Raw genomic sequence first — 53,272 nt, forward strand, 5'->3', positions numbered from 1 at the left:
ATTCAGCTATCAGTAATCAGCTATCAGCTTTTGTTTTTATTGAGATTGAATTAGTAATAAGATGCAGATTTTTATTAATTTACACAATTTTTAATTTAATAAGAGCAAATTACAGCCTAAAATTGATATTCTTCAGCTACTTGCTGACTGCTGAATGCTTATTGACAATTTAGTGTTTTCTTTTCAACTTTCTTTATCCCCTATAGCCTTAATATACAGTCCTTATTGCTCCTAACATGATAGTAAGGTGTTTATGGCTGCTTCTTGTATCCTGCTTTGTAGTGCTAACTATTTAGCGTTAATAATTTCCTGCTATACTAATAATATCAATTAATTCATGCAAAAAATTTACATCTCAAAAGTCGCCCAACTGCGAAAACAAAAAAATCTAACTCAGCGCCAACTAGCTGATTTAGTTGGAGTAGATCCTTCTACTGTGCGTAACTGGGAGCGAGAGCGAGGAGGGATAGAAACCTTCGTGAAACTGGCCAAACTTTGCAAAACATTAGATTGCACTATTGAGGATTTGTTTGATGAAGTGCAGAAAGTTAAGGAGGATGACTAGCTTTTTACCTGTTAATTTTATCACCTGTGTCATTGCTGATCAACTAGAGCGATTCTCCTGTTTACGGTTTTGGAGGCTATCGCTGTTCACCAATGTAATCACCTTTGAAAGAGTGCCAGGGGGAATCGCCAAACCCCTGAATATGCAAGGTTTATGGCATTTTACTAGAGTATATGGACAATACCCCTAGTAAAAATAGGGAACAGTCACAGATATCCCCTAGTAACAGCCCTAGTAATTTACTAGGGGATATCCCGTTAAACCCTAGTAATTCCGATTTCTCCCCTAGTAATCAAAGCCCTAGTAATTTACTAGGGGATATCCCATCAAACCCTAGTAATTCCGACTTCTCCCCTAGTAATGACAGCCCTAGTAAAATGCGCCGGCATAAAGGAGAAGGTAGCGGAAACATCCACTGGCGCACGATCAGCAAAAAAGGCAAAGATTACCCACAGGCTTATTATCATTTTGAGTTTTGGACTCAGGGCAATCGCCTGATCAAATCTTCTAAGTACATCCCTAAGCGGTTAATACATCGAGTTGAGCAGTTAGAAAAACAGAAAGCACCCGTTAAAGACATTTTGCAAGTCTTAGGTGTAGAATTGTAAGCATTCAGATGTTAGCATTAACCATATAGAGTTTTAAGTAAAATAGACTGATTTATCCAACTGTTTTCAGCCAAATTTACTGATACCAGAAATCACACCTGTTCTCTATCAAATTTAGTTCTGTCTAGCCCTATATGCGATTTATTTGCTGATATCTAGGAGGATGTTTTAAGTTTTTCAAACCACATTTTTAATTTCTCAAAAATTCTGGTAAAATTATTTGATGTTTGACAATCTGTGTAAATTTCTTGTAGAAAACTTTTCTAGCGACTTTGCTACTTGGTTATTAGGTGAATCCATAGTCCTAACTGAGTTAAGTCCGAAAGAACTATCTTTAGAACCAATTCGCGCTGATGCTCTTATTCTTCGACAATCAGCAGAAATAGTCTTGCATATTGAGTTTCAGACTCAACCAGACAAGAACATTCCTTTTCGCATGACAGATTACCGTTTGCGGGGGTATCGCCGCTTTCCTAACAAGCAAATGCGTCAAGTAGTAGTTTACTTGCAAAAGACTGATTCAGAACTGGTTCAGCAAACCACATTTACTTTAGAAGAAACATTTCATCGTTTCCAGGTAATCCGCTTATGGGAACAACCGACAGAAACATTTTTGCAAACCCCCGGTTTATTGCCTTTTGCTGTTTTAAGCAACACTGATAATAAAGTCAACACTTTGCAGGAAGTGGCAACTGTCATTGATAACATCACCGACAAACAGATGCAAAGTAACCTAGCGGCATCTGCATTTATCTTAGCTGGGTTAGTATTAGAAAAAGAAGTGATTCAGCGTTTGCTGCGGAGAGATATTATGCGTGAGTCAGTCACTTATCAATTATTGGTAGAAGAAGGACGGGAAGAAGGACGGGAAGAAGGACGAGAAGAAGGACGCTCAGAAACTGTTCGACTTGTTGCTGTCAATATGCTCAAGGAGGGTATGTCTATTGAAGTAGTTGCCAAAGTAACTGGTTTAACAGTTGAACAGGTAGAACAATTACAAACTACAGAAGCAGAAAACTCAGGTAATTGAGTACAAATCGTATCTAATGCCAACTACCTACACTGTACCTTTATTCAGGTCAGTGTAGGCTTGCAAGCTGATTTTTGTCAGTATGTGACAGTTAATAGTTATTAAGCTTTTGGAATATAAAGTGGTAGCAAGAAATGACGCATAGACATTTCCACATCTGGATTTGGTCTGTCTCCATAAGGAACTAACATAGCCGGATGATCGGATTGCTGTAAGTGCATTTTGATACTCGTACTAGGAATAGCTTTAGCAGCTTCTATCAGATACTTGAGATTAAACTGAATATTCAACATCATTTCTGATGGTAAATTAGCAACAATCACCAAATCCCCTTTACCAAATTCCCGTTCAATAGATAACCGTAATTGCTGTAAACTGCCATCAAACTGCAAATAAATTCCTAGTGCTTTCTTATCCGTTAATACAGCTAACCGTTCCAGTGCTTTAACCAACGGTGCTTTTTCTAAAATCACCTCTTTTTCAAAACTAAATTGAGCTAATAATTGTTCACAATCAGGATAAATTCCTTCCAGAACTGGACAGCTAAGAATGACATCTTGCCAAGCCAAACCCAAACGATTACTTTGGGCATCATACAGCATATTTATTGATTCTACATCATCACCTAAATTTCGTGCTATTTCTCTTACCACACGACCAGGCAGAGTAAATTTAATCATCTCGTCAGATGTAACTTGTTGACGTGGTTTTCTACCAATTCCTTGAGTTGAAAGTTCAGTAATAGCAACTCGATGTCCATCAGTACCTATCAACTTTAATTTCTCCTGTGTAAGTTGAACATGAACTCCAGTCACAATATATTTATTTTCATCAGTGCTAACTGCATAAAGCACACTTTTCAAACCATCTTTGAAAACGATTGTTGGCAAAGAAACAGGAGTAGTATCAATGATATTAGTAGGTGGAAACTCCTCAGCACCGATACCTTTAATTTCATATTTACCATCGGTATCAGATATACTAAGAGAATATATCCTTGTTGACTGCTCCTCTTCTGTCAGATGTATTATTTGAGTTTGACTATTCAGAGAAATATTACCATGAGGACAATGCTTGACTATCTCAAATAACATTTGCACTGGTACAGTAATTTCACCCTTTAATAACACCTGCGCTGCAAAACTCGCTTGAATTGTTAATGCTAAATCTGTGACAGTTAGATGTATTTGTTGTGTTTCAACATCTGCAATAATTAGGACATTGGCAAGAATAGGATGACTCGGTTTAGCTGGTGTAGCACAATGGACTAAAAACAGCGCATTGTAAAATTTAGTTTGTTCACAAATCACGTCCATTCCTAATTCTATAATTGGTTGAGGAGTTGATTCTTTTTTTGGTGATTTTTTCTTAGTTCGCTGTTTTTGAATTGTTCCATCTGAAGTGTCAGAATTAATAGAGGTAGATTTTTTCTTTTTACGTACAGGGATTTCTGTGCTATTTGTTGATACTCCATCTTCTATTTCAGTAGTAGCAGCATTTTTAGTTTTTGTCTTTTCTATTTGAGTACCAACAGTATTTGTTTGTTTTGCCTTTTCTGTTTCAGTAGTAGCAGCACTTGTTTGTTTTGTCTGCTTTGCAGTTTTTACCTTTTGTTTTTGCGCTGTTTGAGTCATGATCCTTTATCTCTGATTGCATCATGACTATAAGACTGCGATAGCAGAAACAAATTTTATGAATCTATAAATCAATTTTTCAAGCGATCATTTAATCTATAACCATAACTAATAATTTACAGCATATCCGAGGTTGATGAGGTACAGTAAAAGATTGAATTTAGGTGTTATAATTACCTTTTGAAATTGGTGTAACTCACTGAATTTTAAAATGCTGTAACTCTAGTAATACTAAATGCCAAGTAAAAGTTTAACCAACTTAAAATAGTTATAAAATCAGGATTTTTATCTCAGGCTTTTCTCACGGTTGGGATAGGATTGCTATAGTAGACTAGGATAAACTCCTAAATATAACTAAATCCGAAAAAGTATAAAATTAAATGAAGTTGTGCCTTGGGGTAGAACACTGCAAGAGTATAAGCTAATGTTTAATCTATCTGAAACAGACCTGAACAAGAAAATTCTGGGCTGTGGTGATGGTCCAGCCAGCTTCAACGCTGAAATGACAGAACTGGGATATTCAGTTATTTCTATTGACCCCATTTATGATTTTTCTGAAGACCAAATTAGACAACGAGTTCAAGAAACTTATGAACCAATTATATCCCAGGTAAGACAAAATGCAGACCGCTATGTTTGGAATAATTTTCATGATGCACAACAACTTGGTGACGCTCGTTTGGCAGCAATGGAGAAATTTTTACTGGACTATGAAACTGGGAGAAAAGCAGGACGTTATTTATCACAATCTTTACCCAAATTAGAATTTGGTGATAATCAATTTGAACTATGCGTTTGTTCTCATTTACTCTTTCTTTATTCTGACCAACTATCTCTCGATTTTCACATTGCATCTATTTATGAACTCTTGAGAATCGCAAAAGAAGTGAGGATTTTTCCCTTAGTTAAACTTGATTGTGAACCATCACCTTATCTTGAACCAGTATTTAATCTCTTTTCTATTCAACAGTTTAATATCGAAATACAACCCGTTGGTTATGAATTTCAAAAAGGTGGAAATCAAATGTTGAAAATAAAGAGATAATCAGGACTTACGCTAACAAAATTTATCATTGCATCTGTAACTTAATGGAGGGAAGCAATAGCAAATTTTTATGATATTATGTTTTCATAATACCCTGCGGGTAAGGTCAACGCAATGATGTAATTACAGCAAAATATGGCTTACGCCACGCTACGCTATCAGGAGTCAGTTTAGCAGTGCTTTACTCGTACAGGAGTAAAAGTGGCTTTGTGTATAGGTTTCAATTTAGATTTTGTACCTCATTGATCTGCAATCTGCTGTATGTACATTATACTTGTGTAAGTCCTAATAATTCCTAACTATTCCAACAATTCTCTACCTTGTAAATTACAGAGATACAGCACTTTTGGAGTAAAGGAGGTACACCAATTTTAGAAGGTTGTTTTAAAACTTCAACTTCAATCGGTTACTGTACCTCATAAACCTCGAATCTGCTGTAAGTAATGGGAACGCGGTATGGAAAATGTGTAATTTATCTCAACTAAATTATTAGTGATTCCTACCTAAACAATACGAAAATGTGAAAGCAAAAACCTATGTATCGAAACGTGCTAATTGAAAATTAAACCACGCAACCACAAAGAAACTTGCGCTACTCTCAAATTTCAAAATATGGTTATTTTAGTTGAGGATTCTTAGCCGTTTATAGATTACCGGATTACCAAAATACGCTGTCTAGCTCGTGAACTAGCAACATAATACAAACGATTAAACTCCTTAATTTTAGCTAGAATTGATTTGTTATCCTCTCCCCGTTCTGGATTCAATCGCTTACTCAAATCTTGTCCATCAATACCTGCTTCTAAGAAAGTGCTACCTTGACTATTATGCACAGTTAATGCAAAGCAATTTCTGATATTAGCAAACTGCTCTAAATGTTTATAGTATTGCTTCCACAGGAAAGGATTACGTTTGGCACTTCTGAGCAACCGTTGAGTTTCTTGTTTAAATCGTTTCTCTTCATCTTCATGTAAAACGTAAATTTGACGCACAATTGCTTCATCTGTTTCTACTTTCAATCTCCAAGCATCATAGTTGTTATAACGTTCTGCCAACACATCTACAACATTAAATTCTGTAGATGTAGAAAGAATGGCAGTTTTTCCATCAGGTGCTATCACCGGATCTCTAGTAATTAATCTTTCCCCAGGAATAAATCTGTTAGCATTCTTCCCATACAAATATGTCCGAATTTGTTGATTATAAAAGTCAACTTGGGCATTAGTCCATGATAAAATACGGAAACAATCTGGATTATGCACAAATTCTTTAGACATCTTTTTGCACGCATACCGCAGTAAAGTTTGACGTTTTACCATGAGCGAACCGTTGCTTTTATCAGGTAAATATTTAGCAAAGGGATTAAATGGTTGTTTACTTTGAGTAACTGCATAGCGAGCAGCAGTAACAAACTCTAATAAAGGACTATCAATTCCTTGACGGACAACTTGAGTTAATACTGCTTTATTTGCTACTTGAAAGCTGAGAGATTTTCTTTCATTGACTGGATTTAATTGTGCAGGGTCGCCCATGAGAATAATTTTGATTTGTGTCCAGGGTGATGATTGATTAGCAACATTTTCAATCCAATGCCACAGTTGTTTGCCAATCATGGAACATTCATCAATAAAGACAACATCAAATAAATTGATGTAGGATGGTCCTATCTGCTCCAGTATTTTCTCTTTACCTCTAGTCACCATTCCTAATCCTAGTAATTGGTGAATTGTAAAGAATTCTACGTTAGTTACTCCATTTTCTGCTGCCATCCTTCGCAGTACACCTACTGCTTTATTTGTGGGTGCAGTTAATACAACTTTTTTACCTGTAGCTACCAGCACTTTTACAAGTTGGAATACTATGGTTGATTTCCCAGTTCCGGCAAATCCTACTAACAGAAATAAAGCAGCAGTGACGGTTGGTTGGACAAATGTCCACATTTTATCTAAGGCTTTTTGCTGCTGTTGAGTAAATTGAAATGGAAAAGAATTTGTGGTCAGGAAATTAGGAAGTGTTTCTAGCATAGTTGCTTCGTTAATTCCATTCATTGATCCACTCAATGCAGCGTTAGCTGTTTGGTTAATTCAAAACTACACTCCTTTTAGTATCAAATATTTAACAGGGGTGTAAGAGCAGTCATAGCAAGGTTATTTAATTCTAGATTTAAGCAACGAACGAATTTAGGTATTTTCAGCCGCCGTGAGATAGAATCCCTGAAGGTTAAAATAAAGCATTATCGTAAATACATAAAATGTCAAATTTTAGAATGAAACAGCCGAGGCAGTCAGAGGTAAGTCTCTGAAGCAATTAATTTGGGGAGTGATATCATGTCTCCCCTTCAGCACTTGCGATATACAGCAGATTCGAGGTTTATGAGGTACAGTAACCGATTGAATTTCAAGTTTTAAAACTACCTTCTAAAATTGGTGTACCTCATTTACTCCAAAAGTGCTGTAAATTGTTTGTGCAGAAATCCAAAAATTCTTTTTCCCCCTGCATCTTGCCCCCATGCGGTTTCTTAATGATAATAAGTATTTAACCGGTGATGATATGATACCTGGGAAATAGAGATGAAGTGGCATCAGAGATTAAAATAAAAGACGTAAGCATTTTCCAGAAATATGACATATCCAAATGCTCCTTGGAAACTTGAAGGCTATGCCATTCAAACCTTGCACTTAGTTGATATCAAGCAAGCTGTTTCTTTTGTTCCCTCCGAATTAGAGATTGTTTCCCTTTTACCCGCTAAAACTTTGGCGGGAACTTATGTATCTTCCTATGAAGCTGGTTCTTTATTGGAATACAATGAATTAATTGTAGTTCCAGCTTTTGTACGCTATCAAGGATATATTGGTGCTTGGATTTCCCATATTTATGTAGATAATGAAGATTCCGTAGCTGGAGGTAGGGAAATTTGGGGATTACCCAAAGAAATGGCTGAATTTAGCTGGGATAATCATGGTAAGGTTAGTGTTAAACAAAACCAAAGGGAGTTATACCAACTGTCTTATAAAAAAGACTGGTTGAGCTTATCTACATGGTGGAAACAAGAATTGAGAGGTAATGCTTTCGGCGGTTTAGGTTCTGAGTTACTATATTTTCAAAATAGTTTTCAGTCTCAAATAAGCTTATTAAAATCTAATTTAGAAATTCCCCAACACAGCCCTTTTGCTTCTTTAGGTTTAGGTCAGCCTTGGTTAACTGTAAAATTGCAAAAGTTAGAATTATTGGCTGGTGTACCCAAATTACTTGGTAATGAAGTCATTAATTTGAGTTATAATTGATTGTTAATACGGAAATTGAAACCTCTATCTTATTTGAATAAAAATTTTAGAAATACCAACAGGATGTAATTATGGCAATGAAGTCCAGGGATTTATGGCTAACGCCACGCTACGCGAACAGGATTTGATGAAACAAGGGCAAAGTTCCCAAGATAAGCGGAAAAATCTGGAAGCACAGAGAAAAAAAATGTCAGAGGTTCTGGAACAGTTCGTTGAACCTTATGTTGAATCTTTGGAACTTTATTCATTTCGTTCCGATACACTTCCCAATTTCGATGTGACCCATTATGAGAGTTTATTGAATATAGCTGCGATGGCCTGGAATATGGCATTTCTAGAAGATATAGAAGATACAGAAGCTCAGGATAAGGCCAGACAAATGATAGATGAATTCTTAGAAAGATTTGTTCTTCCAGCAGGTGTCAATATTCAGGATCAAGCTAGAAAAATGATTGAGAAACTAATTGCCAGGGAAATAGTGAGAATCAAACCAAAAGATGTACAATCAAATTACTTATATTATCAAAAAAAACAAGGTCAATATTTTATATAATCTGTTTCACCGAAATAGATCATACTGCTGCAATTAACAGATGACCTGATGGATTTTTTGAACAATGATAAAATGATTTATCATCTTTGATATAATCTATCAATAATTATCGAACATCAGTAAAATCTTCACAATAAAACCCACAAAATGTTATATTGAGATGATAATAGTAAAACATTGAAATCCAGTTTAAACAGTTGTCATGCGATATCCAAAACACTGGAAAGAATTAGCTAGAGATATCAAAGAAAAAGCTGATTGGCGTTGTCAAAAATGTGGTCGTGTCTGTTTACGTCCTGGTGAAAAACCACCTGACAATATTAAACCCCGTGCCTATAACCTCCAAGTTCATCACCACAATATGATACCAGCCGATAACAGAGTTGAGAACCTAATTTGTCTCTGTAGTGGATGTCATCTAGGATACCATAGAGGAGGTAAGGGTAACGTTTCTCCTGGTCAGTTGTCATTATTTGATATGTCGGGGTTTTCTTAGAGGAAAGTTTTGATAGCTGTTCTTGGGCGATCGCTTCGCTCTCCAATACTGTTCGGTTTCGTAAGGGATACGCCGTAGGCATTGCCTTTAGGGTGTAGCCCATCGCCTATTTTTAGAGAGAACCCCAAGACTGCGGAAACAAATAAGCAGCTAATCGCCACACCCATTGTCAATATTATTTTTATATAGTACAATTGAACTATGTTTGCGAAAAAATTGGTAATCACAGTCCCCTGGTGTAGAAGGGGATTTTTTGTATCAAAGCAGTAAATTTAGGTGCTTAACAGCTTAGAAATAAATTCCAATTAAATTGATAACAGTCATTTAACTTTAGATTGAGACATTAAGCTAAACAATAACCACGGAAATTTAATCTTCCAAACAATTGGACTGCCTTGGTTATCCTAGAATCATTATCTACAGAACCTATCACTTTTTGTCTCATTTTTAATCATTTTTAAGTTAAACAACTATATTTACTATTGCCTCACCGGATAAAACAACCCATCACTAACCTGAAATTTCCATCCTAAACTACTGGGGTCACGATTCCTAGACCAGCTAATAAATTCCTTTTCGCTTTTGGTTTCCCATTCATTCATTAAACTCTGTTGTGTCACCCCTAACCGCATGGCTAAGTTCTCCGGTGCAAAAGAATTGATTTCTACTGGTTGCTGATATTGGTATGGATACGCTGAACGCCGGGTAAGAGAGTTACCACCACTGTATCTGCCAGAAGCAAGCGATCGCTCAATCTTTTCTAAATGTTTACCAATGATTTCTAATTTACTGGCCAGCAGTTCATCTTGTTGAGAAAGGTGAGTAGAGAGTGATTCTAGCTTCTCCTCCACCTGCTGTAACTCGGTAACTGGTAATTCCACGCTGCTATCAAACTGTGCTATCACTTCCTGTAACGCTTCCAGTAACGCCGTTGTGTGTCCTTCGCGGTGGATTTTTGATAGTTGCCGTACTACAGAAATTAGTACAGTTGGCACGCGGATCATCTCGCTGGGCGGGGTTTTATTGATAGTCATGATATCTGTGCTTGATATCGAATATTGTAACGGAAATGGTATGTGGGTTCGCACATAAGATGAAATTTGAACAACGAAGTTATAAGGGTTTGAGGCAACAAAATTCGCGCATAAAATGAAATCGGTTGTGAGGCAGGGGTTTGAGCCAAATAGGTATGAAGCCGAGATTTGAGTAATTTTCTGCAAGATGGTCTGGAAACCCCTGCCCTGTCTGGTTTTGATGTTACTTTCTTCCTCAAAAAAGCCGTTATTTACAACGTAAAATCAAGCCTTCTCAAATCATTTTGCAGGTTTTTGGTCACATCTTGTCTTTACCCCATATTGAAACAACGTCAAATCAATGGTTTCAAACATCGCTTCACATATCTTTACAACGTGTCCCATTCTGCACATACCTCGGTGGCGGGCTGGCTGGGCGGTCAGGTGGTGCAGATCAATGCTAAAGTAATTATCGAAAAGAGATGTTTTCGATAATTATATGCAGCCACCCCAAGAGTCAAATTCACTCGCTAAGGTGAACCCCTTTGCCATTACCGCTGAACGCGATTTGTTGGCAGAATTGTTGGTGGGCAAGCGTAATAAAAATACCCGTCATGAATACGCTAAAGATTTAAATAAATTTTTCCTGTCTGTGTGCGGTCAACAACCAACTCCCGCTTTGGTGGGACAATTTCTGCAAATGGATAGGTACTCGGCTGTAACGCTGGTTTTGCGCTACAAGGCAGAGTTGGTTGATTTGGGTTTGAAGGAAGCTACTGTTAACCGCCGCTTGGCGGCGATTAAGGCGTTGGTGAACTATGCTTATAAGGTGGGTAAGTGTGAGTGGACGTTAGCTGATATCAAGAGCGAGAAAATTCAACCTTACCGAGATACTTCGGGTATTACTCCTGAAGCTTTTAGAAAAATGCTGTCGATACCAGACCGGGAAACTATTAAAGGTAAACGGGATTATGCACTGCTGCGGTTATTGTGGGCTAATGCTCTGCGACGGGAGGAAGTTTCTCACTGTAATATTGAGGATTTGGATCTGGAATTACGGACTTTGAGTATTTTGGGTAAGGGTAAGGGAACTCAGAAGGAAAATGTTGATTTGCATCCTAAAACTTGTGATGCTTTGCAAGATTGGTTGTGGACAAGGAAGGAATTAGATATCAAGCAACCGTTGTTTATTTCTCTGCGGCCTCACTACGGACATCGGCTGACGGGGGATGGTATTCGCAAGATTGTGGTGAAGATTGCTAGTGTGGCGGGGATTTCTAAAGTTGTCAGCCCCCATAAAATTAGACATTCATCGGTGACGGCGGCGTTGGATGCTAGTGGTGGGGATGTCAGGAGTGTGCAGAAGTTGAGCCGCCATGCCAATCTGAATACTTTGATGATTTATGATGATAACCGCACTAAAGCCCAGGGGAAAATTACTGCTTTGTTGGAAGATTTGGTTTGAATTAATTTTCATGTTGGTTTAGTCAAGTAATACCATTTTGGATTGTGAAATATAGATGGTATTGAGCCGAGATAGAAGTAAGTGCGATTCATTCGTAACTTTCTGCATGCCTGCTCATTTAGCCCCATTCACCACAGTTAAATTTAATTGAGCGGTTTTGGAAGTTTATTATAAATGAATGTTTGTACTCTAAATACTATGCTACTTTTAGTGATTTTAAAGCAGCAATCTCTAACTGTATTGTCACTGCAAACACTGATAAAAAAGAAAAGCTAGATAGCTTATTGACTCTCAATTTTCAGGCATTTAAAAAAGTCCAGGTTTAAACCGTTTAGAGTATACTCTAGTCATATATGTTTTACTGATTTGGGTTTATATTTGCAAAGTGGTCTCGGAGTGAGCGATGAATAAATATATATCCACCACCCACTTTTTGAAGAAATATTATTTCAGTGGCATAATCTAAGAAAGCAGCATAATTCCAGGGAGTACATTTAGAGATATAAGCAACAAATCGTAAATTAATATGTTGTAAACAAGCTATTCCCGCTTGAGTAAGACCGAAAAATAAACCAGCAATAATACCAGCAATAATGAGATTTATATTGCTGATTTGATTTTGTAGAGAACTTAAACTAGTAATTATTGACAATAATCCTTTTGTTTGGAAGGCCGCAGGTATACCTAATCCCACAGCACCAATAATTGAAAACAAGATTGTATTCTTAATTGATTGCCATATACCTTGATTAGGAAACGTAGTTTTTTCTAAATTTGGTCCTTGAACGCCAAAAATCATGCTAATTAATAAGCCAACTATTAAAAAAACATTCATTCCTGTGAATTTCCAAGTTACTAATCCAGCAATTATTCCCCCAATTAGTGATTTAGTGAAATTCTTAATTGACCAATTTAATGTTTCCACAGGTTCTATTTCACAGGAAACTTTACCTATTGTTAAAGCTGCCCAAATTGCACCTATCATAGCAAACAAGAGAGCCAGTATAGCTGCTAATAATAATCCCCACAACCCTTCAAACAGTACACCAATGGTTAACCAAATAATCATCCCAATTAATAAGCCACCAATGCTACCAAAACTTAGACTAAAAGCTAAGGAATATAAGAATCTTATCTTTTTATTGGTTAACCAATTTGGTTGCATTCTCTCAATGAGAAATATAGTTTGAGAACGCTGTTGCATTTTCCTGGCCAACCAAATTAACCATTTTAAACTGGGTGATTTTGAGTACAATTCTTCATATTTTTGGCTATTTTTAGGATTTATATTTTTTTGATGACGATAAAACATCCTCTCAATATACCGATTAAACAAATCTTTGCGTCTTTCTGCTAATGGCATCTTTGAAATTTGTTTTTCAGAAAGATTCCGGTATACGAGAGTCATTATATTAAGTGTTAAAGGTGATTCTGTTAAGTCCTGCAACACTTCATCTGTTTCTAAAGCAGCTCTCAATCCTTTAAATTCATTAGAACCAGCATCGGCTTTGCTAAAGATAGTCTTCAATTTGTTGATCTGTTAACGGCTGAACGTAGATAGCTCCCTGAAATTGAAGACGGCTTTTGAGTGTTTCGTAATCTTGAACACGACTGCATACTACTACTTCTGTTTTTCCGTGTTGTTGAATGAATTGGTTAATAGCGTAAATGCAGGAATCACGCCTATCTCTCCTCACTTCATCTAATCCATCCAACATTAATTGCAGTTTTTCTGTATTAATCCATTGCTGACTGAGAGTTTTAGAGACACGATATTTTTCATTGAGTTCTTGTACTAACCATTCATCTAAAGTTTGTTTTCCGCCTTTCCAGTTAGATAAATTAACAATAACTGGTATGGGTAATGTATTATCTTGATCTGCATGAGTAATTAAATCTTCTGCTAGTTCTAGCAATGTTGTAGTTTTGCCAGATCCTGGTTTTCCTAAAATTAGCAGTGTTCCACCTTTACCCATTTCATTCAAAATATCAATTACCCTTGTACCGGGAGCAAGTTGCTGACGGAGTTGTTCTGGTGTTTCCCACACCATACCCCAGGGATGGGTGATCGCATCCAAACGTTCTTCTAAACCCAATTCAACCCGTAACCTACCATGCAAAGATTTTTCTAACACTCCTTCCACCCAATAGGTTCTAACTTTATCTAATAAGGCGTTTTCATCCTCTGGCCGTTGTCTGCGACGTTTTTGAGAACGGAAACCTTCTCGAAGTTCATACCATGTAATAGGCAATTGGGCGGGATTTTGACCAATTACTGGCAACCAAGCAATTCCTGGGTATTTTTCGTGCCAATTCTCGTGTAATGCTTGTCTTGCGATACGTACAGAGGTATATAAAGATTTCCCGCGAGAATAGGCTTTGAGAAAGTTCCGCAAAAAATCTGGTGCTACTTCATCGGGCAAGTTTTCGCGCATGACAATTACTTGGGGCATTTGCAACCTTGCCATTTGTCGTGCTAGTCCCAACCCATTACAGGAGTTGAAGATTGCTAATTTTAAACCGTGAGCGATCGCCTCTATTAAACTGTCTTTAAGATCATCCAAGGAAATTTTGAGCTTGTCTGTCAGCTGCAAGTAGCCAATTTCTTCCTGTGTATGACTATGACCAGCGAAAAATAGCATATCCCAACGGTGCGATCGCAAAGCTTTCTGAATACTCTCTAAACTCAATTCTTCTATTTCTGCACCAAGAATAACTGCCTCTACACCAGGTAACTGTTGAATTTCTCGACAATCAAGATTTACAGCTAAATCTGAAGCATCCTCTGTACCTCGATGTCCTAAAATTACTAAAATATTTACCACATTTTTAGCAAGAGAGGATAAAATCTGTAGTTCTTCAAACTCTGGTAAACTAATTGCTACTTCTGTTTTAGGCGTATTATTAGAGAACCATTCCCATAAATGCCAGGGTAAACGTTGAGCTTCCAAACTATCTGTCTGAATAATAAACCGCACTTCATCACTCAAACGGAGATGCTTGTGTAAACCATGTACAATTTTTTGCCATTCTTGATGAGGTGAATTGAGCCAAGCGTTAAAATCGGCTGTAAAATTCGAGGCTAGTACACCACAGTCTACTTTACTTTTTTTAGGTTTAGGTTTAGCACCTCGTGTAAATCTAATTGTGTTAAAGCCTTCCTGCCAATTTTTATATTGTTCGTATATTGAAGGATTTGCTGGTAATTTGCCCTTAAATCTGACAAAAGGTGCAGCATTTTCCCGTCCAATTTGGACAGTAACATTAAACCCGTGGCGTAAATCTCCTTGTAAATCAAAGCTAACTACCTTGTCCATTACTTAATTCTGTCAATCTTGATTTAAACCTCAAAATGTTCTGTGTAACTAACTTCCCCTAAAGATATTTGCACACTCATGCAATATCCTGGTTCAGCTTCTAAAAGCTCTATTTGAATATAATTACTAGATTGTCCGGCTTCTTCCTCTTCCAATAATTCTCCATCTTCATCATCAAAAATACTCAATTTCAAACCAGATGGTAGTGTAAATGCTTGTCCGGCTGGATAAAGACGAAACAAAATGTTAAATTCATTATCAGCTTCTAATGTAACAGATACTAATAAAGCAACAATATTTTCAGCAATATTGATTAATTTAACACGACTAATTTCTCCTGCAAGACGTTCATTACCACCGCGACGACCAGCAATCAATTCTTGCTCTGTGCGCCAAGCTTCACTAAATTTATTTCGCAACCAATCTTTGCTGATTCTAACTTTTGCAAACTCTTGTGATAATTCAGAAGTTGATTCAATTTCTTCGAGATGATCTATTAAACTCTCAATCCCTCTCAACTCTTTAATTTGGATTACTTCTGGTAAATTATTTGCATCTAAAGATGGTACAAAACCCAAGATTTCCACTTCATTAAGTTGTGTATCTCTAAATAAAACAGCTACACAACCAATTCTCTCTTCTCTAGCTTCCACAGGTATGTTTATTACCCCTTGTAACTCATCAATAAAAATGGGGCGACACTCCAATTTACCCACATTAGGAATTACCAAATCTGCCACATCATAAGCAGATTGTAATATCGGGTTCCAGCTTTCACTTTCTTCCAAATTAGTAGGAATTTGCAACCATTTTAAATAACAATGAACTGCATAAACTGCCAAAGTATTCAAATAAACTCGTCTACCTTTCTGCACAGTCAATTGTTCAGTCGCAAATTCATCAGCTAAATCTTTAGCTTTTGCGTCAATGGGGATGGTAATTATTTCAGTTTCAAGAGTAAACATGATATTTAAGGAATAGATTTTTTTTGAGGGTTAGCTTGTTTTTGTAGCTGAAAATTAATTTTGCTGAGTAATGGTAAAGATTTCTGTTCCCAAAAATCTTTAATTTTTTCAGTTGTAATTTTTTTAATTCCTTGATCTTGCATATTTTGGGCAATTTCATCGAAAGATTTTTGGTGTTTTTGAAACTCAGGTAGCAGTTGCATTTCTAAAAACTTAGCATTACAAGCATCATCATATTTACAACATTTTTTTAATAAACCATCTTTATCTTCCTCAATATACTGTTTTAATATTCCGGGAATGTATCCAATTTCTAGACTAATAGTTACTAATAAAAGTTTACATTCTCTGTTCCATCGAGAATAAACTGTCTGATAATTAATACCTACTTGTTCAGTAAGTAATTTAAAATCATCAGGAGGTTCTTTCAATAATAATCGTTCTGCCAGAAATTTACAATTGCACTTTTCGCACTCTCTAGGGTGACAGTTGCGTAATTTACCTTGAGGATCTTCGTTAATATAATCTTCTATTTTTGACCAAATTTTTTGAATTTCTTGGTCTTGAAGTTTCCGAATATAAATATCTAATCCATCTGGTTCTCCTGCATCTCGACGACGTTTCAAAGCAGAAGTATTAGAATCTGTATTAGAAACTATATCAGCAAATGTTATTTCATCATTACCTATTTGACCATGAGAAAGTTTTTTATCTAGTGGAATGTAGTTTTCATCTAGGGAATATAAATCTTTAATTCGCCAGTAGAGATAACCGTTAATCCAATTTAATAAGCTTTTTTGAATTGACGGCGTTCCTGGCTCAAATTTTTTGATGTTTTTTGCCAGCCATTCCCAAGTTAGGTTGAGAGCAGATGGATAATTGCTATGAGATGATTTTAGTAATCCTGGAATTTTTTGAGCTTTACTAATTAGTCTAGAAACTGCCCTTCTATATTCAGAACTTGTCTCTGATTTATTAGCGATTATTGTTAGGAGTTCACAGAGAGATTTATCTTCTGGTGTACCATCTAAAAACTGTTCTAGTAACTCTGTCATAGGATGATTTGATTGAGCTTGTGGCTCATATATGTCAGCATGGTACAAAAGTTATCACATTTATATATACCAAAAATTAGCCATGTTTGTAAATAGATATTTGAGAATTGTTACTTTTTGTAATCCAAAGTCAATTGGTTATAAATAAATTTCAACTGAATTTATCCTCATTCTGCAAAACTGATTATCTGGGAGTAAGGATTTTGTTTGTATAGTTCTATTTTTGAGACAGAGCCTATATTTACAAAACTTAAAATTTACAGTCCAACCAAACTTATGATATGCTCACTTACTTCTATCTTTGATTCTATAAAAATTTTATTTTTGATTGAAAGATGTAAATTTATTCTATCGCTAAAGATTCATACCAATCCATTGAAAAGCCTGTTGAATACCTGCGGCTAAAGTTGGTTTTTGTTGCACTATATAGAGTTCTCTAGCTTTGCGATAAGCTGATAACATTTCTCGGAAATTCTCTACTTGACCATCTTGGTTTTTAAGATTCAGTAAAACCCAGGCTAAATTATGATATGCTTGGGCATAATTGCGGTTTAAATGAATAGCTTTCTCTAAATGTATCCTTGCTTGTGGCCATTGTCCTAATTTACCGTATAAAGTCCCTAGCCGAAAGCAAATAAAGGCATGGGGAGGTAATTTTTGATTGTGAACTTCATAAACTTGGATAGCACCTGGAATATTTTGCAAATGTTCTTGAGTAATGCCATAATTGATTAAAATCCAACTAGGAACTTGTGCTTTACGGCTGGCTTGTTCAAAATTTGTAAGAGCATCATTCCATAAACCATACTTTGCTTTTTTCCAACCCATTAAACCCCAAGCTACAGAACTATCAGGTACTTGAGTTATAAATTCTTGAATACGTCTTTCTACATCGTTAGCTTGTTGAGTAATCACTGCTTTTTCTAATGCCATAATTAGGTATGGATAAATCCATAATTGTGATTCTTTAGAATTACTCAACGGTGTTTGCTTTAATCTAAAAACTGCTTGGGTAGCGGCGCGAACTGCTGGTTTCCATTGCTGTTGTTTAGTATAGATCCAGGCTTGTAAACTTAAACTAAAAGTGCAATTAGCATCTATTGATAGTGCTTGATTGACAGCCATTTCTGCCTGTTGCCAATTACCTGTTTTACCTAAAGCCCAAGCTAAATTAGCTTGTATCCACGCTTCTTGAGGAGATAAATTAGCTGCTTGTTGTAAATATTTTACTGCTTCTGTCCAATTTGATTTACGACAATTAACCAGTCCTAATACTCCATATCCTCTGCCATCTTTAGGTTGTAATTGAATTGCTTTTTGAGCAGCTACTTCGGCTTTTTGGTCATCAATGTATATTTGGATTAAAGCTAACTCAATCGCAGCTTCTCCATTATTAGGTTCATGAGTTAGTAATTTTTCATAAGTCTGAACAGCTTCACCTAATTTTCCTTGTTGAACTAATTCATGCGCTCTTTTTTGAATAGGTGAAATAAATTTACCATTTAAAGCATCAATTAATTCATCAGCAGTTTGAAAACGGTCTTCAGCCCTAAACTGCATTCCTGTAATAATAACTTTTTCCATTAAAGGACTCAAGTTAGAATTGAATTTTCGCGGTGAAACAAATGGATCTGGACTCTTACTAGATAAAGCACCTGCTCTTTCTGCTGAGTTAACTGGTAATTGTCCAGTTAATAATTCATAAAAAGATGCACATAAAGCATAAAAATCTGTTGCAGGAAAGCGTTTAGCTTTTGATAGGTATTGTTCATAAGGAGCGTATTCTGCTGTTAATATCCCAGTCATTCGTGCTGTTTGTCCAGCAATAAATTCTCTAGCTGCACCAAAGTCAATTAATACTGCTCTATCTGGATGCACAATTATAATATTGTCTGGTTTGATATCTCTATGAAGTAAGTTATTACTATGAATAACTTTTAAAGCATCAGCAATTTGTAAGAAATAACGTTTTAAACGATTTTCTTCTAAGATGCCTTCTTCTTTTAATATCTTATCCAATGGTTTACCAGAAAGTAATTCCATTACTATATATGCGGTGTCATTCTCTTGAAACCAATCATAAACTTTGACAATATGGGAATGAACACATTTCTGTACATTACCAGCTTCTGTTTGAAATTCTGTGAGTTGTTTTTGTCGATCTACAGGTGCAATTGAACTAGGCCAAAATACTTGACTGCCTTGTCTTGCAGCACCTTCAGGCCAAAGTTCTTTAATAGCAACAGGGGCAGAATTTTGGACATAAATACCTTTATATGTAATCCCAAATCCTCCTTGTCCTAAGACTTTTTCTATTTTATATTTTCCTTGTCTTAGTAATGTACCAGATTGCAGAGCAGATGGACTGGGAGCAGTGGTACTAAGAGGAGTACCACAGTAAACACAGATAGCTGCATTGTCAGTATTTTCTTGACAACAACTTGGGCATAGAATAGGCATTTTATCGGAATTAATTTTCTAATTTTGGCTTGTACTTAAAGAAGAACGTACTTGATTTATTTCATTAAGACTGCTGGCAGGATCTTTTGTTATTCTAATTAGTAATGCGCCTGCCTCTCTCCATAAATACTCAAAGTGTTTGTCAGTATCATCCACTAAGTCTTGTCCGCCTATGTGAAATGCTGGGCATTCACTACCGTTAGAGTGTGAAAAATACATCCATGCAATTCTATAATCTTTTGAATCTGAGTAGTAACCAATTGGCGAAAACAAGTTTTTATGAAATTTTACCTCTATTGAACCCTTAATTTGTATCCCTTTACTATGGTATTGCATTTCCAAATCTTGATAAAGATTATCTAACTTACCCAAAAACGCGTTGGAAATAGTTGGATAGTTACTTTTTCTAGCTAACCCAGATTGTTATAAACAATCCAAAAGAGATGAATTTGGGTGTAAAACCAAAATTTTTAACTTACATCCATTCACAATTTTTTCTCGGATATTTTTTAAATTCTGCGAACCTGCAAAAATTGATATTTCGTCTTCAAACAAACATAACAATCTAATTTCTTGACCCTCTAAAGACGCATGAAAACTTTCTTTAATTAGATCATCATAGTCTTCTATGTGTATAAAAAATTCTTTGAGATATCTTGTGGGCTTGGCATTATTAATAATTACCTGAATTTCTTTCAATGTTTCTCTTTTTAAAGCAAGCTCAAGCACAAAGATTGTGATTGCTGCTTGTAAAAAATTTGAACCTAAACCTCCAAGCAAAGGAGAACCTATAGAACATTTCCAAGACTGCTGATTTGTATTTGATTGTTGACGACATTGTTGTTGTAAATAATAACTATCAGTAACTTGTAATACAACCCCAAAAAAACCTAGCAAAAACAATAGCTTAAAAACTTTGCTTCCAGTAGAGGTTATGAGTTGTAAAAACAGATTTTTGTTTTTTTTAGAAGACATGATGTCTGATCCTTTTGTAAAAATGATGATGAACTCGCTCGTAATCAATTTGTCAACAATCGTGGTCAATTCATACTTTATTCATTAGGTTAAACTTTATTTATTGAGTTAAATTTTATCTATGAAACATTGCAATGCTAAAAGGGTAGCGTTATCAGATGCACCTCGTTCAAGTACCTTAGTAATAGTTTGATCAACAGTAGACTGTAAATCTTGATGTGTATTTTGATGTTGTGTATTTTGATATATACCAAAAATTTCGGCTAATTCATTTGTAGGAACTAAATCCCAAACTCCATCAGAACAAAGTAATAATACATCTCCATTTTCTAAATTGATTGATAATTCCTGTGTTGTACTTTTTAAAGTCTGCACATAGCCATCACTTAATCTCCGTTTTGAACCTATAGATTTAATCAAGACGTTTCTATCTGGATGTTCTAAACTTTCTGCTTCTGTAATTTCCCCACTAGCAACTAATAAGGCAACATAAGAATGATCTTCACTAATTTGGCGGATTTCTCCTTTTCTTAATAAATAAATACGACTGTCTCCTACATGAGCTATCAATAATTGTTTGGAAATAGCTAAAATTACACTGAGTGTAGTTCCCCCATCTCTGACTTGATTAGCTACAGATTCGTTAGCTTGTTCAAATAAGGAAATTAACCATTCATTCCGTTGCTCTACAGTTTTAAATTCATTTGGTATTGGTTCTTCCAAAACTGTTTTGACAGCTATTTTGCTGGCTAATTCACCCTGAGACATCCCACCCATACCATCAGCGACTACTCCTAAAATCATTGTTTCTGTATTGCTTAATTGTTGTTGTCTGACTCCATAATTATCTTCATTTTGTAGTCGTTTAAGTGATAGTCCTACAGTGGAAGCACTAGCAATTTGCCAATGAATTTTAGGTGTACTAATTGCTTGCCGAGTTTCTACTAAGTTGGCTAATAATTGAGAGAGGGGAAATCTTTCTTCAGGAATGGGAGATAGACTAATCTTGAGAATTTGAAAAATGCGAGGAATGGGGTTAATTTTAATGTCTATTGATTGTGTTAATTCTAAAGGTTGTTTGTGAATTGTATGATATAATAATGCTGCAACTGTATAACTACTCATCAATTCATTGATGGGGGTTTTGTTATAAGCTAGTTCAGGAGCGCAATAATTTCCTAGTAACCCGGAAGGGAGGGTTTCACCGACAGGATAAGCACTGGTGAGATCAAAAAATTGGATGGGAGTGGTCATTTCTATCAGTTCGGGTAAAATGCTCACAAGACACCAATTTTGTTGATGCACATAGCGTAGAAATTGACAAACTTGAGTGGCTAAAAATATAGATTCTTCTAAGGAATGTTCTGCTGTTAACCAGGTTTTTAAGCTTTTTGTTTCATCAGGAAGATAGCTAAGTAAAAGTAGTTTCTCTGTAGATGAATTAGATGTAATTTCTTGTTCTTCATAATATTTTTCTTCTAAATAATCTGTTTCACTATCTAATTCGCTAGATGTTTCTGTTGATTCTGGTGTAGATAAATCATTATTTTCTTCGTTCTGTTCTAAAATATTTACCTCTAGTTCATTTTCAAGTTCATCAGTTTTGATTTCATCTTCTTGATATTCTTGTTGTTGGATATGTTCTGAATTTTCTGGTTCAGATGAGCGCAAATTAATAATTACAGCATCAATTCTTGTTTGTGCTAGTAGAGGAGCAACTAATTTATAATCAGCTAGTTTTTCTCTAAGTTGTATCTCTCTACTTATTCCGCTTTCAATTGAGCCTATTCTTAATAATCCTAATTTGGTAGATGTGTTATCAGTTCCGGGTAGTAAGATGTTAACGTAGAAATAATATACATCTGTTGTGAATTGTCCTAAATATTCTAGAATTTCTATTTGATAATTCTCTATTGTGAGGTGGCTGTTTTTTTGAATTACTAAATTATCGGATGTGTCGTTGGATGCTGAGTTCATATTGGTTGGTGGTGAAAAGTTAACTAACAGGATTTATAGATTGTTTTTGTATGTTTAGGGACTTCTACGAAATAAATTATCCAATGTTGTGGGATGGGCTTCTAGCCCGTCCGGGTTTAAGGGCAGGCAAGATACCTACCCCACAAAAATAGAGAGATAAGGGGGAATCTAGTTGCTGATACTTGTTAAATATCCTCTAAAAATTTAAGGACTTTGAAAGAGGAAACGTACTTTACCAAAAGCAATTTCATCTCCTGAATTTAATGTTTGCGGTGCAGTAATTCTCGCTCCAAAGCGGGTTTGACCAACAGGTTTGATAAAAATTCCGTTTGTAGAACCAAGATCCTTAACTTTCCAAATTCCCCCTTCTGGGTATATTTCGGCGTGACCGCGTGAAACTGTTTCACCACCAGAAAAGGCTTCCAAGTCAATATCAACTGGTCCTATATCTGGGTCGAATATACCTACAACTGCATTACTGTCTAGGGGAAATTCTGGTGTAGGAGGACTGGGTTGTTTGGCAATAAGTCTGGCCGTTGTAGCTGTGGTGGGAAAAGTGGGAGTAGTAGGTATTGGAGTGGGTGTTGTAGTAGGGGTTGGAGTAGGATAAATCGGGTCAGGTATTGGTTGGGGTATTGGTTGGGGTGGTGGTGTTTGTGGTTGGATAACTGTGGGTGCTTGTGGGGAAGAAATTATGGTTGGTGCTAGTGCTTGTAATTCTGATCCACAGGCATCACAAAATTCTGCACCATCTGGGTTTTCATAGCCACAAGCTGAACAAGTAATCATTGATATAACTCCTTGGTTTGTAAATATAATGTTGGGAAAAATTGAAGGTTTTCAGTTACTATTCAAAACAAAATTGATACACCATATTTCAGGTAAACGAGGTACAAACTGAAAACATGGCTTACGCCTAGCTGCGCTATCAGACAGGAAAAGGTTTTCCCTCCTGCCTCCTGCCTACTGCCTTCTGCCTCCTGCTATAATTTTCAAGTTCCTGTGAGTTTCCGCATTTCCTCTTCTGAAAACTGATCGTTAGCATCACTGCCCATTTTTACGGTTTTACCTTTAGCGCCCATTTTCACGGTTTTACGAGTTCCGGGGGAAATTTTGCGGGTTTTACGTAGTTCGTCTTGTGCGCCATTTAAGGATGCGGCCATTTCATCATTGCCAAGTCTGACTGTCATCCGGCGGGCTGTTTCTAGTATTTCTTCGGCTTTTTGCGGGTCACGTTCAGCAATTTTTGTGGCTTGACCGACGAGGTTGGCAATATTACATTGTTGCAGATAATCCATTACTTCTTGATTAACTTGGGCTGCGCCTCCTTGTCCAGCGATAAATTGTACGACTAAATTTTGTGGGGGAAATTCTCCTCGGATTTTTTGCCCTGGGACATCGTAGGTTATACCTATTTGAGCAAGACGAACACGGGAGGCCGGACGAGCAGCCATGCTAAATTCTAAGATAAAAATTGTTTCATCGTTGGCTGCGGCATTACCGATAGGATAGGGCGGTTGGGTAAAGGGAAATTCTGCTTGTGTGGGATAGGCGCGGACGATGCGGGTAAGTTCTACCCCTTGCACGGTTTTTACTCTTAAAGCTAGGTTGGTGATAACCTCTTGTTGTGCTTGACTGTATTCTTCGATGATTTTGTTGGGTAAGTCAAGAATGGAAACTTGAGAAGGTCCTGCTTGTCCGGGAACTATATATAAAAGGCTTCCTCCCGTAGAATCACTGAGATGGGTGAGTAAGTCTTCGTTAAATTCTTCGCCAACTCCTAAAGCGGTGATGGGGATGTTTTTGGCTGCAAATTCTGAGGCGATCGCCCGACATTGATCTTCATCAAATGTTGCTCCATCGGTAAACAGTAGAGTCCGTCTCACTGTCATATCTTGGTTAGCTAATGCGTTTAATGCACTGCCTAAACCTAAACCCATGCAAGTACCACCAGAATAGTTGCAAAGTTGTGCGATCGCATTCTCTAATTGACCAACTTGAGTGGCACTGGTTAAACCTATAATCTGGGAAGCTGTATCATCAAATTGAATAATGGCAATGCGATCATTTGCTCCTAGTCTGCCAGAACGCACCAAAGCTAACAAAGATTCAATGACGATTTCAATTTTTGTCTTGCCCCCTGTCACCTCATTATATACATTGCCATCTTGAACAACAGTCCTACCAGTAGGGGTAATATTCCCAGCTACTACTTCATACATTGAACCACTGGTATCAATAACAAAAGCAAAGGTAGTAGGAGGACGAGTTGCAGCTACTTCTTTTGTTGGTTGTAGTTTCAACATCAGAAATAGTTTCTGAGCGTTTGTATCTGCTGGCATAAATTCCCGGTGAGGAGTAATGCTGACATTTAGTTCATTAGCCATTATGATGCTCCTTTATTACAGTATTTCAAGTATGAAATTAAGGGTAAATTGAAGGTAAAACTTACACAAAATTCAAAGGCGGAAACTTGCCTATTTTGGGTTCTATTTCCGATAGGTTGGGACTAATTATGGTGGGAAGGTCTTGATTTCCTGGTTCATTTAGTTGCTCTATACTGGATTCAATTAATAAAGGTAAGTTTAGGGTAAGATTACTATCTCTATATCCTTCACGGATATCTTGTATCCAAGTTTGGATAATTTGGTTAAGATGGTGGTCTTTGATGGCACATAAACTTTTATTCTGAAGTGTGGTTCGCAAATTTTCCCGTATTTCTTGGGTAAATATTTCTTCAGGAAAATTCTCTTGTCGGTAATTTAAATTTAAAGCATAAGTATATTCATCGGAAGTACCTTTTATTTTTAGAGAGAATGAATATTTCACCATGATATATTTTGTTTTTAAGGCATAATTAATCTAGACCATTAAAACTATATGACACTAATTCCAAGATACCTGATTTACAGTTACAAGGTTACTTTTTTTCTCAGGTGGGTTTGGAATTGGTTTCAGATTTGACTTCTATGGTAATTCTCCCAAAAATCCGCCTATCACCTACTTTTAATTCTTGAATAGTCTTTTTCATGTTTTTCTGTGCTGCATATTCTTGATCAAAGTGCATGATAATTTTTTCCCCTTCTTTATAAATTTTGGCTGTGATAGGGGTGAAACCTTGGGAAGCGTTTAAGGGAATGTTAGCTTCACGAGAACTACCAAGTAAAAAGGGTTTAGTACCCAACGGATATAATGTTTTTTCGGACTTGTCTATTTCTCCCCAATGAACTACCAAATAAGGTTCTTGATTCAGTTGCTCTTTCTCAGCCCAAGCAATCATTAAACCGATGCAAAAGCCAAGAATAGCTGCCCCTAATAGACGACCAGAGATATCACCAGAAACACTAGCAGAAACTACAAAACCAATAGCACCTAAAGTACCACCTACACCACCACCAAATAGAGCGCGTATTAGTTGGAGGTTAGGGACAAAAAATGGTGTTCCGCATCCTACTAATGTCCCTAAAATTGACCAACCAACTATTCGCCCCATTATTTCTAGGCTGAAGATACTTGTAAGAGTCAAAAATAGGCATTGATCAAGGACTACTATTGCTATAGCAGCAGCTAAACCCAAGAAAGAACCAGCCAGCAGTCGAATAGTGAAGCCAAAGATAATCGCCCCTGCTAAACGACTCAAAAAATCCCCCATACCACTGGTCAGTATCAAACCTACGGCACTTAAAGCACCGCTAATTGCACCTGCCAATATAGCCCCTGGCAGTTTAAGTTTTTTGACTTTTGGTATAATGAATGACATGACTCCCATCAACAAGGCACTAATAATAGCCCAATTGACGATAATTTCTATTTCTTTGGCGTTAGGAATACGAGAGACTTGTAAAAAGAGCAATTGACTAACTGCTCCAGCAATCATGCCAGCAGTGAGGCTACCCAAAGTAGTAACACTGCCTTCACGGAGTGTCAGGAGACGACGGTGCTGATAGTGGTTTTGTCCCACAATTAGGGCTAAAGCAATTCCTATCGCCAAGATGCCTGTGGATGCGGAAATGATCAGTGTCAATAATCCAACGGATTTGGTTGAAAATTTTCTATTGCTTTGCAATCCTTGGATTGTTGTTTCAGCTATTTTTTGTCCAACTAAAGGTAAAATTCGGTCAAATCCATTGCGTGCAGATGCGGTTTCATCTAGCAAGAATACTTCACCAGGGATACTTGTTTGGAGTCCTTCAAAAGCATAGCGATCGCTTTTCTGTACAACAAGATGTAACTGATTAATTTTATTTTCTCGCAATACCCCAACAGCTTGTCCAACAGACTGCATCTCTCGATCAGGTATTTTGGGTAGTGCATCTGTTATCAAAAGAAGAACTTTAGTAGCTTCAGGACGGAATGACTGACGTGCTGCTAAAGCCAAAGCATCTAGGCTGCTTTCTGGATCGTCTCCACCTCCATAAGCACGCTGTTTACCTACTTCCTGACTAAAGCTACAGGCATTGCTTGTAAAGGCAGAACCATTAAAAGATAAAATTTCGGGTTCTTCTTTTTCTTGGCGATCGCGAAAGGCTATTAGTCCAACTCTACCATCTAGATTTCTAGAACTGAATTCTTTCGCAAACCTTTGAATACCTCTTTGTACACCTTTGATCTCTCCGCCCATACTACCTGTCACATCCAAGACAAACATGATGTCTACTTGTGAGGGAGGTGGCAAATTTTGCTCGGAAGGAAGGGCTACAGCAAAAAGTATTTCTCCAAAAATAGCGGCCAAGAAACAACCAATAGCTCCATATATGCCGAAAAGGAGAGGTTTACTAAATTTTTGTTTTAAGTTGCTAAAAAATTGAAGCATATAAATATAATCCTTTAAATATAATCCTTAGTATTTTTTGTGGGTCATTTTTTTATAAACCATACGTGATATTTCTAGGAAAAGTTTTTTGTCTTTATAAAAACTTGGGTCATCTCCAAAAATAAGTAATATATAAAAATAAGTAATATATATTTATGTTTACGATTCTTTTTCAAGTTGTTTTGGGATTGGTTTTAGATTTGACTTCTATGGTAATTCTCCCAAAAATCCGCCTATCACCTACTTTTAATTCTTGGACGGTTTTTTTCATGTTTTTCTGTGCTGCATACTCTTGGTCAAAGTTCATAATAATCTTCTCTCCTTCTTTATAAATTTTGGCTGTGATAGGGGTGAATCCTTCGGAGGCGTTTAAGGGGATGTTAGCTTCACGAGAACTACCAAGTAAAAAGGGTTTAATTCCTAATAAATATTGTGTTTGTTCTGTGAGTGTCCAATGAACTAACAAATAAGGTTCTTCTTTTAATTGTTCTTGTTCTGCAAAGGCGATCATCCAACCAATACAAAAACCCAGGATAGCCGCACCTGAAAGACGACCAGTAATATCACCAAAAACTCCTGCTGTCACTAAAAAACCTATAGCCCCAACTACACCGCCCACTGTACCACCAAATAAAGCTTTAGTGAGTTGTAAATTAGGAACAAAAAACCGCGTTCCTCCTCCTACTAATATGCCTAAAATTCCCCAACCGATGATTCTCCCTATCAGTTCTAAAATAGATAGTGCAGAAATAGGCAGAAATAGCAATTGACCAAATATTAATACTCCTATACCTGCAACTAAACCAACAATAGAACCTGCTATTGGTCGAATACAAAAACCAAAAACAATTGCTCCCACTAAACGACCCAAAGAATCACCTATAATTCCAATTCCTCCGATCATATAACCCAAGAAATTATTGATCACAGAAGTAGTAATTAACCAAGCACTAATCCCTAATGCACCACTAATCCCACCAGAAACTATAGCTCTACTGAAGTTGAGTTTTTTGAGTTTAGGTATAAAGAAATAAAGAATTCCTGTGAACAGGCTACTTACTATTGATGCGTGGATGATACTTTCAACTATGGCAGGTATGGGAATATTTGTTAAAGGAACAAAGAGTAATTGACCTGCTGCACCAGCAACCATTCCTGCGGCTAAACTACCAAAAGTGCTAACAGTACCTTTTTGAACTGTTAAAAGTGGAAGGTGCATATAGGAATTTTGTCCCATAATTAGGGCTAATGATATACCCATTGCTAAAAATGCAGTCCATCCACCTATTCTTAAAGAGGAGTATATTACACCATAATCTCCTGTAGGACTAGATTCTACTAATTGTTTATAAATTGCGGCTTCGGCATTACGAAAGGCTTGATCAAATTGACCGGAATTAGCATAAAATACTAAGTTGCGATCGCCTGTAAGTTGGGATAAATAATTTATATCAGCGTCACCTGTAGCAACAGCAATTAAATTTATTCTTTGATTCCTGGCAGAATTAGCAGATAGTTGAGCAATACTGGGAGAATTTGGTACACCGTCGGTAAATAACAATATATTACGCCGTAGTTTGGTAGATTGCAATTCTCCTATAGCTTGGTCTATACCTTCGGCCATTGGAGTACCACCATTTTCTGATAGTGAGGCGATCGCATTTTTTAAGGTGTTAGCGTCACCAGTTAAGGGGGAAGCGGTTGTCACTCCTAAACCAAAACTAACTACTGCTAACTGGTCTTTATCTAGGTTACGACGTTCTACAAATTGAGTAGCGGCAGATTTTACTTCTGTCAATTTACCATCACTCATACTACCAGAAGCATCAATTAATAAAACAATTGCTTGGGCTGATTTTTGTGATGATGGTGCTAGTTTGGTGAGTGCTAGTAATGGTTCTCCTAATATTAATGCTGCTATTAAGCAACCTATCGCCCCATAGATGCCAAATAGTAGGGGTTTGTTTTGTTTTAATTTTCTCAATAAGTTTTGCATTTTCCAATTTTCCTATAGATTTCTATAGATTTATTTAGTCATTTCTTGGTAAACCATACGTGATATTTCTGGGAAAAGTTTTTTGTCTTTATAAAAACTGGGATCATCTCCAAAAATAACTAATATATATTTATGTTTACGATCTGGACTACCTATAATAGCTGCATCATTACGCACACTAAAATTCCAGCCCATCTTTGATGCAAAATAAGCGTCTTGAGGTAAACCTTCACCTAAAAATCCTTCAATTGCATTAAATTCTTTATTTTTCCAATCTTGAGGATGCAAACTTCTTTTCAAAAGTCTTTTCATTTGTTTACTATATTTCCGAGAAATTGATTTTTCTGCTTCAATTTCAAATAATAAACGAGCTACGTCAGAGGTAGTAGCATAATCTCTGATAGGATCAGCAGGATCTAGTCGAATTTGTAAATCTCTGCCAATAGGTTCAGTAAACTGCTTGGTCGGAAAAAGCTTTTGGCTAATATTAATCTGAGAGTAACCAGCTTGTTGAAAAAATGAATTCATAGCTAATCGCTTTTGAATCCATATTTGTAATTCAGATCCAGTCAAATCATTACTTGATGTTGTTTGAGTGATTGTATCTACAATTAAACTAGCAGCTTCATTGTCAGAATCTTGAATCATTTTTTTTAATTGTTTTTCAGGTATAGTTCCTTCTGGAAGCAATCTTGATTGATACTGACCATACAGGTATACCATCCAGAAAAGTTTTGTTACACTTGCAGGAAATCTAACTTCTTGATCTGAGTATCCAGCATAGGAGGATGTTTTTAAATCTATTAAACTCACGGATAACCGAGTTGTTGGCATACCTTTTGAGTCCATAAATATGACCACATCATCCACAATTTGCTGTAATTTCTGGCTTGGTTGTAAATTAGGTTTTTGTAGTGGTTGATAAGTTAATTGGGAATATATTGGATAAATATTCTGATTGTAGTCATAAGCTGTAATTATCCTCATTCTACCAGTTCTATAATTGTTAATTGAAGGAGATGGTAATGATGGCAAGGGAAAATTTGACAATGATGAAGTTGATGGAATATTTGATTCTAAACTGATGGTAATTTGTCCATTTTTAATATCTTTATCTAAAACGCTAATCGAATAAATTCCAGTTTGTGATAAAACTATATCTTTCCCCCCATCATCTGTTAATTTTAAGTTTTCAGAAGATTGATTTGGATAAATTAAAGTAACATTTGCATTGGATTGTAGATATAATTTTTGTCCAGATTGTGCGTAAAATTCATAACAGATACGTTCGTCTTTGACATTTTCAGGTGTTATTGAGAGAGGATTATTAGTTGTCAAATTCAAGCGTTGCTTTTGACCACAATTTTTATTTTCTACTGTGTCTTGAGCTTGGATATTATCCTTGCTCTTTTGTACTTCTATTGGTTGATTAAGACTGGCAATAATTGTCCATAAGAATATTAAAATTGATATGGGGACAGTAATTAGTAAAGCTATTCTATCTAGCTTTATCGAGGACTTATATTTGCGAATTACTCTTCTTTTATCCATTAACTAACCTTCTTGTAATCAGAAATTTTCCAAATTCCATTGTCTTTTTCAAACCAATAAATAAAGTCACCTTGATATGGCCCAGAATTGTCACGATCAATACCTCTACGTCCATAAAGATATAATTCTTCAAAAACCCTGACTTTAATATATGGTTGGCTACTAGAATTAGAAAAATCCAAAACTCTTCTAATGTCAGATTTAGCATATTTATAGTAAGCGTCATTTCTGCGTAACCAAGGAATTGAACCATCCGTTCCCACCGTTTTATAATGAATTGTTCCTGTAGTTAGTTCATCAACTAAACTTGTATCAAAAGGAGGTGCAAACATTCTAGGTTTCGCTCTATACCACCTTTGAACTATATCAAGTGCTTCACTTTGACTTAAAGTATTGCTGGAGCTAGTTGTTGAGCTAGTTGTAATAGTTGAATTATCACCAGAATTATCAGGTGATGAAGCTGGTGGAGTATAATTATTTGTGGGTTGAACTGGTGGAGGCGAAGACGCTTGTAAAACACCTAAACTCATATTTAAATCAAAAGTTGTTGATCCTTTAGGTGCAGATACTTGGATAATATAGTTTCCAGATTTTGGTAAAGTTCCCCCAGAAATTATTTCATTATCTGGGCTATAAGTCCAGATACAAAGAGTTTGATTAGTTTGATAATTAAATTTTTGTCCAGATTTACCTGTAAATTTATAGCCAATAGCTTTAGTAGCACTAGCTTGTCCAGATTTAGTTAATATTTGCTCATTGAGTGAAATTGCTTCAACATCCTTTTCTCTCAGTTCAACCGTAGGTTTATCAGGACATCCTGATGCACTGGAAGCGGTTGAAGCTGAATTAGATTGAGACACGAAAAAAGATGAACCGGGTAAAGCGTCACATCCATAAATAGTTAACAGTGCAAAATAAAAAATTAGTTTTCTTATCATATTGGTAAATCCTTGGTTGAGTTGTATTTAATAGCAGTTTAATTTTTTGTTTAAGGTGATGCTTTACTGTCAAATAACCAACTATTATTATCATTACTCCATATCAAATAAATGCGATTTTTAGAATCTTGATAAGTTTTACCGTTATGCTTGACATACCATAATTCCGCATCTACTATAGCCCTATCGCCACTTTGGCTAACTTCTTTAATATCACCAATTTTTATTTCTCTTACACTATTCCACCATTGTTGATACTCCGAATAACTAGCAGATTCACTTTTAAAACGAGAAGAAAGACGATTCCAGGTTTTACTGTACTCACGGTTATTAAGCAATATATAATGCTCTCTCACAAAAATTTCTGGATTTGGTTTTGTTGTTGTTGATAGATTGGTTTGTACAGATGTTGAAGATGGTGTTGAAGACGAAGCAACTAATGACTGAGAAATATTTAAACCTAATTTAAGTTCAAAATTTCTCACTCCTTGAGGTGCAGAAACTTGGATAATATATTTACCCGTTTGCATTAAATCTTTGTTGGTGATGATTTGATTATCTGGTGCATACACCCAAATACAAATATCATCATTAGTTTGAGAACTTAATTTTTGACCTTGCTTAGCCGTAAATGTATATCCTAAGTTTTTATCTGCTCTCACTTGTCCAGTTTCAGTTAACGTTTGTGATGAAAGCTGAATAGGTTTAACATCTTTACTTTCTAAAGAACCAGTGGGTTTATCTGGACATTGAGAGTTAGAGGTATTTGAACCTGAAATTTTTGCTCCCGAAATTTGTGAAATTGATGTTGGTGAATTTTGTCTACATCCGCTAATGAGTATGGTTAATATTATACCAGTAAACAGTATTTTTGTCACCTGATATACAGGAGAATTTTTGATAAATAATTTGATAATTAAATTTATGATATCTATTTTGACAAGCATATTTTTTAACCTTTAATTAAATGTAATCAAAAATGTAATTAAATACGTTCTACCCTATTAATTTTCCATGTATTACTTGCATTGCTCCATTGTAAATAATATTTCACGGTTGCCGAACTCCTCCTCCCAGACGCGAAATTATATTTACATCTAACTGTTACTGTTGCACTATCACCACTATTTCTTGCACCTAAGATTTGAGTATCTATATATTTAACTTGCTGCCACCATTCCAAATAAGAATCATAACCTTTGGGATGTTCTTTTTTATTTGTACGTAAATTATTGCTTAAAGTATTCCAAGCATTTCTATAATCAGATTGATTGAGATTTATATAGTAGTTATTTATCGCTGTTGTTGGTGAAGTTCTAGAACTATTAGTCCTATAATTATGATTTTGATTAGGAACAGAAGTTTTATTATAAATAGTAGCTTTTGATTTTGCAGAAGTAGATAAATTAGCAATTTCAAACTTATTCTCTAAACTCATGTTGAGGGAAAAAGTTGTAGAACCTCTAGGTGCTGAAACTTGAACAATATATTTACCATTTTGAGATAAATCTTTATTAGTAATTAATTGATTATCTGGAGCATAAACCCAAACACAAATAGTATCCAGGGTTTGATAATTGAATTTTTCACCAGATTTAGCTGTAAAAGTGTATCCTAAGTATTTACCTGCTTTTGCTTGCCCTGTTTCAGTCAACGTTTGTGATGAAAGTTGAATAGGTTTAACATCTTTACTTTCTAAAGAACCAGTGGGTTTATCTGGACAATTACTAGCTGAGTTTTTTGAACCAGAAGCAGTTTGTTGAGAAACAGCTTGTAATGATGTTTGAGGTGTGAAATTACAACCACTAATCATAACTAGAATAGTCCAGTAAATTGGGATTGGTATTAAGTGATTTTTTTGTTTAAAAGTATGATGCAAATTCATAATTATTACAGTTTAGGTTAGTTTGTGACTGAAAGATCATAAATATTAAAGAATTTAATTAAGATAATTTAATTAATTTTTCTGAAATTTCACCATTTCCCATTGTTGGTTGGCATCATTCCAGGACATATAAAACTTTAAAGGTATGGTGACAGTTCTACCATTTTTCATGCGATAGCGCGGTTTGGTGCTAACCACAGCCCAATTATTATTAACTTCTTCTAAAGAATATTGATTGACCGTGACATATTCAACTTTATTCCACCAATCAGTAAATGAGTTATATCCATTTGGATGCAATTTTTTATCTTCTTGGAGTGCGGTGGGTAAAACATTCCATGCGTCTCGATATTGATGATTATTAACTTTAGTGTAGTAACCTTCTATAACTTTTTCTGGTGCTGGTCGGTAAACAGTATTAGAGTTTGAAGAAATGGGTGTAGATACAGATGTTGCAGTTGTCCAAGCATTATTAGATACTGGATTGGAACTTACAGTGCTGGGAGTTGGGGAAGCATTAGCTGTTGTTGCAGTTGTCAAAGCATTATTACTAACTGGAGTTGAGAGAGTGGGGGAGGAAATTGGTGTTGGTGTAGCTGCTGCTGTAACACTATCTAAACTTAGTGTGAGATCAAAAGTAGTAGAACCTTTGAGTGCAGAAATTTGAATTGTGTATTTTCCATCTGTAGGTAAATTAGGGGTAGAAAGTATTTGATTATCAGGGGTATAAATCCAAATACAAATATCTTGATTAGTTGAATAACCAAGTTTTTGACCGGATTTAGCTTCAAAGGTATATCCTAAAGATTTATTCTTACTGACCATACCTGATTGTGTGATAGAGGGAGTAGAAAAATCAATTGTTTTCACGTTGTTAGATGCGAGAATTGTTTTTGGTTGTTTTGGACATTCAACAGCAGTTACTTCTGTGGTTTTTTTCTCTTTGTCACAAGCAAAACTCACAAAGCAAACTAAAATCGTCAGGGAAAATTTTTTAATCAGATTATTCATAACTGTCATTAGTCCCTTAACGCTTCGTCTTTTAAATATTTCCCCCAGAAGAAAAATGGAACTAAACCTCCTATTCCCATTGTTCCCAAAATACATCCGATCATGATCAGTCTGGTTTCTAGGGGAAGAGGCCACCCAAAAACTCCTATTCTGTAACTCTTTGCTTCTGACTTAACTGGTTTACCTCCTGGGGAACTAACTTCAACCTGAACATTATGATTAGAACCGCGTTTTGCGTTAGGTTGGGTATAGGTAATTTCATACTCTCCTAATAAAGCATTCAGGAAAAGTTGTAAATTTTCTGCAATAGCATCCGCATCTCCTGAAAATTCCGCAATACCTCCAGTTATTTTGGCAATTTCTGCTAACCGTTTTTCATCTACAAATTCTTCTTCAGGAACTTTTTTTTCTCCTTTACCAATATCCGCACGGGTAGCTGCTCTACCAAGTTTATATTTTTGACCTAAATATGTTGGTGTTAAACCATAACCCAAGGTATGTACAGTTATTTCAGTATTACGTTTGAGTAAGGTTTTCAGAGTTTGAAAATCTTTTGCTTCGTTAGGTTTATTGTGATAACCATCGGATAATAAAATAATTGACAGTCTAGGTTTTGGTTCTTGAGACTTTTCAGAAGGATAAAAACGAGTATCTTTACCATTCGCTAAAAATCTGACAGCTTTGGTTAAAGGCTCGTATAAATCTGTAGAAGCACAAGCTGGTAACGATGCGAGAAAATCAAGATGATTTTGTACTTTAAAATCTCCAGCGAATAAAAATTTATCGAGAGTGTCATTATTAATGGGATAACCTTTGCAGTCCTTACCAGGTTCACCAAAAGGAACAATAGATATTTGAGTCTGACCACCCCTTTCACTTGACATTTTTGTGAATTTACGAATGGCGTTAATTGCCCCAGTAATTTTTTTACCACCTCTACTATCTGGTTTATCCATACTGCCACTCATATCCAGTAAAACTAGAATGTAAGCAGGTGGTGGGATGGTTTCTTCAGAGCTTTTCCAGTCTTGATTTTTAAATGTCACCTCTTTGTTATCTACTATTACTTTAAAATCGGTATCTTGTAGACCCATTACAGGTCTGTCATCTTCTGTTTCTACTCCAATCCTGATAGAAATTCTATTTTGATTTACTTTAGGATTACCCACAATTTCTGCAACTTTAGCCTGACCAAAACTAGGCAGAGTTAAAGAAGCTACTATTAGTATAGATAAACTAAGCTTGCGGGTCAAGGAAGCGGTTATAGTAAACAAACCGATAGATTTTTGTGTCTTTTTGTCCATCTTGCGGTATTGGGTAAAATGTCAAAACGAAATTATGTTTTAAACGAATATTGGCGCGAGAGGTTAAACGTTGACCGTTGACTTCAATACAGCTAAAAGCAACGGGATTAGGAATTAATGTTGCATCACGATTAGCAATTTTTAAATCAGCAACGTGCAAAGGTAAACCAGGAATATAAATGTGTGATCTATTTGCAGCAGAACCAATTCTTACAGTACCAGTTCCAGGTAGTTGAATAGATAAACCTTCTTCAATTTCATAGTCATCACGACTAACAAATTTGAGTATAGATTTATCAATATAGGGAAAACTTTTGTTAACGGTTTTTTGGTTGGGATCTATATCTTCATAGTTGGGTCCTGTGTATTCAAACCCAGTACCAGCCCTCAAAGCAGCTAAATAGCTGGGTGAGTTGGTGATACTAAATGTTAAACCTAATAATAAACCTAAAATAGAAAATCCTAAAGGATCTTCAAAACCTTTTAAATCTTCTGGTATTTCTCCTATTATAGTACGAATAATTTCAAAAATTGCCGCAGAAATTAAACTGGCTGTACTAGCACCAAAAACACTAACTTTTAACCTCTGCCAAAAGCGTTTACTATCTCCTGCTTCCATGCTGTGCCATCGCCAAGTTAAGCCTTCTGCAAGACCTACTGAAAAACCAATTAATAACCAACCAATAATTCTAATAATTGGTGGAGGAATGGGACTTTGTGGTAAAAAGAGAATTTGGGATATACCACCAGAAATTAAACCTGCCAAAGTTCCTAAACCAAAAGCTATTAATAAGGGAGTTTTAGCAGTGCGAAAACTGAGTTTTGGTCTGGTGGGGTTACTGATAAATATTTCGTTCATCACCATTCCACAAGCAAGGGAAATGGCGATACAGGGAAATAGGGTAATTTCGGGAAAATCTTTGAGTAGCCCTATATCAGTGAGGAAGAATTGGCCAATGTTCCAGCCAATTAAGGCTGATAATAAGCCGGCTAATATGTAAAGGTAGATTCTCATAATTATTTCTTTGTAGTAGAAGATTTCAAATATTGTTCTACAGAATCTTGTAATTTTTTTTGCGTTTGTTTCTCTGGTATCATATATCCATGTGCTTCACCATATTGAAGTTGATAATTATATATACCTTCTGCCAATTTATTTCTATCATTACCCAGTTTTTTCTTGGCTTGATCATAACTAAAATTATCTACTTTTAAGACATTGGCAATAGCTTGAATGATTTCTTCCTCAGAATATTCGCTGTATTGTCTTTTTGAGCGAATATTTTTAATAATTGAATCAATTGTTTTTTGAGTATTTTCCCAGTTTTCTCTAGTTGTCGCCTGTTTAATTTTTTCATCCGGTATTGATTGATCTTTATTTGTTTCAACTTGCTTAATTTGTTTACCTTCTCGTTTAGTAGGACTTTGAGAAAAATTCGGCTCTGGCAAAAATATAGAGCCAAAAATACAGCCCAATAAAAACACTATCATTGATATAAATACAAGCAATCTGACTGTCATAATCTTATCCTCAAAAATGATTTAATAAATATACAATTTATTAATACATAGACTCTACCTCACGTTTTAGTCTCTTGTAAGAAGATTGTTGAACAGTAAAATAACCAAAGGCATTTTTGCTTTCACTTTCATTGAGTGTTTGATATTCATATATTATTTCAGCTATTTTTCTACGATCATTTGATGATGGATTCTTCCTAGCATTGTTATAAATTTCTTTAAAATTTGTATCTCCCAAGTTGATACTGATGTGATTCAAGACGATATCTCTGTTACTGATACTAGGAAATTTAGTTGTTACTTCTGAAATAATTTTTTCTATTGCGTTAATGGTCTGATTAAATTGTTGTTGTTGTATTGCATCTTGAATCTTATCCTCTTTATCTTTTATGTCTTTATCTCCTTGGTTTGCAATAGTAGTTTCATCATAAATTGGTTCATCTTGTTTGACTTTGGGGAGAGGATTATTGTTTTTTACTGAATTACCAGAATTAGTTTGTTTTTCAGAATCTCTTTGTTGCGATATATTTACTCTATGCTGCTCCTGATTTGAGGAATGGTTTAAGCGCACAAATAAAGCCTTAATCAACCAACTGTAAACAATACTAAAGAAAAGAACAAGAAGTAGAGTAAATAAAGCGTCATGACGTGATACAGTTTGTCCTTCAGAAAGAAACTCAATAATTTTTTCAAGCAAATTCTGTTTTCTTCTTAGTCTTAATTTAAAAACTTCTTTAGAACCTTGAACTTCATTAAATACATCTTTAGGTACTATACCTTGACTCACTTGATAAAAGTAAGCAGAAAGTGAATAATCTTTCACATTTTCAAACAACTTAGCAAAAGCAGTATATTTTCCTAACTTAAATTTATAAGAAGCATAACTTGAATATATTTCTTGTTTATGAGATGCTAAACCTACCCAAGTTTGAGGATCACATTTATACAAATTAGGTGGAATAACTGTTTTGCTATCAACAATTAATTGTAAATCATGTTCAACATCCTTAATAAAATCTTTACAACCTGATGCCCAAACACTATCATTACTTCTTAATAACCAAGCAATAGCTTCTGGCGTAATTTTTGGCGACTCATTTAATAACTCTGGTAAAATACATTTAATGCTATTAGCTAATTTGTCTTTAGGTAAAGCAGAACGTATGGCTTTTTGAAATTCTAAAGAAACAGTTTGATTATCATCAGGGTTTTGACCAGGTTTTATATTTAACCAACCCAAAAACTCTAACATTGTCTCTGGAATCACAACTGCTCTTAAAGTGATTAATCTCACCATTTGCGGGCTATAAATTTTTTGAGCAATAGCTGTTTTCGCTCCTTGTCCATCAAATAAAGTATGCCAATATGCTGAGGTGATTTTGTCATTAGCTAAAGCATCGGCAATTACTTTTACATTTTCCGGTTTTACCTGGGAACTATTCATTAAACCGCGAATAGCTGATTTAATAGCCTCCTCATCTGTAACAACTGCTGGTGGCAATACCTTGGGAGTATTACTAATGGCTTTTTGCAATATTTGATAAGCTTTATCAGAAGCAGCTTGAATGACTAAAAACCGTTCTGGTTTTTCTAATGCTTCTACATTAAACGCCCAAGAAATAGGTTGACCATTTTTATTAGCGTTATATTTTTTATATGCTAAAGAGTTGATACTGTGTAAATTCAATTGTTCCGTTGGCGAAAGTAATACTGGTTTATGATCATTTTTATCAATATCTCTAGGAGTTACTTGTGCAGAAGTTAGAGTATTGATATCATATATATGGGGATTTCCTACTTCCTGAATATCAAAGGGATTAAATCTTGGTGGTGTTTCCTGATTTTCCCACCAAGCTAGTAAATATCGCAGATTTTGAAACGCATCTTTTTCCATGCCTTGAGTGAAAAAATAACGATACATGGAAGCACTGCGTCCTTTTTCATCCCTTCCCCGTGTAACTATAGCTAATACAGAAAAAGTATTTTCTCCTGTTCCTAAAACCCGGCCAATAATGGCAGGTTGATCACTATAAGCACCTTCAGCAACGGCAAATTCCCGGTTAGCAATAGATCGCTCAATAACTTCGGGAATGCGCTCAGTTGTCACATTCATATATTGTCCAGTGAAACCTAACGACACCCAACCATCAACTGTTTGTTGTGGTCTAATACCGGTACTAAATTCGTGAATTTCAATGATTGATAAATTCATGCGTTTAACCCTTGTCTAATTCTCTATGGCGATCGCCTGTACATAACCAATAAATCGGCGCTACTAAACCAAAAGGCCGCCAGCGTTTGGGATCTTTAATCATTGCTGATACACCATCACGACTGCGACGATCTAAGTTAACGTTGGGTTCAGGACAATTCTGTCCCAACATTCCAAAAGCAGAAGCGGTAAAGTAATTTACTTCACCTGCGCCCATTTGTTGCCAAGTTTGCAACTTTGCACATACTTGAGAAAAACGAGCTTTAGCTAAAAAATCTGGTTGATGGCGATTTACCCATAATTCTGATTGTTCGCATTTAGTTAATACCAAGGCAATTCTTCTAAATCCACGATTAATATCTGTGCGATCTAAAGCGGTCAAGAATTTATCTAAAGCATTCACATAGTCTGAATCCTTACGACTTGTACCATCTATTAACAACATAATGCCGGTTGCTTGTAGGCAATCTTCCATGTAATCTTGCAGTTTTGGATTTCCTGATTGTTGTAGTAAATCAGCAAAAAATTCTCCTGCATAGTCTTTACAACTGATATTAAGATTGGCTAATTTTGAACCAATTGTGGCTTGAGGATTCTTCCAAGAAAATTGTGCTTTGAGAGTAATTGTTAAAGTGTAATCTTTCACCTCTGCTGCATTAGCATTTAGGTCTGTAGGTTCTAGTTGTAAACCTTGTTCTAATATGTTTTGTGCTTTACTAACTAAATCCTCTCCTGCTTCACCTACAGGAGTAACAGTTTGTACTGGACTTTTGGGATCGGCATTTGGCCACCGTGCTAAAGAAGCCATGTATGCTGTTTTTCCAGCACTGCGATCGCCTATTACCCGAATTACAGCACTACTTTGTAGGGGTTCAGAAATAGTATTTTTATTTTTTTTGAAGAAATCAAGCATCATATCTCATCCTTTTACCTGTACTTAACCAATAGAGAGGGGAAATTAAACCGTAGGGTTGCCAACGATTTGGCTCTCGTAAAACTGAATTTCTACCGTTTGTTCCCCACTCTTCAATGCGATTAGGTCGGGGATCATTACGTCCCAAAACTCCAAAAGTTGATACAGCATAAAAGGTTAAATTCTTCCCAGGAATTTTATCTTGTAAAACTTTTTTAGTTTCAGGAAGATGAACATCAAATAAATCAATTTCTGGGTCTAAACGCCCTGGCCAAAGTTCTCCTCGCTCACACTTACTCATTACTACTGCTAACCGTAGATCATTAGCCCTTTCATGTTTATCCATTTCGTCAATAAATCGTTTTAAAACTCGACTGTAAGACCTATCAGTTCCATATTTCCACTCTGTTAATAAAATTAAACAACCACTAACATCTTTGGTTAAACATTCATCTATAAATTCTTGATGCAAGGAATTTGATGAACCATGTTCTAATTCATCAAAAATTTCTCCTGGATAGTCTCTTACGGCTAATGTAAATTTGTCTTTAGAAAAGCCATTTTTTACTTCTATATTAAAGGAGTAGACAGCTAAATCATCTATTGTTCTAACTTTAATAGTAGTAGGTTCTAAGGAACTACCTTCTAAAATAATGTTTTCAGCTTTGTCTGCTAAATTTTTTGTATCATCATTGAGTGGTTGAACATGAAAGTTTTTATTTTTGCGACTGCTTCTAGCTGGTTGATAAGCTAAAGCCGCTAGATAAGTGGTTTTACCTGAACTTCGTGGACCAATAACGCGAATGTTTCCCATATTTGTTTTATCCTCACTATTTAGCTAAGAAACTACCGAGATAAATCCAAGGCAATTCTAATAAAGAACGATTATGAATAGATGTAATAAAACAACGAACTGATAAACCAGAAACACTTTTATTAATTTGTTCTAACTGGGATTGAATAGGCCGGAAATAACGTTGCAGACTATATAAATGGCGTTGTTGCCAATTCATTTGAGCGCCATTAGGGTTGTAACCTAAAGTTGATGCTTCTTTGGATAAATTGCAAAACATATCCGCCTTATTCAAACAAATAACTATATGTCTAGCTTTGGGACAATCTTGGCGGAAAAAATCTACCCAGCGATCAAACCTATTACACCATTGTTGTTGACTCATAAATTGATCTACATCTATACTGGGCTGAAAATTTAACCCCCGATGAGGTGGGAGGATGAGTAAAATTCCTTCACTTTCGCGGATAGTTTGCAAAAATCTGTTCCACTCAGTCGGGTTATCCTGTTGCCAACTTTTTCTCCATACTTCCCCTGGTGTATCTATCCAATCTACAAGGACTTGTTTATTGCCTGTGGGTAGTCGGACTTCAATATCTAAGAACCGATCTAAGATGACTTCTGTTTGGGCAATCTTGCCAGAAACTTCATCAAACATAAGATTGGATTTCAGAAAATCGTAGTCCTGGTTAATAACCTTGACATACTCATTTTTTGGGTTAGCCAACTCCATTGCTAAGTGTGTCTTGCCAGTAGCGCGATCGCCTATATAAACTACTCCCACAGTTCTTACCTTTCACTATACTTGTAATAATACACAGTTAGGCTGTTACTAATCACATAAAGATTACGTAAATTTTTAAAACATAAAATTGAGTCTTGCATTGTTTTGTAACATTACATTGCTAGTAAATGGACTTAGATAAATTAACTATTTGATTGGAATTTACATAAACTTATGCAACTACACAGAAATAACGCCAGATTGTAGTCACTAAAATATACATAAATTTTGTTACTTGCTGGCAAATCTTTAGACCCGGGTGCTATTTAACCGTATTTATACGTAACGTACAACCTAAAGTTGTTTAAGAAAATTTTAATTTCCGTGATTTGGGAATAATGTGACTCCCAGAAGATGTTTGGAAAAATCAAGAATTTCATGGGTTTACACCTTAATTGGAATAATCAGTTAAAAAAGGTTTAGTGGTAGGACTACTGGCAGTATTAACCCGAATAATGGCACTCAATCCACTGGGTAGAACACCTAAAGGTCGGCTACTAACCTCTCTCACACCCAAAACAGGTATCCGTTCATAACTAAGATTTCTTTGATTAGCAGGACTAGGACCAAATGCTCCTTGAAAAGACATACTCATCACCTGTCTTTCATATTCGCCTAACTGTCTACTCAACCAATCTGCTGTTTTGTGACTCACTCCTTGTAAAAAGATTTGTGTTCGGCAGTTGTTTAGTGCTGCGATTGTTTTTTCAGGAAATTGATCAATAGATTGACACATCAAAAAAACACTAGCTTTAGCATTACGTCCAATGGCGGTTAACTCTTCATAATCAAGATTTTTGAGACGAGGAGCTTCATCACAGATAATATAAGTAGGAGTCCAGTTATGTTTAGGATTGTTCATGCGACGATACATAACATTCATTACATAACTAATCATCACAGCGGCTAAACATGAGCCAAACTTACCATCTGCCAAGGATTGACCAATCACCAAAGTATGTCTGGAAGTACCATTTAAAGCTGGCAGTAAAAAAATACCACTAGCTCCATCACAAATTGCTCTAACATTTGGGTCTTTGAAAGGACTTAATTTATTTTGTAAAAAACTGATATCCATACCAAATCGGTCATCAGGAAGGTTCATATAAGAAAACAAATCAGAACCCCACTGACTCAACGCATTTGGTAAATTACTTAACAATGTCTGAACAGCATTTCTATCTGTGATTAAATCAGCTAAATCACTGGGGTTTAATAGGATCAACTTTTGTTTTCTTGCTTCAACAACTACACCAAGAATAGCTGTCAACCACATAATATCGCGCTTCCAAAATGCGGCGTTATGGTCTGTATCGTTGTAGTTACCATAGATAGCCTCTGCTATCGCTCTAATTTCTTTTTCTCTACCAAATTTTTCCAATTCCTCCAAAAAATTCCAAACTACTCGATTACGAGTTGTACTTAAATCCCAACAGACCAACTTTGATCCCGCGCTTTGTGCCAAACCAGCAAATCTATCTCCTAAAAAACCAGCAGCATCAACACAAACCAAGTTGCCCTTTAACATCAAGTTCTGTGCTGATTTTAACAATAACTCTGTTTTCCCAGAGCCAGTTGCACCAACAATCAAAATATGCTGATGCAAAAAATCATTGGGAAGCCAAATATCCGCAGAAATAGATGCTCTGCTACCACGAAAGTTTACATATCTTCCTAGCCAAAAATCTCCATTTTTCAAGTTACCTGTAAACAAAGTACAAACCTCCTTTTGGCTGGCGGTTTGTGAGTAATCAAATAGTTCTTTATATCTCACAGAAGGCTTTAATGACTCTCCGGGACCAAGAATCAAAAGATTTTTACTGTTTACAGAAGCACCTACACTTTTAAATAGCTCATGAAATATCCATCTACTAATTTTGAGTATCCACCCAAAAAGTAAACCCAAAATCTGAAAGTAGATTTTGAAGATTAAAGCAAATACCCAAAACAGAAATCTTTCCATATTTAAAACTTTAATGCCTCCAAAATTTATTCTTAGTCCTAAAGAGAGGAACTTAATTGGGAGAAGGTTCAGAAGATGCCGATGGACTATTTGGAGTCTGCGTATTTGGGAATAGATGAGGATGTTGCTGTTTCAGTGCATTTAGCTTTGCTTGCGACTTGATACGCGCTATTTTCTCTTGCAGGGTTTCTTGATTTTGAGCAGATTTAGTTTTTGATGTCTGTCCACTTTGGGAAGCATTAGTTTGATCTCTAGCTTCTATTGATTTTTGAATTCGTTTATCTATATTTGCACCTGTGTTAAGTGTTTTTTTGCCTTCTGGGTTCATAGGTGTATCCTCTTTGATTTGAACTTATTATCTTTAAATTATTTGATACCTGAATCCAAGAAATTCTAATTTAAATCCCACTTAAGAAAATAAAGATGATTCCCATTACCTTGCTTGACTTTGTAATTAAAGGATACATTTTTATGATTGCCTACATCTATATTTAATTCAGTAACATTACCCCTAAAAATACTAATTTTTTGCTCTAAGTTACCGTCTAAATAAATTGAAAGCTGAACCATTTCCATATTAGAATTATCTGGAATAGCTAGTTTTCCAGTCCAAGTTGTTGCACTGCTATCTACTATCTCACAAGTAAGCTCCCGTTCTCCAGAAGAAGATAAATAAACCCAACTGATAGGATGTTCAATTTTTCTACCAACAGATATGGGATTTTCATATTCGTAAGAAGGTTCACCTCTAACTAAAACACAATTAGCGGATTTACTATTAACAATAGCTGTTTTATCATAGATAAAACCTGAAGTAATAACTGAGCAGGTTAATAGTGTAGATAAGATAATTTTTCGCATTTTATTGAAAGCTCCAATTCTTGTTATTTGGAAATCTGAGCAAATTTTAACTTCCGTCTTTGGCGTGGTTATTCAATGAAAATTACTTTAAACTCCACCTCAAAATATAAACATAATCACACCTTCCTTGTGAAATTTGATATTTCCATGAATAAATCTTATGGTTTGTGACATCAATTTTAAAATCAATAAATTTTCCTCTAAAAATATTTGTGTTCTGTTCTAACTGTCCATCTAAATAGAGCGAAAGCTGAACAGCTTCAAGTGAAGATGTACCTGGGATGCCTAATCTTCCAGTCCAGATGCTAATATTACTATCTAATATTTCACCAGAAAATTCATTTAAGTGACCATAGTCTTCACCATAAATAAATGTATAGCTCATCGGTATTTATCTTTTAATTTTTCTCCTGCTTTGTATTTCAGTTTTTAAAGCTTTTATCTGACTGCTGACGGCTAAATACTTACTGATAAACTGATAACAATGCTTTGACAAATTCATCTGCTTCTGAGTCACTACCATCAGATTTAGCAAAATATTTCCGAGCTAATTTAGGAACACGGTGCATAGTGTAAGAACAAACAGGAAATCTACCATCAGGGCAATTTTGACAGGGTGATTTAGAATAAGTAGACCGGACTTTTAAGGTTAATCTCCAAACCAATCCAAAGAAGGTAAGAAACCCAATTCTCAAAATCACACCTAGCAAAGAAAAAGGTGTTAACCATAAACCTGCATAAACTAAAAAAGCGATCGCTATACCCAGTAAAAATCTAGCGAACATTTTATAGGTTTTTTTCTGAATCCAAATTTGCAGAATAGCGGGAATGTAGAGGATAACACCCAATGTCAACAAAACGTAGTAAGGTAAGCGCGTAATTATTCCTAAGTGTGGGAGTAAGGCAATACCTACAGCTAACCCGCAAGTAATCATGGTACATCCCAAACACAGAGGTACTTTACCCACGTAAATAATATGATTGTGGTGGTGACGACAGGCAGGATGATGAGCTAATAAGGGAATCCGTTCTAGAGAGTTAGTAAACTCCCGGAATGCCTGACTTTGCAGAGGTTGTCCTGGATGTTGCGGCTGAGATTTTCTATGCACCCACATCATGCGTTTCTCCGAAAAATGAGGACAATAGTAGGTACAGCTTGATTACAGCAATTTGCTCTGGCAGAGGGATAAGCTGTTACTAAATCCCAACCTTGCTGTCCTAAAGCGTTACACTGTGTATTAACTTGTTCAAAATCAACTATTTGCACGTTATACTCGTATTTCATAAATTCCTCTCCTGACGTGGCTTTGATTACCCGCTCTCAATTTTTACATCAATATTTTTACTGGTGATACCTTGGTAAACCAACTCAAAACAAACTTCAAACCAACGTTATAAAATGATCCGGAAAAATGACCTATTCATCCCCAAATAGCTCTAAATTAAAGAAATAGCGACATTCGGCGTATTTTTTTTGAAAACGCTTGATTTTTGTTATCTATCTAGTCTTAACAATTAAATTAATTTATGTCCGTACCACCTGAGTTGCAGAATTTTGAGAGGAGTGATCGCCCTATACGTGTTAATCGAGGAGAAAAACAAAAGTTACAAAAGGCATTTGAGAAACAGTTCGGAAATAAAATTGCAGACTTGATAGCATATTGGTGTAAATGGGAACAGAAATTAGGTAAACCTCCTGCGGAAAAAGAGATTTTAGATTTGTTACATTCCAACACACCTAGCAACTGTCAATACTGGGTAATTGATGGAATTTCGCGGATCGTATTACATCATCCTCACAAAGAGATGAATCCTAAACCTGTTTCCCCAGAACTCAAGCAAGCGATCGCTACTCAATTGAAAAGTCAGTTTGAATACGGTAGAGGTATATCTTGGGGTTGTTTTGCTCAAGCTTGGGTAGAACGCAACGGTTACAATCCTCCCAGTGAAGAAACTATTCGCAAGTTACAGTATAAAAATCAGGAAAATGCACAATACTGGGTAATTAATGGCTTATGTCGTACTTTGTTTAATTGCACCTATGAAGAATATTTAAAAAAATATGATTCCCCAAATACTGATGAACAGCATCAGTCAGAACAGATGCGACTAATTCAGAAAAGAGAATTGGATGGTAACCAAAAGCAGCGATATTTAGAAAGTCTGCCCGTTCGTGATTATACTGAGTTTGTAGGTAGGGATGGGGAATTAGATAAAATCAGCAAACTCTTATCTACACCACAAGCTAACCAGCGCATAAGTGTAGTAGGTAGTGGGGGATTAGGCAAAACTGCATTGGTGCTAGAAGCGGCTTATCAATTTTTACACACTGCTGAGGAAACAGAGGAAAATCAACCCCTATTTGATCAGATTATTTTTACTTCCGCCCAACCGCAGAGATTGACAGGTAGGGGCATTTTACCACGTTATCAGAAAATACAAACTATTGCAGATATTATTAGGGCGATCGCCCTTGCTTTGGGTTGTCTGGATGATTTACCTCTGCATCTCCATGAACAGATAGATTTTCTCTTATATGCTTTGAGTTTTCAGCATACTTTATTGTTAGTAGATAATTTAGAAACTGTTGAGGATATAGAAGCCATTCTCGCTTTTTTATATGAATTACCTGCAACTGTCAAAGTAATAATTACCAGTCGGGAACAAATTCAATGGGGAGTACCAATTAATTTAGAACCTTTAGCAGATGATAAATCAATCTATCTAATTCAACAACTAGCAAAGGAAAAAAATGTCAACTTAAACCAAGATGAAATTCTCAAACTTTGTCAGAAAACCGCAGGTGTACCCCTAGCAATTGTAGCTGCTATTAGTCAACTAGCAGAAGGTTATTTAGTCAGGGATGTTCTTGCAAACTTAACACAACCAAATAGTAACTTAGTTCATCTCTGCTTTCAAGGGTCATTTGCACTAATAAATGAACAAAATAGTTATTATTTGCTCATGGCACTGGCATTATTTCCTAGCCCTGTATCTCGTGAGGCGATCGCCTTTGTGGCTTTTGATAGTTTACACTACAGCAACCTCCCCAGTGATATAGCACGTCTGGTCAGATTATCTTTAGCGAAACCATATCCTCATGGACGCTATGGAATGTTATCATTAACTCGTGATTGTGCGATCGCTCAACTGAATAATCACACCAATTTTGAACAGTCAGCACGGCAAAGATGGATAAATTGGTATCTACAATTGCTGACACAATATCAACATGAAGATTGGCAAGAATGGCAGATGTGCCGATTACTAGAAACCGAATGGATAAATCTGCGAGCAGTCGTTGAATACTGCATTGATGAAGGAGAATATGATAGCTTTAAACAGTTATGGCAACTACTCAAAGGCTATACTCGCTTTCAAGGTTATTGGGAAGAAAGACTATCATGGATAGATTGGTTAATTGCTACTGCAAAACAGCAAGAAGATTACGTAACTTTAGCAGAATCTTTGTTAGATAAAAGTCAGACATTAGCCTTAATTGATGAGCCAGCAGAACGCAAGGAAGCAAAAACTCTATTAGAACAAGCTTGGGATTTACAAGAATATCAAGATGTCAATTTTAAATTTAAGATATTGATTAATTTTGTAGCTCTACACATTGATGAACAGGAATTTGAGCAAGCAAATCAAAGGTTAGAACAAGGGAAAGACCTACTCAAACAAGATACAAATCAACAATTATTGCATCTCCGTACATCCTTGCTGATAAATTACTATGAAGCCCAAATTTATCTCCATACAGGTATTTATGGAACCGCAAAAGAATTGTATCATACAGCATTAAATCAGGCTGAAGAGATTCACTGGGAACGGGCAATTACTTACATTCAAGATTGGTTAGCACAAGTAGCCATTCAACAAGGAGAATTAACAGAAGCGCAAAATTGGCTAGAAAAAAGTTTACCTACAGCACAGCATTATGGAGATAGTCGGTGTATAGCCTTCTGTCAACGTTCCTATGCTTTATTAGAGAAAACAAGAGGTAATTTAGAAGAATCTACTCATTGGGCAACATTAGCAAAAAAAAGCTTTACGCAATTAGGGATGCGTCAGAAAGCAGCAGAAATGCAAAAACTAATAGTTATAGCAGGAGTCAGGAGTCAGGAGTCAGGAGTCAGGAGTCAGGACTAAAAACCTATTTTAGCAAGACTTTCATGAATGGCTTACGCCAAGCTGTGCTAACAATTGATGTCCTAAATACTCTGTCTACGGCTATAACATTAATCAAGAAACCTGGGATATCAAAACTCACATCCCAGATTATAGATCCCCGACTTCTTTAAGAAATCAGGGATCTGAATATTGCCTTTTTTAAGGTTGACCTACTTAGGCAATTGACTGGCTTAATAGTTGATCAATATTAACGGGAACACTCAGCCGTGATTCTTCTACATTTTGTGGTAAATGACACCCACTAGGTTGTAAAATATCAGTATTAAAAACTTGTTGCGATCGCTCCATTATATCTAAACCAAAATGCTGTGAAAATAACTGTTGAGTTTGCAGAAAAGAAGCATACATTTGTTGTTGATCAACAGTCCCCCGCAAACCATAGAAGGGAAAATGATGTACATAAGCACCAAACAATAATTGGCAATCGGCCATATACTTTTGAGTATCTAGTAAATGACAATGCCAGACTTTATCTATCACCCTATTAGGCACAAGGTTGGCTTGAGGATACAGCCAGAATAACATCAAAAAACATAAATATTGTGCGATCGCCCAATCAGCTTGTCTATCAGTCAAACCCAACCCGGATTCAGGATACATCAGGCGATACTTCACAGAACCAAATTCCAGCTGATTAGAACTTGGATGAAAAAATTGTAATAACTGTTTGTTCACAGTAACTCCTGTCACAACTACATTGTTGAATCAGAAGAGCGTATTGGCGTTATTGCTCTGAATGATTTCTAGAGTTCTATCAACAGATGTATTGTTTGTTCTGCAAATTTAGAAAGCAAACCTTACAGGTAGGAGAGCGATTTTTTTTCGGGGGAGATAGCACTGGGAATACGGTAAGATGACCCAATGCCAGATTCTGAGCAACAACTTGGTATTGAGCCGAGATACGAGTAAAAACCTGCAAGATGGTCTGGAAACGCTTACTGTGCATGGATTTCAAGAATTCCTACCCCCCTCCTTATAAGGTCTCCCACACAGAGGACAAAACTTATACCTCAACGACACCACCAACTCACCACAATTGGCACAACTAGCCCGCAAAGGTGTACCGCATAGATAACAAAACCTAGCCCTGATTTCACTCCACATCGAATCCACAGCACCACCAGGATTCCAACATTGAGGACAAAACTTAACCCCTTGAACCGCAGAAACTTCCTCCCCCTCAATCACAGCATCCAAATACTCTTGGGGTACACCAAGAGCCACCGCCAACCCACCAAGAGTGCGGCGATTAATCGAAAGCGTCAAACCCCGCTCAATCTTACCCACAGAACGAGAATGGATACCAGCAGCATTCGCCAAATCAAACTGAGTCAAACCAAGAGCCTTCCGCAGACGTAAAACATAAGCAGCAAGAGATTCACCAGGTCGAGGGGTCTTAAAAGTATCCATAAAAAACTGTCAACTAACTCATCAAAAGATATATAATTTATAGATAAAAAACCTGATATTAAAGACATAAATTCCAGTGAAAACGGCCATAACATTAGCCACCGTAGCCAAAGAATTTTTAGAACGGACTGGACTAGCACCCAGCACCAAAGAAACCTACGAATTAACCCTATTAAAATTCCTGGCAGAGTATGGAAATTGGCCAATAGAAATTATCAGTAAACAAACATTAGTAGAGTATCTAAACAGCCTCAACCATTTAAAATACACAACCCACCACAAACATCAAGCAATACTGCAAAGCCTATTTAACTTCGCAGTAGAACAAGAGTATATAAAAATCAACCCCATCCGGGGACTAAAACAACGTCAACCAGAGCGAGAAAAAGGAGAACATAAAACCGACAACACAATCAGATACCTAACACCAGAACAACTCTCAATACTCTATCAAGCAGTAAAAGATGACCTGAGAATGAACGCCATAATTCACCTATTGCATCGCACAGGATGTAGAATAGGAGAGCTTTTAGCCCTAAACTTATCAGACATAGACATCAAAAACCAGAAATTCCAAGTATTAGGTAAAGGCAACAAACAACGATGGTGTTTTTATAGTGACGATGCCGCCCAATCCCTAGATAAATATTTAAAATACTCACGACATCAAAACAAACAATCCAGCAAAAATAACTCACATTCCCAAAATTCTAGCAACGCATTGTTCACAGCACAACATCCAGTCACCCTCAAAATCAGTAGAATCAGCTATCACACATTACATGATTATTGGCGACAAATAACCAACACATATCCGCAACTTCAAGGGATTCGTATTCACGACTTGCGGCATACTTATGCTACAGAAAGAGTAGGATTAATCAGCATAGAAGAATTACGTTCATTAATGGGACATGAAAGCATTCAAACCACATTACGTTACCAAAAAGTGACCTCACAAAAAGCCGAATCAGCCGCCCGTCATGCCTTGAATATCCTCATCCAATCAGAAACTAAAAACTAATAAAATCTCCTCACATTGGGTAATTATCCACCATAAAATTCTACAAAAAAACAGCCTTTCAAACTCATGGCAAATTGTGTACCCTAAAGAAGCTATAATACTCTTTGGTTGAAAAGTGAGGGATAAAAACATTTACCAGGGGTCAAGGTATCATATATAACTCATATTCAATTTCTGAGAAGGTTGTAAGTCTCAGTATATTTTCAAAATTTCCACCCAATCATATATGCTTCAAATATCACTTAAATGACATCAATTGACCGTACTGCTTACCCCAAATTTAAACAATTTCCTGACCCCAAAGAACTAGCAGAACTGTATACAACAACAGCCGCAGAAATCAAATTTGTCAAATCTAAAACCAAGAGTCATGAAGGATTACTGCGGTTAATGGTGATGTTAAAATCCTTTCAACGTCTGGGATACTTCCCTCAACCCGAACTCATACCAATAGCAGTCATCAAACATTTACGGTCGTGTTTAAAATTACAAGACTCAATAAAAGCAACACCCTCCGAACGCCAGCGTTATACCTATAAAAATATTATCCGCGAGTATTTAGGGGTCAAACAGTATGATAAAACCGCTCAGAGACTAATAGCTACAATAGTTGCCCAAGCAGCCCAAATTAAAGACCACCCTGCGGATTTAATCAATGTAGCAATTGAAGAATTAGTTAAAGAACGATACGAACTACCAGCATTTAGCACCCTTGACCGATTAATTCGCCACATTCGTTCAATGGTTAATAATCGTTTATTTGCACTTTGTTCTCAGGGACTTTCAATCAACGAGCAGATTTATTTAGACCAATTACTTGTAGTCACCAACAAAGAGGACGAAGATGATGAAAATGCCACCCTGAATTTACTAAAATCACCTCCTAAAAGTGCCAAATTGAGTGGGATTAAACTCCTGCAAAACAAATTTGATATGCTCATGACCTTTGGTAATGCCAAGCGACTTCTGGAAAATATTGCTCCTAGCAAAGTTAGACATTTTGCTGCATCCGCTAGAACTTTAGATATTGCGGAATTTCAAGATATTAATTTACCCAAACGGCGAACATTGCTATTATGTCTATTGTACGAAGCACAGATAAAAACTCGTGATTATCTGGTGGAGATGTTTATTAAACGTATCCTGAAAATTCAAAATAATGCTAAACAAAGATTGCAGGAACTACGAGATAAACATCTGGTAGAAACATCAGAATTGTTAGCGACATTGGGACAAGTATTACAAGCATCCAAGCAAGCCAAAGAAACTCAGGATAATGCGGTATTTGGAGAACAGGTGCAGTCAATTTTGGATGAACATGGTGGTGCAGAATTACTGCTGCAAAAATTAGATGAGATTGCGGCGTACAATACTAACAATTATCTACCATTAATGTGGCGGTTTTATGCTGTCAACCGCAAAGCACTATTTAGTTTAGTGCGGTCTTTGGATATTCTCTCTACTTCGGCGGATGAATCGGTTATTGAAGCTTTGCAATTTGTGTTGGATAATGAACACAAACGGGCTAAATATTTACCTTGTGATATTGATTTGGATTTTATTAGTAATAACTGGCGGGCGTTAGTTGTAGCAGGGATTGAGCCGAGATCCCTGCAAAAACGGAAATAGAGGCTCAAAACCCTTGCTATATCTAGAT

Annotated in this window: 49 protein-coding genes; 13 read left to right on the plus strand and 36 right to left on the minus strand. The window is 36.2% G+C overall.

Annotation, left to right across the window (positions count from 1 at the left end):
* Window positions 1-337 precede the first annotated feature (337 nt).
* The 4 genes from A0J48_RS10140 to A0J48_RS10150 all read left to right on the plus strand — a co-directional run bounded on the left by A0J48_RS10140 (window position 338) and on the right by A0J48_RS10150 (window position 2,203).
* On the plus strand, window positions 338-565 hold the full coding sequence (locus A0J48_RS10140; protein ID WP_200322739.1) for a helix-turn-helix transcriptional regulator: 228 nt from the start codon (window positions 338-340) through the stop codon (window positions 563-565).
* Window positions 558-755 (plus strand): hypothetical protein, encoded by a 198-nt coding sequence (locus A0J48_RS26860; RefSeq protein WP_234300828.1) that lies wholly within the window; start codon window positions 558-560, stop codon window positions 753-755. Before A0J48_RS10140 ends, A0J48_RS26860 begins: the two co-directional genes overlap by 8 nt.
* Before the next feature lie 187 nt (window positions 756-942).
* A complete protein-coding gene (locus A0J48_RS10145; protein WP_200322742.1) occupies window positions 943-1,173 on the plus strand; it encodes a hypothetical protein in 231 nt (76 codons plus the stop codon).
* A 223-nt stretch (window positions 1,174-1,396) separates the two neighbouring features.
* The gene (locus A0J48_RS10150; RefSeq protein ID WP_200322821.1) at window positions 1,397-2,203 is read left to right on the plus strand and encodes an Rpn family recombination-promoting nuclease/putative transposase; all 807 of its coding nucleotides are present in this window, start codon (window positions 1,397-1,399) and stop codon (window positions 2,201-2,203) included.
* A gap of 101 nt (window positions 2,204-2,304) precedes the next feature.
* On the opposite strand, the gene dnaN is transcribed toward A0J48_RS10150, so the two are convergent.
* Window positions 2,305-3,837, minus strand: coding sequence for a DNA polymerase III subunit beta (dnaN, locus tag A0J48_RS10155; RefSeq protein WP_200322744.1), 1,533 nt, complete (start codon window positions 3,835-3,837; stop codon window positions 2,305-2,307).
* A 424-nt stretch (window positions 3,838-4,261) separates the two neighbouring features.
* Between dnaN and A0J48_RS10160 the strand changes: the two genes are divergently transcribed.
* Complete coding sequence (locus A0J48_RS10160; RefSeq protein WP_234300829.1) at window positions 4,262-4,882, plus strand: SAM-dependent methyltransferase; 621 nt, start codon at window positions 4,262-4,264, stop codon at window positions 4,880-4,882.
* 650 nt (window positions 4,883-5,532) lie between these two features.
* On the opposite strand, the gene A0J48_RS10165 is transcribed toward A0J48_RS10160, so the two are convergent.
* Complete coding sequence (locus tag A0J48_RS10165; protein WP_200322746.1) at window positions 5,533-6,930, minus strand: ATP-dependent DNA helicase; 1,398 nt, start codon at window positions 6,928-6,930, stop codon at window positions 5,533-5,535.
* 573 nt (window positions 6,931-7,503) lie between these two features.
* On the opposite strand from A0J48_RS10165, the gene A0J48_RS10170 reads away from it, so the two are divergent.
* From A0J48_RS10170 to A0J48_RS10180, 3 genes are all read left to right on the plus strand, one after another.
* Window positions 7,504-8,166, plus strand: coding sequence for an acetoacetate decarboxylase family protein (locus A0J48_RS10170; RefSeq protein WP_200322748.1), 663 nt, complete (start codon window positions 7,504-7,506; stop codon window positions 8,164-8,166).
* 94 nt (window positions 8,167-8,260) lie between these two features.
* On the plus strand, window positions 8,261-8,719 hold the full coding sequence (locus A0J48_RS10175) for a hypothetical protein (protein ID WP_200322750.1): 459 nt from the start codon (window positions 8,261-8,263) through the stop codon (window positions 8,717-8,719).
* A 202-nt stretch (window positions 8,720-8,921) separates the two neighbouring features.
* The gene (locus A0J48_RS10180; protein ID WP_200322752.1) at window positions 8,922-9,215 is read left to right on the plus strand and encodes an HNH endonuclease; all 294 of its coding nucleotides are present in this window, start codon (window positions 8,922-8,924) and stop codon (window positions 9,213-9,215) included.
* A gap of 479 nt (window positions 9,216-9,694) precedes the next feature.
* On the opposite strand, the gene A0J48_RS10185 is transcribed toward A0J48_RS10180, so the two are convergent.
* On the minus strand, window positions 9,695-10,249 hold the full coding sequence (locus tag A0J48_RS10185; protein ID WP_200322754.1) for a hypothetical protein: 555 nt from the start codon (window positions 10,247-10,249) through the stop codon (window positions 9,695-9,697).
* Between the two features lie 168 nt (window positions 10,250-10,417).
* On the opposite strand from A0J48_RS10185, the gene A0J48_RS10190 reads away from it, so the two are divergent.
* Both A0J48_RS10190 and A0J48_RS10195 read left to right on the plus strand, forming a co-directional pair.
* Window positions 10,418-10,723, plus strand: a complete 306-nt coding sequence (locus A0J48_RS10190; protein ID WP_200322756.1) for a hypothetical protein — start codon at window positions 10,418-10,420, stop codon at window positions 10,721-10,723.
* 4 nt (window positions 10,724-10,727) lie between these two features.
* Window positions 10,728-11,693 carry a tyrosine-type recombinase/integrase gene (locus A0J48_RS10195; RefSeq protein ID WP_137669152.1) on the plus strand — a complete coding sequence of 322 codons (966 nt, stop codon included), beginning with the start codon at window positions 10,728-10,730 and terminating at the stop codon, window positions 11,691-11,693.
* Window positions 11,694-12,051: 358 nt separating this feature from the next.
* Here A0J48_RS10195 and A0J48_RS10200 read toward each other — a convergent pair whose 3' ends face one another.
* The 31 genes from A0J48_RS10200 to A0J48_RS10350 form a co-directional block, all read right to left on the minus strand.
* Complete coding sequence (locus A0J48_RS10200; protein WP_200322758.1) at window positions 12,052-13,221, minus strand: hypothetical protein; 1,170 nt, start codon at window positions 13,219-13,221, stop codon at window positions 12,052-12,054.
* The gene (locus tag A0J48_RS10205) at window positions 13,205-15,010 is read right to left on the minus strand and encodes a CHAT domain-containing protein (RefSeq protein WP_200322760.1); all 1,806 of its coding nucleotides are present in this window, start codon (window positions 15,008-15,010) and stop codon (window positions 13,205-13,207) included. The genes A0J48_RS10200 and A0J48_RS10205 overlap by 17 nt, the downstream gene beginning before the upstream one ends.
* Window positions 15,011-15,033: 23 nt before the next feature.
* The gene (locus A0J48_RS10210; RefSeq protein WP_200322761.1) at window positions 15,034-15,975 is read right to left on the minus strand and encodes a DUF1822 family protein; all 942 of its coding nucleotides are present in this window, start codon (window positions 15,973-15,975) and stop codon (window positions 15,034-15,036) included.
* Window positions 15,976-15,980: 5 nt separating this feature from the next.
* A complete protein-coding gene (locus A0J48_RS10215) occupies window positions 15,981-17,030 on the minus strand; it encodes a hypothetical protein (protein WP_200322762.1) in 1,050 nt (349 codons plus the stop codon).
* Between the two features lie 354 nt (window positions 17,031-17,384).
* Window positions 17,385-19,490, minus strand: coding sequence for a protein kinase domain-containing protein (locus A0J48_RS10220; RefSeq protein ID WP_200322763.1), 2,106 nt, complete (start codon window positions 19,488-19,490; stop codon window positions 17,385-17,387).
* An 18-nt stretch (window positions 19,491-19,508) separates the two neighbouring features.
* Complete coding sequence (locus tag A0J48_RS10225; protein WP_200322764.1) at window positions 19,509-19,862, minus strand: hypothetical protein; 354 nt, start codon at window positions 19,860-19,862, stop codon at window positions 19,509-19,511.
* A 51-nt stretch (window positions 19,863-19,913) separates the two neighbouring features.
* A complete protein-coding gene (locus A0J48_RS10230; RefSeq protein ID WP_200322765.1) occupies window positions 19,914-20,465 on the minus strand; it encodes a hypothetical protein in 552 nt (183 codons plus the stop codon).
* Between the two features lie 108 nt (window positions 20,466-20,573).
* Window positions 20,574-22,442 carry a PP2C family protein-serine/threonine phosphatase gene (locus tag A0J48_RS10235; RefSeq protein ID WP_200322766.1) on the minus strand — a complete coding sequence of 623 codons (1,869 nt, stop codon included), beginning with the start codon at window positions 22,440-22,442 and terminating at the stop codon, window positions 20,574-20,576.
* Window positions 22,443-22,646: 204 nt separating this feature from the next.
* Window positions 22,647-23,231: an FHA domain-containing protein gene (locus tag A0J48_RS10240; RefSeq protein WP_200322767.1), complete on the minus strand. Its 585-nt coding sequence runs from the start codon at window positions 23,229-23,231 to the stop codon at window positions 22,647-22,649.
* Window positions 23,232-23,434: 203 nt separating this feature from the next.
* Window positions 23,435-24,829, minus strand: a complete 1,395-nt coding sequence (locus A0J48_RS10245; protein ID WP_200322769.1) for a vWA domain-containing protein — start codon at window positions 24,827-24,829, stop codon at window positions 23,435-23,437.
* 61 nt (window positions 24,830-24,890) lie between these two features.
* Window positions 24,891-25,274 carry a hypothetical protein gene (locus A0J48_RS10250; protein WP_200322771.1) on the minus strand — a complete coding sequence of 128 codons (384 nt, stop codon included), beginning with the start codon at window positions 25,272-25,274 and terminating at the stop codon, window positions 24,891-24,893.
* A 100-nt stretch (window positions 25,275-25,374) separates the two neighbouring features.
* Complete coding sequence (locus tag A0J48_RS10255) at window positions 25,375-27,255, minus strand: vWA domain-containing protein (RefSeq protein ID WP_200322773.1); 1,881 nt, start codon at window positions 27,253-27,255, stop codon at window positions 25,375-25,377.
* A gap of 172 nt (window positions 27,256-27,427) precedes the next feature.
* Window positions 27,428-29,251: a vWA domain-containing protein gene (locus A0J48_RS10260; RefSeq protein WP_200322775.1), complete on the minus strand. Its 1,824-nt coding sequence runs from the start codon at window positions 29,249-29,251 to the stop codon at window positions 27,428-27,430.
* A gap of 30 nt (window positions 29,252-29,281) precedes the next feature.
* Window positions 29,282-30,589, minus strand: coding sequence for a serine hydrolase (locus A0J48_RS10265; protein WP_234300830.1), 1,308 nt, complete (start codon window positions 30,587-30,589; stop codon window positions 29,282-29,284).
* 212 nt (window positions 30,590-30,801) lie between these two features.
* Complete coding sequence (locus tag A0J48_RS10270) at window positions 30,802-31,740, minus strand: ARC6/PARC6 family protein (protein ID WP_234300831.1); 939 nt, start codon at window positions 31,738-31,740, stop codon at window positions 30,802-30,804.
* Between the two features lie 50 nt (window positions 31,741-31,790).
* Window positions 31,791-32,687, minus strand: a complete 897-nt coding sequence (locus tag A0J48_RS10275) for a hypothetical protein (protein ID WP_200322779.1) — start codon at window positions 32,685-32,687, stop codon at window positions 31,791-31,793.
* Between the two features lie 38 nt (window positions 32,688-32,725).
* Window positions 32,726-33,553 (minus strand): hypothetical protein, encoded by an 828-nt coding sequence (locus A0J48_RS10280; RefSeq protein WP_200322781.1) that lies wholly within the window; start codon window positions 33,551-33,553, stop codon window positions 32,726-32,728.
* Between the two features lie 144 nt (window positions 33,554-33,697).
* Entirely contained in the window at window positions 33,698-34,636 is a 939-nt protein-coding gene (locus A0J48_RS10285; protein WP_200322783.1) for a hypothetical protein, read from the minus strand.
* An 8-nt stretch (window positions 34,637-34,644) separates the two neighbouring features.
* Window positions 34,645-35,940, minus strand: coding sequence for a vWA domain-containing protein (locus A0J48_RS10290; protein ID WP_200322785.1), 1,296 nt, complete (start codon window positions 35,938-35,940; stop codon window positions 34,645-34,647).
* Window positions 35,873-36,955: a hypothetical protein gene (locus tag A0J48_RS10295; RefSeq protein ID WP_200322787.1), complete on the minus strand. Its 1,083-nt coding sequence runs from the start codon at window positions 36,953-36,955 to the stop codon at window positions 35,873-35,875. Before A0J48_RS10295 ends, A0J48_RS10290 begins: the two co-directional genes overlap by 68 nt.
* 2 nt (window positions 36,956-36,957) lie before the next feature.
* Window positions 36,958-37,461: a hypothetical protein gene (locus A0J48_RS10300; protein ID WP_200322789.1), complete on the minus strand. Its 504-nt coding sequence runs from the start codon at window positions 37,459-37,461 to the stop codon at window positions 36,958-36,960.
* A 40-nt stretch (window positions 37,462-37,501) separates the two neighbouring features.
* On the minus strand, window positions 37,502-39,673 hold the full coding sequence (locus A0J48_RS10305) for a hypothetical protein (protein WP_200322791.1): 2,172 nt from the start codon (window positions 39,671-39,673) through the stop codon (window positions 37,502-37,504).
* Window positions 39,674-39,677: 4 nt separating this feature from the next.
* Entirely contained in the window at window positions 39,678-40,589 is a 912-nt protein-coding gene (locus tag A0J48_RS10310) for a hypothetical protein (RefSeq protein WP_200322794.1), read from the minus strand.
* Window positions 40,579-41,400, minus strand: coding sequence for a TRAFAC clade GTPase domain-containing protein (locus A0J48_RS10315; protein ID WP_200322795.1), 822 nt, complete (start codon window positions 41,398-41,400; stop codon window positions 40,579-40,581). The genes A0J48_RS10310 and A0J48_RS10315 overlap by 11 nt, the downstream gene beginning before the upstream one ends.
* 16 nt (window positions 41,401-41,416) lie before the next feature.
* Window positions 41,417-42,163, minus strand: coding sequence for a hypothetical protein (locus A0J48_RS10320; protein ID WP_200322797.1), 747 nt, complete (start codon window positions 42,161-42,163; stop codon window positions 41,417-41,419).
* A 391-nt stretch (window positions 42,164-42,554) separates the two neighbouring features.
* Window positions 42,555-44,126, minus strand: coding sequence for a type IV secretory system conjugative DNA transfer family protein (locus tag A0J48_RS10325; RefSeq protein WP_200322800.1), 1,572 nt, complete (start codon window positions 44,124-44,126; stop codon window positions 42,555-42,557).
* Window positions 44,127-44,178: 52 nt separating this feature from the next.
* Window positions 44,179-44,454, minus strand: a complete 276-nt coding sequence (locus tag A0J48_RS10330; RefSeq protein ID WP_200322802.1) for a hypothetical protein — start codon at window positions 44,452-44,454, stop codon at window positions 44,179-44,181.
* Between the two features lie 65 nt (window positions 44,455-44,519).
* Window positions 44,520-44,987 carry a hypothetical protein gene (locus tag A0J48_RS10335; RefSeq protein ID WP_200322804.1) on the minus strand — a complete coding sequence of 156 codons (468 nt, stop codon included), beginning with the start codon at window positions 44,985-44,987 and terminating at the stop codon, window positions 44,520-44,522.
* Window positions 44,988-45,069: 82 nt separating this feature from the next.
* Window positions 45,070-45,372, minus strand: a complete 303-nt coding sequence (locus tag A0J48_RS10340) for a hypothetical protein (protein WP_200322806.1) — start codon at window positions 45,370-45,372, stop codon at window positions 45,070-45,072.
* Between the two features lie 79 nt (window positions 45,373-45,451).
* The gene (locus tag A0J48_RS10345) at window positions 45,452-46,105 is read right to left on the minus strand and encodes a hypothetical protein (protein ID WP_200322808.1); all 654 of its coding nucleotides are present in this window, start codon (window positions 46,103-46,105) and stop codon (window positions 45,452-45,454) included.
* The gene (locus tag A0J48_RS10350; RefSeq protein ID WP_200322809.1) at window positions 46,102-46,272 is read right to left on the minus strand and encodes a DUF4177 domain-containing protein; all 171 of its coding nucleotides are present in this window, start codon (window positions 46,270-46,272) and stop codon (window positions 46,102-46,104) included. Before A0J48_RS10350 ends, A0J48_RS10345 begins: the two co-directional genes overlap by 4 nt.
* A 242-nt stretch (window positions 46,273-46,514) precedes the next feature.
* Between A0J48_RS10350 and A0J48_RS10355 the strand changes: the two genes are divergently transcribed.
* Window positions 46,515-49,139 carry an ATP-binding protein gene (locus tag A0J48_RS10355; protein WP_200322811.1) on the plus strand — a complete coding sequence of 875 codons (2,625 nt, stop codon included), beginning with the start codon at window positions 46,515-46,517 and terminating at the stop codon, window positions 49,137-49,139.
* 195 nt (window positions 49,140-49,334) lie between these two features.
* Here the strand turns inward: A0J48_RS10355 and A0J48_RS10360 are convergent, their stop codons facing one another.
* Both A0J48_RS10360 and A0J48_RS10365 read right to left on the minus strand, forming a co-directional pair.
* Window positions 49,335-49,856 carry a glycine-rich domain-containing protein gene (locus A0J48_RS10360; protein ID WP_200322813.1) on the minus strand — a complete coding sequence of 174 codons (522 nt, stop codon included), beginning with the start codon at window positions 49,854-49,856 and terminating at the stop codon, window positions 49,335-49,337.
* Between the two features lie 276 nt (window positions 49,857-50,132).
* A complete protein-coding gene (locus tag A0J48_RS10365) occupies window positions 50,133-50,591 on the minus strand; it encodes a double zinc ribbon domain-containing protein (protein ID WP_200322815.1) in 459 nt (152 codons plus the stop codon).
* Between the two features lie 76 nt (window positions 50,592-50,667).
* Between A0J48_RS10365 and A0J48_RS10370 the strand changes: the two genes are divergently transcribed.
* Window positions 50,668-51,615, plus strand: a complete 948-nt coding sequence (locus A0J48_RS10370) for a tyrosine-type recombinase/integrase (RefSeq protein WP_200322817.1) — start codon at window positions 50,668-50,670, stop codon at window positions 51,613-51,615.
* A gap of 246 nt (window positions 51,616-51,861) precedes the next feature.
* Complete coding sequence (locus A0J48_RS10375) at window positions 51,862-53,244, plus strand: DUF4158 domain-containing protein (RefSeq protein WP_200322819.1); 1,383 nt, start codon at window positions 51,862-51,864, stop codon at window positions 53,242-53,244.
* Window positions 53,245-53,272 lie beyond the last annotated feature (28 nt).

It is taken from the genome of Sphaerospermopsis aphanizomenoides BCCUSP55 (genome assembly GCF_001586785.1).
Lineage (GTDB): Bacteria > Cyanobacteriota > Cyanobacteriia > Cyanobacteriales > Nostocaceae > Sphaerospermopsis_A > Sphaerospermopsis_A aphanizomenoides_A.

What these genes read in the sequence shown, in the direction of transcription:
- A0J48_RS10140 (WP_200322739.1), top strand. Translation starts at nt 338, where the DNA reads ATGCAAAAAATTTACATCTCAAAAGTCGCCCAACTGCGAAAACAAAAA.
- A0J48_RS26860 (WP_234300828.1), top strand. Translation starts at nt 558, where the DNA reads ATGACTAGCTTTTTACCTGTTAATTTTATCACCTGTGTCATTGCTGAT.
- A0J48_RS10145 (WP_200322742.1), top strand. Translation starts at nt 943, where the DNA reads ATGCGCCGGCATAAAGGAGAAGGTAGCGGAAACATCCACTGGCGCACG.
- A0J48_RS10150 (WP_200322821.1), top strand. Translation starts at nt 1,397, where the DNA reads ATGTTTGACAATCTGTGTAAATTTCTTGTAGAAAACTTTTCTAGCGAC.
- dnaN (WP_200322744.1), bottom strand. Translation starts at nt 3,837, where the DNA reads ATGACTCAAACAGCGCAAAAACAAAAGGTAAAAACTGCAAAGCAGACA.
- A0J48_RS10160 (WP_234300829.1), top strand. Translation starts at nt 4,262, where the DNA reads ATGTTTAATCTATCTGAAACAGACCTGAACAAGAAAATTCTGGGCTGT.
- A0J48_RS10165 (WP_200322746.1), bottom strand. Translation starts at nt 6,930, where the DNA reads ATGAATGGAATTAACGAAGCAACTATGCTAGAAACACTTCCTAATTTC.
- A0J48_RS10170 (WP_200322748.1), top strand. Translation starts at nt 7,504, where the DNA reads ATGACATATCCAAATGCTCCTTGGAAACTTGAAGGCTATGCCATTCAA.
- A0J48_RS10175 (WP_200322750.1), top strand. Translation starts at nt 8,261, where the DNA reads ATGGCTAACGCCACGCTACGCGAACAGGATTTGATGAAACAAGGGCAA.
- A0J48_RS10180 (WP_200322752.1), top strand. Translation starts at nt 8,922, where the DNA reads ATGCGATATCCAAAACACTGGAAAGAATTAGCTAGAGATATCAAAGAA.
- A0J48_RS10185 (WP_200322754.1), bottom strand. Translation starts at nt 10,249, where the DNA reads ATGACTATCAATAAAACCCCGCCCAGCGAGATGATCCGCGTGCCAACT.
- A0J48_RS10195 (WP_137669152.1), top strand. Translation starts at nt 10,728, where the DNA reads ATGCAGCCACCCCAAGAGTCAAATTCACTCGCTAAGGTGAACCCCTTT.
- A0J48_RS10205 (WP_200322760.1), bottom strand. Translation starts at nt 15,010, where the DNA reads ATGGACAAGGTAGTTAGCTTTGATTTACAAGGAGATTTACGCCACGGG.
- A0J48_RS10210 (WP_200322761.1), bottom strand. Translation starts at nt 15,975, where the DNA reads ATGTTTACTCTTGAAACTGAAATAATTACCATCCCCATTGACGCAAAA.
- A0J48_RS10215 (WP_200322762.1), bottom strand. Translation starts at nt 17,030, where the DNA reads ATGACAGAGTTACTAGAACAGTTTTTAGATGGTACACCAGAAGATAAA.
- A0J48_RS10220 (WP_200322763.1), bottom strand. Translation starts at nt 19,490, where the DNA reads ATGCCTATTCTATGCCCAAGTTGTTGTCAAGAAAATACTGACAATGCA.
- A0J48_RS10230 (WP_200322765.1), bottom strand. Translation starts at nt 20,465, where the DNA reads ATGTCTTCTAAAAAAAACAAAAATCTGTTTTTACAACTCATAACCTCT.
- A0J48_RS10235 (WP_200322766.1), bottom strand. Translation starts at nt 22,442, where the DNA reads ATGAACTCAGCATCCAACGACACATCCGATAATTTAGTAATTCAAAAA.
- A0J48_RS10240 (WP_200322767.1), bottom strand. Translation starts at nt 23,231, where the DNA reads ATGATTACTTGTTCAGCTTGTGGCTATGAAAACCCAGATGGTGCAGAA.
- A0J48_RS10245 (WP_200322769.1), bottom strand. Translation starts at nt 24,829, where the DNA reads ATGGCTAATGAACTAAATGTCAGCATTACTCCTCACCGGGAATTTATG.
- A0J48_RS10250 (WP_200322771.1), bottom strand. Translation starts at nt 25,274, where the DNA reads ATGGTGAAATATTCATTCTCTCTAAAAATAAAAGGTACTTCCGATGAA.
- A0J48_RS10255 (WP_200322773.1), bottom strand. Translation starts at nt 27,255, where the DNA reads ATGCTTCAATTTTTTAGCAACTTAAAACAAAAATTTAGTAAACCTCTC.
- A0J48_RS10260 (WP_200322775.1), bottom strand. Translation starts at nt 29,251, where the DNA reads ATGCAAAACTTATTGAGAAAATTAAAACAAAACAAACCCCTACTATTT.
- A0J48_RS10270 (WP_234300831.1), bottom strand. Translation starts at nt 31,740, where the DNA reads ATGATAAGAAAACTAATTTTTTATTTTGCACTGTTAACTATTTATGGA.
- A0J48_RS10275 (WP_200322779.1), bottom strand. Translation starts at nt 32,687, where the DNA reads ATGCTTGTCAAAATAGATATCATAAATTTAATTATCAAATTATTTATC.
- A0J48_RS10280 (WP_200322781.1), bottom strand. Translation starts at nt 33,553, where the DNA reads ATGATTAGTGGTTGTAATTTCACACCTCAAACATCATTACAAGCTGTT.
- A0J48_RS10285 (WP_200322783.1), bottom strand. Translation starts at nt 34,636, where the DNA reads ATGAATAATCTGATTAAAAAATTTTCCCTGACGATTTTAGTTTGCTTT.
- A0J48_RS10290 (WP_200322785.1), bottom strand. Translation starts at nt 35,940, where the DNA reads ATGGACAAAAAGACACAAAAATCTATCGGTTTGTTTACTATAACCGCT.
- A0J48_RS10295 (WP_200322787.1), bottom strand. Translation starts at nt 36,955, where the DNA reads ATGAGAATCTACCTTTACATATTAGCCGGCTTATTATCAGCCTTAATT.
- A0J48_RS10300 (WP_200322789.1), bottom strand. Translation starts at nt 37,461, where the DNA reads ATGACAGTCAGATTGCTTGTATTTATATCAATGATAGTGTTTTTATTG.
- A0J48_RS10305 (WP_200322791.1), bottom strand. Translation starts at nt 39,673, where the DNA reads ATGAATTTATCAATCATTGAAATTCACGAATTTAGTACCGGTATTAGA.
- A0J48_RS10310 (WP_200322794.1), bottom strand. Translation starts at nt 40,589, where the DNA reads ATGATGCTTGATTTCTTCAAAAAAAATAAAAATACTATTTCTGAACCC.
- A0J48_RS10315 (WP_200322795.1), bottom strand. Translation starts at nt 41,400, where the DNA reads ATGGGAAACATTCGCGTTATTGGTCCACGAAGTTCAGGTAAAACCACT.
- A0J48_RS10325 (WP_200322800.1), bottom strand. Translation starts at nt 44,126, where the DNA reads ATGGAAAGATTTCTGTTTTGGGTATTTGCTTTAATCTTCAAAATCTAC.
- A0J48_RS10330 (WP_200322802.1), bottom strand. Translation starts at nt 44,454, where the DNA reads ATGAACCCAGAAGGCAAAAAAACACTTAACACAGGTGCAAATATAGAT.
- A0J48_RS10335 (WP_200322804.1), bottom strand. Translation starts at nt 44,987, where the DNA reads ATGCGAAAAATTATCTTATCTACACTATTAACCTGCTCAGTTATTACT.
- A0J48_RS10340 (WP_200322806.1), bottom strand. Translation starts at nt 45,372, where the DNA reads ATGAGCTATACATTTATTTATGGTGAAGACTATGGTCACTTAAATGAA.
- A0J48_RS10345 (WP_200322808.1), bottom strand. Translation starts at nt 46,105, where the DNA reads ATGATGTGGGTGCATAGAAAATCTCAGCCGCAACATCCAGGACAACCT.
- A0J48_RS10350 (WP_200322809.1), bottom strand. Translation starts at nt 46,272, where the DNA reads ATGAAATACGAGTATAACGTGCAAATAGTTGATTTTGAACAAGTTAAT.
- A0J48_RS10355 (WP_200322811.1), top strand. Translation starts at nt 46,515, where the DNA reads ATGTCCGTACCACCTGAGTTGCAGAATTTTGAGAGGAGTGATCGCCCT.
- A0J48_RS10365 (WP_200322815.1), bottom strand. Translation starts at nt 50,591, where the DNA reads ATGGATACTTTTAAGACCCCTCGACCTGGTGAATCTCTTGCTGCTTAT.
- A0J48_RS10375 (WP_200322819.1), top strand. Translation starts at nt 51,862, where the DNA reads ATGACATCAATTGACCGTACTGCTTACCCCAAATTTAAACAATTTCCT.